Annotated in this window: 55 protein-coding genes and 3 pseudogenes (2 of these 58 only partly in view); 34 read left to right on the top strand and 24 right to left on the bottom strand. The window is 57.2% G+C overall.

Features of this window, described 5'->3' with window-relative positions:
* The 5 genes and pseudogenes from SOP85_RS02105 to SOP85_RS02085 all read left to right on the top strand — a co-directional run.
* Positions 1-68: pseudogene (locus SOP85_RS02105) on the top strand (MFS transporter); its annotated part reaches 82 nt to the left of the window's first position; the annotation flags it as partial.
* Between the two features lie 55 nt (positions 69-123).
* Entirely contained in the window at positions 124-972 is an 849-nt protein-coding gene (locus SOP85_RS02100) for an ureidoglycolate lyase (protein ID WP_274075303.1), read from the top strand.
* A 184-nt stretch (positions 973-1156) separates the two neighbouring features.
* The gene (locus SOP85_RS02095) at positions 1157-1444 is read left to right on the top strand and encodes a nitroreductase family protein (protein ID WP_323625927.1); all 288 of its coding nucleotides are present in this window, start codon (positions 1157-1159) and stop codon (positions 1442-1444) included.
* Positions 1410-1835 carry a nitroreductase family protein gene (locus SOP85_RS02090; RefSeq protein WP_323625926.1) on the top strand — a complete coding sequence of 142 codons (426 nt, stop codon included), beginning with the start codon at positions 1410-1412 and terminating at the stop codon, positions 1833-1835. The genes SOP85_RS02095 and SOP85_RS02090 overlap by 35 nt, the downstream gene beginning before the upstream one ends.
* Positions 1836-1967: 132 nt before the next feature.
* A complete protein-coding gene (locus SOP85_RS02085) occupies positions 1968-2864 on the top strand; it encodes a LysR family transcriptional regulator (protein WP_323625924.1) in 897 nt (298 codons plus the stop codon).
* 5 nt (positions 2865-2869) lie between these two features.
* Here the strand turns inward: SOP85_RS02085 and SOP85_RS02080 are convergent, their stop codons facing one another.
* Genes SOP85_RS02080 through SOP85_RS02070 form a run of 3 tightly spaced genes read right to left on the bottom strand, consistent with a single transcriptional unit; the run spans position 2870 to position 7026 of the window.
* Positions 2870-4303: an aldehyde dehydrogenase family protein gene (locus tag SOP85_RS02080; protein ID WP_323625923.1), complete on the bottom strand. Its 1434-nt coding sequence runs from the start codon at positions 4301-4303 to the stop codon at positions 2870-2872.
* The gene (locus SOP85_RS02075; RefSeq protein ID WP_323625922.1) at positions 4300-5490 is read right to left on the bottom strand and encodes an iron-containing alcohol dehydrogenase; all 1191 of its coding nucleotides are present in this window, start codon (positions 5488-5490) and stop codon (positions 4300-4302) included. The genes SOP85_RS02080 and SOP85_RS02075 overlap by 4 nt, the downstream gene beginning before the upstream one ends.
* A 60-nt stretch (positions 5491-5550) precedes the next feature.
* A complete protein-coding gene (locus tag SOP85_RS02070; protein ID WP_323625921.1) occupies positions 5551-7026 on the bottom strand; it encodes an APC family permease in 1476 nt (491 codons plus the stop codon).
* Between the two features lie 346 nt (positions 7027-7372).
* On the opposite strand from SOP85_RS02070, the gene SOP85_RS02065 reads away from it, so the two are divergent.
* From SOP85_RS02065 to SOP85_RS02030, 8 genes are all read left to right on the top strand, one after another.
* Entirely contained in the window at positions 7373-8446 is a 1074-nt protein-coding gene (locus tag SOP85_RS02065) for an NAD(P)-dependent alcohol dehydrogenase (protein ID WP_323625920.1), read from the top strand.
* Positions 8447-8584: 138 nt separating this feature from the next.
* Positions 8585-9112, top strand: a complete 528-nt coding sequence (locus SOP85_RS02060; protein WP_323625919.1) for a Csu type fimbrial protein — start codon at positions 8585-8587, stop codon at positions 9110-9112.
* Between the two features lie 104 nt (positions 9113-9216).
* Positions 9217-9747: a Csu type fimbrial protein gene (locus SOP85_RS02055; protein ID WP_323625918.1), complete on the top strand. Its 531-nt coding sequence runs from the start codon at positions 9217-9219 to the stop codon at positions 9745-9747.
* Positions 9748-9767: 20 nt separating this feature from the next.
* Positions 9768-10304, top strand: coding sequence for a Csu type fimbrial protein (locus SOP85_RS02050; RefSeq protein ID WP_323625917.1), 537 nt, complete (start codon positions 9768-9770; stop codon positions 10302-10304).
* A 2-nt stretch (positions 10305-10306) separates the two neighbouring features.
* The gene (locus SOP85_RS02045; RefSeq protein ID WP_323625916.1) at positions 10307-10807 is read left to right on the top strand and encodes a Csu type fimbrial protein; all 501 of its coding nucleotides are present in this window, start codon (positions 10307-10309) and stop codon (positions 10805-10807) included.
* Positions 10808-10851: 44 nt separating this feature from the next.
* Positions 10852-11640, top strand: a complete 789-nt coding sequence (locus tag SOP85_RS02040; protein ID WP_323625914.1) for a fimbrial biogenesis chaperone — start codon at positions 10852-10854, stop codon at positions 11638-11640.
* A 92-nt stretch (positions 11641-11732) separates the two neighbouring features.
* Complete coding sequence (locus tag SOP85_RS02035) at positions 11733-14090, top strand: fimbria/pilus outer membrane usher protein (protein WP_323625913.1); 2358 nt, start codon at positions 11733-11735, stop codon at positions 14088-14090.
* Complete coding sequence (locus SOP85_RS02030) at positions 14087-15049, top strand: Csu type fimbrial protein (RefSeq protein ID WP_323625912.1); 963 nt, start codon at positions 14087-14089, stop codon at positions 15047-15049. Before SOP85_RS02035 ends, SOP85_RS02030 begins: the two co-directional genes overlap by 4 nt.
* A gap of 9 nt (positions 15050-15058) precedes the next feature.
* On the opposite strand, the gene SOP85_RS02025 is transcribed toward SOP85_RS02030, so the two are convergent.
* The 4 genes from SOP85_RS02025 to SOP85_RS02010 form a co-directional block, all read right to left on the bottom strand.
* Positions 15059-16411 carry an OprD family porin gene (locus SOP85_RS02025; protein WP_323625911.1) on the bottom strand — a complete coding sequence of 451 codons (1353 nt, stop codon included), beginning with the start codon at positions 16409-16411 and terminating at the stop codon, positions 15059-15061.
* Between the two features lie 246 nt (positions 16412-16657).
* A complete protein-coding gene (locus SOP85_RS02020) occupies positions 16658-17299 on the bottom strand; it encodes a 3-oxoacid CoA-transferase subunit B (protein WP_274075281.1) in 642 nt (213 codons plus the stop codon).
* An 8-nt stretch (positions 17300-17307) separates the two neighbouring features.
* Complete coding sequence (locus tag SOP85_RS02015; protein ID WP_274075280.1) at positions 17308-18000, bottom strand: 3-oxoacid CoA-transferase subunit A; 693 nt, start codon at positions 17998-18000, stop codon at positions 17308-17310.
* Between the two features lie 246 nt (positions 18001-18246).
* Entirely contained in the window at positions 18247-20070 is a 1824-nt protein-coding gene (locus tag SOP85_RS02010) for an NAD(P)/FAD-dependent oxidoreductase (RefSeq protein ID WP_323625909.1), read from the bottom strand.
* A 244-nt stretch (positions 20071-20314) separates the two neighbouring features.
* On the opposite strand from SOP85_RS02010, the gene SOP85_RS02005 reads away from it, so the two are divergent.
* Positions 20315-22210, top strand: a complete 1896-nt coding sequence (locus SOP85_RS02005; RefSeq protein ID WP_323625908.1) for a sigma-54-dependent Fis family transcriptional regulator — start codon at positions 20315-20317, stop codon at positions 22208-22210.
* 16 nt (positions 22211-22226) lie between these two features.
* Here SOP85_RS02005 and SOP85_RS02000 read toward each other — a convergent pair whose 3' ends face one another.
* From SOP85_RS02000 to SOP85_RS01980, 5 genes are all read right to left on the bottom strand, one after another.
* Complete coding sequence (locus tag SOP85_RS02000) at positions 22227-22454, bottom strand: AbrB/MazE/SpoVT family DNA-binding domain-containing protein (RefSeq protein WP_323609221.1); 228 nt, start codon at positions 22452-22454, stop codon at positions 22227-22229.
* A gap of 74 nt (positions 22455-22528) precedes the next feature.
* Positions 22529-23314 (bottom strand): aminoglycoside phosphotransferase family protein, encoded by a 786-nt coding sequence (locus SOP85_RS01995; RefSeq protein WP_323625907.1) that lies wholly within the window; start codon positions 23312-23314, stop codon positions 22529-22531.
* 141 nt (positions 23315-23455) lie between these two features.
* Positions 23456-23788, bottom strand: a complete 333-nt coding sequence (locus SOP85_RS01990; RefSeq protein WP_323625906.1) for an antibiotic biosynthesis monooxygenase family protein — start codon at positions 23786-23788, stop codon at positions 23456-23458.
* A gap of 41 nt (positions 23789-23829) precedes the next feature.
* Complete coding sequence (locus tag SOP85_RS01985) at positions 23830-24804, bottom strand: zinc-dependent alcohol dehydrogenase family protein (protein WP_323625905.1); 975 nt, start codon at positions 24802-24804, stop codon at positions 23830-23832.
* A gap of 61 nt (positions 24805-24865) precedes the next feature.
* Positions 24866-25168, bottom strand: a complete 303-nt coding sequence (locus tag SOP85_RS01980) for an ArsR/SmtB family transcription factor (RefSeq protein ID WP_323609217.1) — start codon at positions 25166-25168, stop codon at positions 24866-24868.
* A 143-nt stretch (positions 25169-25311) separates the two neighbouring features.
* Between SOP85_RS01980 and SOP85_RS01975 the strand changes: the two are divergent.
* A pseudogene (locus SOP85_RS01975) lies at positions 25312-25425 on the top strand (hypothetical protein); the annotation flags it as partial.
* A 111-nt stretch (positions 25426-25536) separates the two neighbouring features.
* On the opposite strand, the gene SOP85_RS01970 reads toward SOP85_RS01975, so the two are convergent.
* Both SOP85_RS01970 and SOP85_RS01965 read right to left on the bottom strand, forming a co-directional pair.
* Positions 25537-26670: an aminotransferase class V-fold PLP-dependent enzyme gene (locus SOP85_RS01970; protein WP_323609216.1), complete on the bottom strand. Its 1134-nt coding sequence runs from the start codon at positions 26668-26670 to the stop codon at positions 25537-25539.
* A 127-nt stretch (positions 26671-26797) separates the two neighbouring features.
* Positions 26798-27076, bottom strand: a complete 279-nt coding sequence (locus tag SOP85_RS01965) for a hypothetical protein (protein WP_274075274.1) — start codon at positions 27074-27076, stop codon at positions 26798-26800.
* Positions 27077-27344: 268 nt separating this feature from the next.
* On the opposite strand from SOP85_RS01965, the gene SOP85_RS01960 reads away from it, so the two are divergent.
* The 7 genes from SOP85_RS01960 to SOP85_RS01930 all read left to right on the top strand — a co-directional run bounded on the left by SOP85_RS01960 (position 27345) and on the right by SOP85_RS01930 (position 33410).
* Entirely contained in the window at positions 27345-27845 is a 501-nt protein-coding gene (locus tag SOP85_RS01960) for a CinA family protein (RefSeq protein WP_323625903.1), read from the top strand.
* Positions 27846-27854: 9 nt separating this feature from the next.
* Positions 27855-28373, top strand: coding sequence for a hypothetical protein (locus SOP85_RS01955; protein WP_323625902.1), 519 nt, complete (start codon positions 27855-27857; stop codon positions 28371-28373).
* An 8-nt stretch (positions 28374-28381) separates the two neighbouring features.
* A complete protein-coding gene (locus SOP85_RS01950) occupies positions 28382-28846 on the top strand; it encodes a DUF421 domain-containing protein (RefSeq protein WP_323625901.1) in 465 nt (154 codons plus the stop codon).
* Positions 28833-30209: a cytochrome ubiquinol oxidase subunit I gene (locus tag SOP85_RS01945; protein WP_323625900.1), complete on the top strand. Its 1377-nt coding sequence runs from the start codon at positions 28833-28835 to the stop codon at positions 30207-30209. Before SOP85_RS01950 ends, SOP85_RS01945 begins: the two co-directional genes overlap by 14 nt.
* Before the next feature lie 12 nt (positions 30210-30221).
* Positions 30222-31223: a cytochrome d ubiquinol oxidase subunit II gene (gene cydB / locus SOP85_RS01940; protein ID WP_323625899.1), complete on the top strand. Its 1002-nt coding sequence runs from the start codon at positions 30222-30224 to the stop codon at positions 31221-31223.
* 110 nt (positions 31224-31333) lie between these two features.
* The gene (locus tag SOP85_RS01935; protein WP_323625898.1) at positions 31334-33121 is read left to right on the top strand and encodes a thiamine pyrophosphate-requiring protein; all 1788 of its coding nucleotides are present in this window, start codon (positions 31334-31336) and stop codon (positions 33119-33121) included.
* A 67-nt stretch (positions 33122-33188) separates the two neighbouring features.
* Positions 33189-33410 carry a hypothetical protein gene (locus tag SOP85_RS01930; RefSeq protein ID WP_408601111.1) on the top strand — a complete coding sequence of 74 codons (222 nt, stop codon included), beginning with the start codon at positions 33189-33191 and terminating at the stop codon, positions 33408-33410.
* Between the two features lie 2 nt (positions 33411-33412).
* Here SOP85_RS01930 and SOP85_RS01925 read toward each other — a convergent pair whose 3' ends face one another.
* Positions 33413-33649, bottom strand: coding sequence for a hypothetical protein (locus tag SOP85_RS01925; RefSeq protein WP_274075266.1), 237 nt, complete (start codon positions 33647-33649; stop codon positions 33413-33415).
* 37 nt (positions 33650-33686) lie between these two features.
* Entirely contained in the window at positions 33687-34502 is an 816-nt protein-coding gene (locus SOP85_RS01920) for a DUF1206 domain-containing protein (protein WP_323625895.1), read from the bottom strand.
* 631 nt (positions 34503-35133) lie between these two features.
* Between SOP85_RS01920 and SOP85_RS01910 the strand changes: the two are divergent.
* A pseudogene (locus tag SOP85_RS01910) lies at positions 35134-36194 on the top strand (CoA transferase).
* A gap of 43 nt (positions 36195-36237) precedes the next feature.
* Complete coding sequence (locus SOP85_RS01905) at positions 36238-36912, top strand: dTMP kinase (protein WP_323625893.1); 675 nt, start codon at positions 36238-36240, stop codon at positions 36910-36912.
* On the opposite strand, the gene SOP85_RS01900 is transcribed toward SOP85_RS01905, so the two are convergent.
* From SOP85_RS01900 to SOP85_RS01890, 3 genes are all read right to left on the bottom strand, one after another.
* Positions 36902-38200 (bottom strand): carbohydrate porin, encoded by a 1299-nt coding sequence (locus tag SOP85_RS01900; RefSeq protein ID WP_323625892.1) that lies wholly within the window; start codon positions 38198-38200, stop codon positions 36902-36904. The genes SOP85_RS01905 and SOP85_RS01900 overlap by 11 nt on opposite strands.
* 103 nt (positions 38201-38303) lie before the next feature.
* Entirely contained in the window at positions 38304-40709 is a 2406-nt protein-coding gene (locus SOP85_RS01895; protein ID WP_323625891.1) for a glucose/quinate/shikimate family membrane-bound PQQ-dependent dehydrogenase, read from the bottom strand.
* 124 nt (positions 40710-40833) lie between these two features.
* The gene (locus tag SOP85_RS01890) at positions 40834-42186 is read right to left on the bottom strand and encodes an SDR family oxidoreductase (RefSeq protein WP_323625890.1); all 1353 of its coding nucleotides are present in this window, start codon (positions 42184-42186) and stop codon (positions 40834-40836) included.
* A gap of 185 nt (positions 42187-42371) precedes the next feature.
* Here SOP85_RS01890 and SOP85_RS01885 point away from each other — a divergent pair, with 185 nt between their 5' ends.
* Both SOP85_RS01885 and SOP85_RS01880 read left to right on the top strand, forming a co-directional pair.
* A complete protein-coding gene (locus SOP85_RS01885) occupies positions 42372-42611 on the top strand; it encodes a hypothetical protein (protein WP_274075216.1) in 240 nt (79 codons plus the stop codon).
* Positions 42612-42716: 105 nt separating this feature from the next.
* Positions 42717-43646, top strand: a complete 930-nt coding sequence (locus SOP85_RS01880) for a ZIP family metal transporter (RefSeq protein WP_323625889.1) — start codon at positions 42717-42719, stop codon at positions 43644-43646.
* Positions 43647-43738: 92 nt separating this feature from the next.
* Here the strand turns inward: SOP85_RS01880 and proP are convergent, their stop codons facing one another.
* A complete protein-coding gene (gene proP / locus SOP85_RS01875) occupies positions 43739-45241 on the bottom strand; it encodes a glycine betaine/L-proline transporter ProP (RefSeq protein WP_274075354.1) in 1503 nt (500 codons plus the stop codon).
* A gap of 366 nt (positions 45242-45607) precedes the next feature.
* Here proP and SOP85_RS01870 point away from each other — a divergent pair, with 366 nt between their 5' ends.
* Positions 45608-46531: a LysR family transcriptional regulator gene (locus tag SOP85_RS01870; RefSeq protein WP_323609198.1), complete on the top strand. Its 924-nt coding sequence runs from the start codon at positions 45608-45610 to the stop codon at positions 46529-46531.
* Between the two features lie 76 nt (positions 46532-46607).
* Here SOP85_RS01870 and SOP85_RS01865 read toward each other — a convergent pair whose 3' ends face one another.
* Entirely contained in the window at positions 46608-47099 is a 492-nt protein-coding gene (locus tag SOP85_RS01865; RefSeq protein WP_323625888.1) for a (R)-mandelonitrile lyase, read from the bottom strand.
* Positions 47100-47572: 473 nt separating this feature from the next.
* On the opposite strand from SOP85_RS01865, the gene SOP85_RS01860 reads away from it, so the two are divergent.
* Positions 47573-47959 carry a putative quinol monooxygenase gene (locus SOP85_RS01860; RefSeq protein WP_274075213.1) on the top strand — a complete coding sequence of 129 codons (387 nt, stop codon included), beginning with the start codon at positions 47573-47575 and terminating at the stop codon, positions 47957-47959.
* A gap of 60 nt (positions 47960-48019) precedes the next feature.
* Entirely contained in the window at positions 48020-48415 is a 396-nt protein-coding gene (locus SOP85_RS01855; RefSeq protein ID WP_323625887.1) for a DUF1330 domain-containing protein, read from the top strand.
* On the opposite strand, the gene SOP85_RS31315 is transcribed toward SOP85_RS01855, so the two are convergent.
* Together SOP85_RS31315 and ycaC are read right to left on the bottom strand one after the other, a co-directional pair.
* On the bottom strand, positions 48416-48580 hold the full coding sequence (locus SOP85_RS31315) for an OprD family outer membrane porin (RefSeq protein WP_442967893.1): 165 nt from the start codon (positions 48578-48580) through the stop codon (positions 48416-48418).
* A gap of 176 nt (positions 48581-48756) precedes the next feature.
* A complete protein-coding gene (gene ycaC / locus SOP85_RS01850; protein WP_323625886.1) occupies positions 48757-49389 on the bottom strand; it encodes an isochorismate family cysteine hydrolase YcaC in 633 nt (210 codons plus the stop codon).
* Positions 49390-50152: 763 nt separating this feature from the next.
* Here ycaC and SOP85_RS01845 point away from each other — a divergent pair.
* From SOP85_RS01845 to SOP85_RS01825, 5 genes are all read left to right on the top strand, one after another.
* On the top strand, positions 50153-50812 hold the full coding sequence (locus SOP85_RS01845; RefSeq protein ID WP_323625885.1) for a hypothetical protein: 660 nt from the start codon (positions 50153-50155) through the stop codon (positions 50810-50812).
* A complete protein-coding gene (locus tag SOP85_RS01840) occupies positions 50805-52736 on the top strand; it encodes a hypothetical protein (RefSeq protein ID WP_323625884.1) in 1932 nt (643 codons plus the stop codon). Before SOP85_RS01845 ends, SOP85_RS01840 begins: the two co-directional genes overlap by 8 nt.
* Complete coding sequence (locus tag SOP85_RS01835) at positions 52720-53697, top strand: ATP-binding protein (protein WP_323625883.1); 978 nt, start codon at positions 52720-52722, stop codon at positions 53695-53697. Before SOP85_RS01840 ends, SOP85_RS01835 begins: the two co-directional genes overlap by 17 nt.
* Entirely contained in the window at positions 53694-55013 is a 1320-nt protein-coding gene (locus tag SOP85_RS01830) for a hypothetical protein (RefSeq protein WP_323625881.1), read from the top strand. The genes SOP85_RS01835 and SOP85_RS01830 overlap by 4 nt, the downstream gene beginning before the upstream one ends.
* Before the next feature lie 267 nt (positions 55014-55280).
* Positions 55281-55739: a cupin domain-containing protein gene (locus tag SOP85_RS01825; RefSeq protein ID WP_323625880.1), complete on the top strand. Its 459-nt coding sequence runs from the start codon at positions 55281-55283 to the stop codon at positions 55737-55739.
* An 85-nt stretch (positions 55740-55824) separates the two neighbouring features.
* Here the strand turns inward: SOP85_RS01825 and SOP85_RS01820 are convergent, their stop codons facing one another.
* On the bottom strand, positions 55825-57010 hold the 3' portion of the coding sequence (locus tag SOP85_RS01820) for an OprD family outer membrane porin (RefSeq protein ID WP_323625879.1). The gene runs 155 nt beyond the window's last position; only the last 1186 of its 1341 coding nucleotides appear in the window; the start codon falls outside the window, past its right edge; its stop codon occupies positions 55825-55827.

Below are 57010 nucleotides of genomic sequence, written 5' to 3'. Positions count from 1 at the left end.
CCGTCGTGGCCATGCTGCTCAACGCCCGCCACGCCAACTGCAAAAAAAGCGAGCACCTCCGCGAAGCTGGAGACGGCATGAAAGGGCAGGGTTTACACTTTTCAGTTTAAGCAGGAGAAGCAAATGAAACTGTTGCGTTATGGCGAAAAAGGTTCGGAGAAGCCCGGCCTGCTGGATGCCGACAATCAGGTACGCGATCTCTCGGGCCACGTGGCGGATATCGCCGGGACGGCCCTGAGTCCTGAAAGCCTGGCGACGCTAGCCGCGATCGATCCGGCCAGCCTGCCGATCGTTTCTGGGCAGCCGCGGATTGGCGCTTGCGTAGGGCAGGTCGGGAAATTCATCTGCATCGGCCTGAACTACGCCGACCATGCGGCCGAGTCGAACATGGAAGTGCCCAAGGAGCCGATCATCTTCAACAAATGGACCAGCGCCATCTGCGGTCCGAACGACAACCTCGAGATCCCGCGGGGCTCGCTCAAGACGGATTGGGAAGTGGAGCTCGGCGTGGTCATCGGCAAAGGCGGGCGTTATATCGATGAAGCGAACGCCATGGAGCACGTCGCCGGCTACTGCGTGATCAATGATGTCTCGGAGCGTGAATGGCAACTGGAGCGTGGCGGCACTTGGGACAAGGGCAAAGGCTTCGATACGTTCGGCCCGCTCGGCCCGTGGCTGGTCACCCGCGATGAAGTTGCCGACCCCCATGCGCTGGACCTGTGGCTGGAAGTTGACGGACACCGCTACCAACAAGGCAACACGCGCACGCTGATCTTCAATGTGCCGCAATTGATTGCCTACCTGAGCCGCTGCATGAGCCTGCAACCGGGCGATGTGATTTCCACCGGCACGCCACCGGGTGTCGGCTTGGGCATCAAGCCACAGCCGGTGTTCCTGCGTGCCGGGCAGACGGTTCGGCTGGGCATCACGGGGTTGGGCGAGCAGCGACAAGTGACCGTGCAAGCGGATTGAAGTGTCGACAAACAGACCCTCCTGGAACGCAAATGGTTTGATAGCAGCCTTGGATGCAAGGGTGGGGCAACCCGGACGTTCCCCCCACCCATTCAAGGGTGGGACATGCACTACCTTCTCTGGATAAGCTTGGATCTGGTAGCAGACCAGCCTGGTATCGGCTTCCATCAAAGGAGACAGGATCATGAACCCGACCGAGTTCGATGCGCTTGAGGGTTTGCTGCAGCGCCGCCGCAGCTGCCGCGCCTTTCTTCCACAACCCGTCGATCCCGTGCTGATCTCTCGCCTGTTCGCCTTGGCGCAACGCACTGCGTCATGGTGCAACACGCAGCCATGGCAGGTCATCGTGACCCGCGGCGATGCCACCGAGCGCTTCCGCGCCGCGTATATCAACGAGCTGCAGACGGGCTCTGCGGCGCCGGACTTGCCTTTCCCCGGTGAGTACCAGGGCGTCTATCCAGCGTCGCCGTGAATGCGCACGACAACTGTACGAAAGCATCGGCATCGCGCCGGGCGACCGGGTCGCCAGCCAGCAACAGACCCTGCGCAATTTTTCACTGTTCGACGCGCCGCATGTCGCGATCATTACCAGTGATCGCGTGCTAGGCACTTATGGTGCAGTCGATTGCGGCGGCTACGTAGCCAACCTGCTGCTGGCAGCCGAAGCACTGGGCCTGGGGATCATTGCCCAAGCCGCGCTGGCCAGCCACGCCGGGTTTGTGCGTCGACATTTCGGCATCGACGAGGACCGGCTCGTGGTCTGTGGTGTTTCCTTTGGTTATGCCGACCACGATTCACCTGCCAATGGCTTCTACACGACGCGAGCACCCGCGCAGGAGACGCTACTGTGGCATGACAGCTGAGATCGATTCGAGGCACGTTTTCGAGCTTTTGCACAAACTTTGATTGACGCGCAACAGGCCCCGATCGTTGAATGGCCTTCTTCCATTGGCGCCGGACAACGCGCGCCCCTTCAACTGAAAGCGAGATCATCGGTGCTCAGAAATGTGACGGACATGGATCTGCGCCTGTTGCGCATTTTCGCCATCGTCGTGAAGTGCGGTGGGTTTACGGCTGCGCAGGCCGAGTTGAACATGAGCCAGTCCAACATCAGCACGCACATTTCAAGCCTGGAAAAACGCCTCGGTTATCGCATCTGCGAGCGCGGCAAGGGCGGGTTTCGCTTGACCGAAAAAGGCCAGCGGATACTCAAGGCTTCGTCAGCGTTGTTCGGCGCGGTAGATGCATTTCGCGACGAGGCACAGGACCTGGCCGGGCGCCTGGTGGGTGATCTGTATCTCGGCCTGGCCGATAACATCGCGACCTTGCCCACCGCCCGGATCGATGCGGCCATCGGCCGTTTTTATCAGCGCGACCACGACATGCACGTGCACATCTTCGTCAATTCGCCCACCGAACTGGAATTGGCGGTCATCGATGGGCAACTGGACCTGGCGATTTCCTATTTCAGCCGGCCGTTGCCGACGCTGGCCTACCAGCCGTTGTACAAAGAAGAAATCGGCATTTTCTGCGGGGATAGGCACCCGCTGTTCTCGGTCGATGCGCCCACTGTCGAACAACTGCAGGCCAGTGACTGGATCAGGCATGGTTTCCTGCCGGCCGACCAGGTCCTGCCGGTGACGCCCGGGCGCGCTTCAGCCACCGCCCATCATATGGAAGCGGTGGCCCATGGCGTACTGGCCGGGACACACCTGGGGTATCTCCCGGCCCATTACGCCCGGCCCTGGCTGGCGAGCGGACAAATGCGCGCGTTGCAGCCGGCGACGCTGCGCTACGAGGTACAACACAGCATGATCACCCACGTCGGTCACCCGCAAAGCGAAGCCGTGCGTGCCTTCATCGATGACTTGCTGGCCGAGCACAACCTCTAAGCCTGTCAGCCAAGACAGCGGGTGATGTGTTTGACCGACTGATAGGCGGCCAGGCCCCACGGGCCCAGCTCACGACCGATGCCGCTGCCCTTGGTGCCGCCCCAGGACGTCTCGACGAACACCGCCTGGATCGAGTTGATCCAGACGTGGCCGACCTCCAGGGCCTGGGCGACCCGTTCGGCGCGAACCAGATCGGCGCTGATGACGGTAGCCACCAGGCCAAAGCGGCTGTCGTTGGCAACTGCCAGTGCTTCTTGCTCCGTGGAGAAGCGACGGGTACACAACACCGGGCCGAAAATCTCTTCGGTCCACAAGCGGCTGGTCACCGGCACGTCCGCATAGAGGGTCGGGTTGACGAACCAGCCCGGGTCACGCTGCACGTCGCCGCCGGTCACGCAATGCAAGCCTTCGCTGCGAGCGATGGCAAAGTATTCCGACACTTTGGACCATTGCGCCTGACTGGTGAGTGGGCCCATATCGACTTCGCCGTTCAGCGGATTGCCGACCCGCAGTGTTTCGAATGCGCTCTTCAGGCGCAGTATCAGTGCATCGGCGATGCTGTCCTGGACGAGCAGACGGGATGTCGCCGAGCACATTTGCCCGGCATTCCAGCAGATACCGGCGACGATCCATTCAACGGCCTGATCGAGGTCGCAATCGTCGAAAACGACAATCGCGGACTTGCCACCCAGCTCAAGCGTCAGAGGGCGGCAATGGGCGGCCGAGCTGCGCATGACCTGGCTGCCGACGGCGTTGCTGCCGGTGAACGACAGCTTGTCGAGACCGGCATGGTTGCTCAGCGCTGCGCCGACTTCGGCTTTACCGCCGACGATGTTCAGCACGCCCGCGGGCAGGCCCAGCGCGTCGGCTATGTGGCCGTAGGCCTGCTCGATCAACGGCGTGATCTCCGACGGCTTGAGCACCACCGTGCAACCGGCGGCCAGTGCCGGTGCGAGCTTCCAGGCACTGGTGACCAACGGGAAATTCCATGGCACGATCAAACCCACCACGCCCACCGGTTCAAGGCGCGTGTGGGCATTGAAACCCGGTACGGCCAGCGGCACGTCACGGTCCTGCCGGGCATCGAGTCCTTCAGCCAAGCCTGCGTAATAGTGAAACGTAGCAACGGCATCGTCGATGTCCACCACCGCTTCATGGCGGGGTTTACCGTTGTTCTGCATCTGCAGCGCGATCAGTGCTTCGCGGCGCGTTTCGATTTGTTCGGCAAAACCATTCAAATAAGCTGCGCGCTGCGACCCACTGAGGTTGCGCCAGCCGGGGAGTGCCTGGCGCGCGGCGGCAATGGCTTGATCGACTTGCAGGGCACTCGCTGCAGTCAACTCGGCAAAGGGTTGGCCCAGTGCCGGGTCGAAGACGGTGATGCAGTCGACACCTTCACCGGCTACCCAACGGCCGTCGATGTAATGGGCGGCGGTCATGGTCGTACTCCCTGAAGCACGCCCTGTACAGCGTTGCGGAAAATCTGGCTGTAATCGTCAGCACTGAGGACGCAGGCATTGGTGTCCGATGAAGAAATGTCGGCCAGCGCCTGTTCTCCCACCCAGGACGCGGCGTCGGCATCAAGACCGATTTCAGCCAATGAGTGAGGAATGCCGAGGCGTTTGCGCAGGTCCAGCACCCAATCGAGAAAGCCGTCGAAATCCGCTTGTGGCAACTCCAGGTAGCGCGCCAGGCGCGCGATGTCCGGGGCAATCGTTTCCCGGTTGGCCATCAGCACATAGGGCAGGAGGATCGCGTTCAACAAGCCGTGGTGCTTGTGATAGCGGGCGCCCAGTGGATGGGCGAGGGCGTGCACACCGCCCAGGCCTTTCTGAAAGGCCACGGCAGCCATGGCGGAAGCCACGAGCATGCCTTCGCGCGCGACCATGTCCTGGCCATCGGCATGGGCATTGACCAAGTGCTGCTGGATCAGGCGAATGCCCTCCACCGCAACGCCAGAAGACATCGGGTGATACAGGGGCGAGCAAAAGGCTTCAATGTGATGGGTCAAAGCGTCCATGCCCGTGGCCGCCGTCAGGGTGGGCGGCAGGCCTCGGGTCAGAATCGGATCGAGGATCACGGTGGCCGGGAGCAGTTCCGGGTGGCTGATCACCCGTTTGACGTTCTCTTCGCTCTGGGTCAACACGGCTTCGCGGCCCAGTTCCGAACCCGTGCCAGCCGTGGTCGGCAACGCAATCAAAGGTGGCAGCCCCAGGCGGGGAAAGTCCGCCAGGGTGGGGTAGTGGGCGATGACCTTGGACCATTCGAACCGTTGCAGTCCTTGCGCATCGACGGTCGCCAGGCTGATGCCCTTGGCGGCATCCATCGCGCTACCGCCGCCCAGGGCGATCAGTGAGTCATGCTTGCCGGCCTTGAACGCAGCAACGCCTTGGGCCACGTCCGCCATGCTCGGGTTGCTGGCGACTTCGCTGAACACGCTGAACGGTATATCGGCCTGGGTCAGGTGAGCCTTGAGCAGCACCAAGGGTTCCAGGGACAACATGCCAGGGTCGGTGACCAGCAAGGGATTGCGCATGCCCAGCAAGGTGCAGCGCTCTGCCAATGCATCGAGCGCACTCGGTCCGCAGAAAATATCCGTGGGGTAATTCCAATAGTGAAGGGACATCTGAAACTCCAGATCGGCAAGGCGCAGGGTGGGTGCGCCTTGCTTGGCAAGACAAGGGCGTTATTGAACGTGCAGGTGGGGGCTGACGGTGCGTTGATAGGGTTTGGCGTAGACCATGTAGATCAGGCCCAGTACCGCCAGGATCGAGAACACCAGGATCACCGCCCAGACCTGAAACCAGGGCGCACCGGGTGGGGCGAGGGATTCCCGTGGCCAGGCCACGTTAATGCTTTCGAACACCAGCCAGAAAAACGCGGCGAGGTTGATTGGCACACCCCAGCGGCCGAGGCTGAACACGCCAGGCTCGGCTTTCCATTTACCGCTCAGGCGAGCGAGCAGGGCGCAGGTGACCACGATCAGGAACACCACGAAGAAACCGCCGCTGCCAAACGCGATCAGGGTGCCGACGGCCGTTGCGTTCAAGCCCAGGGCCAGGCCGAAGCTGGCAAACAGCGTGCTGAACAGCATGGCGGCAAAGGGCACTTTGCGCTTGTCCACGCGGCGCAACAGCTTTGATGCGGGCAGGATCGAGTCCCGTGCCATGCCAAATACGGCGCGGCCGATGTAGGTCTGCACAGAGACGACGCAGGCGATGAACGCGACCAGCACGATGCCCACGAACGGCCGTTCCGACCAGGCGCCAAAGGCATCGACGACAGCAGGCGTGACCGGGTCGACGACCTGGCCGGACACCATCGCCGCCGTGTCGGTGTAGGACAGGGTGACGGCGAACGCAGTCAGCATCACGGTCAGCCCGACCAGAATCATCGAGCGCAAGATGGCCCGTGGGGTCGATGTGCGGGCGTCGGCGGTTTCCTCGGACACTTGCGAGCAGGCATCAAAACCGAGGAACGCCCATCCACCCACGGCCATGGCTGTCAGGAAGCCCGACAGGTAGGAACCGTCGGAACCCTGCGTAGACGTCAGGCCTTCAAACACCAGCGACAACGAATGGTTGCGGAAGAACAGCAGCAACAATACGCCGATGCCAATGGAGGCAATCGCCTCGGCGATGATGCCGGCATTGACGAAATACTTGAGCGGGTTGATCCCGAACAGATTCACCCCAAGACCCAGCAGCAACAACACTGCACCACTGAAAACCTGGGCGTTGGCGGAAGGCGGTACGCCTGTGAAAAACAGCCACAGCCAGAACCCGCCCAAATAGGCCACGGTGGTTAACGAGGCCAGTGCGGATGCCAGGTACATGAACCCGGTAAACCACGCCCAGCGATCGCCCGCCAGGCGCTTGACCCATTGGTAGCAACCACCGGCAAGCGGGTACTGCGAGGCCAGCTCGGCATAGACCAGGGCCACCAGCAATTGCAACGCCAGGCACAACGGCACGATCCAGACCCACGAAGGACCCACACTCATGGCACCCAGCGACATGACCGAATAGATACCGACCACGGGCGAAACCGTGGCGAAGCCGACCGAAAATGATGACCACAGAGACAGCCCCCGATGCAGCTCCTGGGCATAGCCCTGGCTGTGCAGCAGGTGTTCATCGGCGCTTTGCCGTGTAGATGACATAGGAATTCCTTGAGTCGGCAGACACATTTATTTTTAGGATCGCCTTGTTTGTCCAGGCGTACCGACGAAACGAGCTCCTTTGGGAAAGGAGTGACAAGGAGCTTAAAGCGGGGAAACATCAAAGAAAATTCATATGTATTGAGGCTGACATCTGGATTTATTGATGTATTGGAAAGCCATTCCGATACCTTTGCGCCTCCCCTGTAGGAGCGTGGCTTGCCCGCGATGAACGATAACGCGGTGTAGCTGAGGGCATACAGCACGTGATCAACCTTTGATCCGGCAATCCGTCAGCGTCCCGATTTCGTGCTGAACTCAATCGCAGCACTGATCAGGAGGGATCACCATGGCCACCATGAAAGCCGCAGTATTCGTCGAGAGAAACCGGATTGTGCTCGAGGACAAACCCATACCCGAAGTCGGCCCGCTCGATGCCCTGGTTCGCATAACCACCACCACGATCTGCGGCACCGACGTGCATATCCTGCGTGGCGAATACCCTGTCGCCAAAGGCCTGACAGTGGGCCACGAGCCAGTCGGCGTCATCGAACGACTGGGCTCGCAGGTGCGCGGTTTTGCCGAAGGCCAGCGAGTGATCGCGGGCGCAATCACCCCCAGCGGGCAAAGTTACGCCTGCCTGTGCGGCTGCGGTTCACAGGATGGCCCGGACACCCGGCACGGTTTTCGGGCCACCGGTGGCTGGAAATTCGGCAATATCATCGATGGTTGCCAGGCTGAATACGTATTGGTGCCGGATGCGTTGGCCAATCTGTGCCCGATACCGGACGGCCTCAGCGACGAACAGGTGCTGATGTGCCCGGACATCATGTCCACCGGCTTTTCCGGGGCCGAGCGAGGCGGGGTGGAAATTGGCGATACCGTCGCGGTGTTCGCGCTGGGGCCTATCGGGCTCTGCGCGGTGGCCGGCGCACGCCTTAAAGGCGCGACCACGATTATCGGCGTCGATGCGGTCGCCGAACGCATGACCGTCGCCAAACAACTGGGTGCAACCCATGTGGTCAATTTCAAGGACGGCGATGTGGTTGAACAGATCATGGCCCTGACCGATGGGCGTGGTGTCGATGTCTCCATCGAGGCATTGGGCACCCAGGGTACGTTTGAGTCGGCACTGCGGGTTTTGCGTCCGGGTGGTCGGCTTTCCAGCCTCGGGGTTTACTCCAGCGACCTGCGCATTCCGCTGGACGCTTTCGCTGCCGGTCTGGGCGACTACAGCATCATCACGACCTTGTGCCCCGGCGGCAAAGAACGCATGCGGCGCTTGATGGCGGTGGTGGAAAGTGGCGGGGTGGATCTATCGCCACTGGTGACTCACCGGTACAAGCTGGATGACATTGAAGCGGCGTATGAGTTGTTTGCTCATCAGAGGGATGGGGTGATGAAGGTGGCGATTACTCCGTAGAGCCGATTGCGACCTGTCGATGCCAGCAATGCTATCCATATCAGCGATCCATGGATCCAATTTTGCCCAATAACTGGCGATTTCCCCGTGCATTGCTAGCCTCAGTCCTACAAGACATCTCTCACAAGGAGTGGGGCCGTGAATGGTCGTGTGGTATTGGCAGTCTTGGGCGTAGGTCTCAGTGCAACCGTATCGGCCGCCGAACTCCAGGTGGAGGTGCGGCTCGATGTGCAACGTGGCTGCCAACTGGTCGGGCAACAACGCAGTGCGGGTGTCGAGCAATTGGGCGTGCTGGACTTCGGCAGCAGCGCGCGTCTGGACGATCCCGCGGGGCCGCTCGGAGCCGCCCTGATGAACGAACGTCTGCCCCGGCTCGAATGCAATCCCGATACCACTTATCAATTACGCGTCGATGGCGGCCTGCACGGTGGCGTCGGCGACGTTCGTTACATGGCCGGTAGCGCCGAACACAGCAAACCCATTCCTTATCGACTCTATCAGGACCCGGCGCGGCGAGTTCCGCTGGCTGTGGATGTGCCGGTGAGCGGTCGGGTGCCGGATACCGGCTCGGTGGATCTGCCGTTGTACGCCCGCATCGAACCCTTGGCACAGATACCCAGGGTCAGTCGCTATGCAGATCTGGTGAAGGTGACGCTCACCTGGTAATTGCATGAGCAGTCAACAACCCAGGCTCAGTCGGGTTGTAAAGGGAATGAGGCGTTCGGGAACGAACGACCGTATTGTCAACCTGAGGGATCGGGATGGATTTCATGACCAGGTTCTGGAAGATTTTCGCCGTGGGCGCGCTGGTGCTGTTGGCCGGTGTCGTACAAGCGGCCGTCAGCGGGCAGATCCAGGCGCGGCTGACCCTTATCGCCGGTTGCGAAGTGACAAACAGCGGCAATCCCGACAGCCCGGTCAGCGACCTCGGCGACCTGGATTTCGGCCAGCAAGGTCCGACCTGGAGCAACCCGATCAAGGCCAATATCGCTGACGAAGTCAGCGGCAAATTGAACGTGGCCTGCAACCCTTCGGTCACCGGCTTCACCGTCACCATCGATGGCGGCACCCATGGCGACGGCACCACCCGGCGCCTGAGCAACGGCCGCCAGACCGTCGCTTATCAATTGTTCCTCGATGCTGGCGGCAACCGCAGCTACCGCATCGGGCAACAACACAATTTCGCTGTCACCAGCGGGGCGCAGATACCGATTCCGGTATTCGGCTCGGTGGTGGCGAATACCCGCGCGTTACCCGCTGGTGTCTATTCCGACACCCTGACGGTAACGCTCGACTGGTAACCCCGTAGAGGACGGACACCATGCGTACATTTACATCAAGGATAGGTTTGTCATTGCTTGGTCTGACGCTGGCGTCCAGCGCCCAGGCTGCCACCACGGTCACCGGCCAGATCACCTCCAGCCTGATCCTGATCAGCAGTTGCCAGGTCAACGGGGGGGGCGGAGACACCAATCTGAACTTCGGTGCCCTCAACTTCGGCACCGCCAACAGCCTGTTCACCACGGCCACGGGGCAAGTGCTGGGCGGAGGCGGCGGAGCGCTGTCGATTCTTTGTTCGGCTGGCACCACGCCAACGGTCAAGGTGCGCGCCGGGGCCCACGATGGGCAATCGCCGGGCGGGACCCGGGCGTTGTACGACGGTGTCGCCAACTATGTTCCGTACGACCTGTACACCGATGCCGGGCACTCGCAGATTCTGGCGATTGACGGGGTGATCAACCTCGCCGCCAGTACCGGCGTGGCGCAGACCGTGAACCTTTACGGTCAGGCGGTGGGCAAGGCCGGTTTGCCGGCGGGCACTTACACCGACACGATTTCCGTCGAACTGACGTTCTAGCCATGCCCAGGCATGGTTGTGCGGCGCTGCTCGTGCTGGGTGCGGGTGTTCTGCCCCTGCCGCTCACTGCGGCGACCAGCCAGAGCTTCCAGGTCAGCGCCACGGTGACGGCCGGTTGCCTGGTGGTCGGCGGTGTCTCCAATTACGGCAGCCTGAATTTCGGCAACCGCTCGGCGCTGGCCACAGGTTTGGTGCAAGTCGCACTGACCGGGGGCGTACAGTTGCAATGCACGCCGGGCGTGACCCTGAACATGAGCATCGATGGCGGACTTTACAACAGCGGTGGGCGACACATGCAACTGACCACCGGCAGCAACCGGGTGGCGTATCAACTGTTTCGCGACGCGGCCTACAGCCAGGCCCTGGGGATCGGGCAAAGCGTGGCGGTGGCGTATGGCGATGCGAACAACATCAGCCTGCCGATCTACGGCCAGGTGCAGTTGCCAGGCAATCAACCCGGGGGGACGTACAGCGACGTACTGCAAGTGCAACTGTCGTGGTGACGAGGCGTGCGGATCAAGCCCAATGGGCAAAAAGGAGCAGGCACATGGTTTCATCTTCGCGACGGCGGTGGGTCGTCGGTCATATGCTGTTGGCACTGTTGTGGTTGGGGACAACCCGGGTGCAGGCGGCCAGTTCGGTGCTGATCTGGCCGATCGATCCGGTGCTGGAGGCCGATCAGCAAGCCAGTGCCCTGTGGCTGGAAAATCGCGGCAGCGAGACCGCCAATCTGCAGATTCGCGTGTTTGCCTGGAGCCAGAGCGGCTTCAGCGATCAATACCAGAATCAGCGTGACGTGATCGGCAGCCCTCCGGTGGCGAAGATCGAACCCGGCCAGAAACAACTGGTGCGCCTGACCCGAACCCGGGAAATCCCGCCAGGTCAGGAACTGGCCTACCGCATCATCATCGATGAAATTCCCTCGGCGAAACCACCCGAGGCGGGCGACGGCAAGACCGCGGCGGCGATTCGTTTTCAGATGCGTTATTCGGTGCCGTTGTTCGCCTATGGCGCGGGCCTGTGGAGCAAGGAAGACACCACCCGCCAGCGCAATCCGAAAGGCGTCGGCCTGCCGGATTTGAGCTGGCGCACGGTGGCCGTTGACGGTCGTTCTTATGTCGAGGTGCGCAACCAAGGCGCGGTTCATGCGCGCCTGACCGATGTGGCGCTCAAGCAGGGTAGCCAGACCCGGCCGGTGGTAGACGGATTGCTGGGGTATGTGTTGCCCGGCGCGATCATGCGCTGGCCCGCGCCCGGCCCGATGGATGGCGACCCGGCGTTGCAGGTGCGTGTCAATGGTGCGCCGCAGGTGCAGAGCATAACGCCGGCACGCTGACCTGCCGTTGATTCTTTTGCAGGCGCCTTTTGCCTGCGATCGAGTTATGTGGAGTAAAGGAGCCTAAGTCCAATGACGGACACAAAGCGGTAATGAGCCAGGGTTGGGCTCGCAGTTTGTGGCGTCCGTTCTGGGCCATAGGCTGTACGTGTTGCCTGCTGGTTATTTATCACGCAGAGGCCGGTGACCTGCCGCCTCCGCCCAGCGGCATGGAGGCTGTTGCCGATGCGCAGTTGTTTCTGGAACTGGTGGTCAACCAGATGAACACCGGACGAATCGTGGCGGTCGAGCAGCGCCATGGGCAATTCTTTGTTCCCGCCAGTGCGCTGCATGAAACCGGCATGAAACTGCCGCAAGACATCAAAGCCGAAGTCGGCCTCGACAGCTTGCCGGGCTTGCACAGCGAGTACGACAGCAACGCGCAGCGCCTGTTGCTGGACGTACCGCCCGACTGGCTGCCGGAGCAGTTTGTCGGCCGTCGCCAAGCCTATCCGCGTACCCCGGCGCTGAGCAGCTTCGGCGCCTTGCTCAACTATGACCTGTACCTCAACGACACCGATGATGCCGGCACTTACCTGGCCGCCTGGAACGAAGTGCGGCTGTTCGACAGTTGGGGGACGCTGTCCAATACCGGGCAATACCGCCGCACCTTGTCCGGGGACGCGGTTGACACGCTGAACAATGGTTACCTGCGCTATGACACCACCTGGCGCTACTCCGATGATGATCGGATGCTGACTTACGAGGCGGGCGACCTGGTCAGCGGTGCCTTGCCCTGGAGCAGTTCGGTGCGTCTGGGTGGCGTTCAACTGTCGCGGGACTTCGGCGTACGCCCGGACCTGGTGACCTACCCCTTGCCGCAGTTCGCCGGGGAGGCCGCGGTGCCGTCGTCGGTGGACCTGTTCATCAATGGCTACAAGTCCAGCAGCGCCGATCTGCAACCCGGCCCTTACACACTGACCAACATTCCGTTCATCAACGGTGCCGGCGAAGCCGTGGTGGTCACCACCGACGCCCTGGGACGCCAGGTCTCGACCACGGTGCCGTTCTACGTCACCAGCAGCTTGTTGCAAAAAGGCCTGTCGGACTTTTCCGTGGCGGCCGGCACCTTGCGCCAGGACTACGGCCTGCGGGATTCCAGTTATGGCCCCGGCGTCACGTCCGGCAGTTTGCGTTACGGCCTGAGTGACAACTTCACCCTGGAAAGCCACGCGGAAGCCTCCGATGCGCTGGCGCTCGGTGGTGTTGGCGGTAATGTGCGGCTGGGCAATTTCGGCGTGCTCAACAGCGCCGTCAGCCAAAGCCGTTTCGACGGGGAAACCGGCCAGCAACTGAGCCTCGGTTATCAATACAGCAGCCAGCGCTACAGCTTTGCCTGGCAGCGCCTGCAACGGCGTGATCAATATGCCGACCTGACCGTGGTCGACAGTCCGTACACCACCCTCAGCAAACGCAGTGAGCAGGCTACCCTGAGCGTCAATCTCGATAGCTGGGGTAGCCTTGGCGCCGGGTATTTCGACGTGCGCGCGGCGGACGACTCGCGCACCCGCCTGCTTAACCTGACCTGGAGCAAACCGTTGTGGCGCAGCACCAGTTTTTACCTGTCGGCCAACCGCGAGATCGGCGACAGCAACTGGGCAGTGCAGGCGCAACTGGTGATTCCGTTCGACCTGCGTGGCAGCCTGGCCATCGGCAGTGAACGCAGCAAGGACGGCCAGGCGCAGCAGCGGGTCAACTACAGCCGTGCAGTGCCGACCGAGGGCGGGGTGGGCTTCAATCTCGGCTACGCCAAGGGTGATGGACCCGACTACCGGCAGGCCGACTTGACCTGGCGTCTACAGTCGGTGCAATTGCAGGCCGGGGTCTATGGCACCAGCGATGCCCAAACCCGTTGGGCCGATGCCAGCGGTTCGCTGGTGTGGATGGACCGCCAGGTGTTCGCCGCGAACCGAATCGACGACGCGTTTGTGGTGGTCAGCACCGATGGCTACGCCGATATTCCGGTGCGCTACGAAAACCAGCAGGTGGGCCAGACCGATCGCAACGGCCACTTGCTGGTACCGTGGAGCAGCGCCTATTACCGAGGCAAATACGAGATCGATCCGCTAAACCTGCCGGCCAACGTGCGCAGCCCGAACGTCGAGCAACGCATCGCGGTACGCCGTGGCAGCGGTTATCTGTTGGAGTTTCCGTTAAGCCGGGTGATCGCGGCGAGCATCGTGCTGGTAAACGCGCAGCAGCAGGAGTTGCCCTTGGGCAGCGGGGTGGTGCATGAGCAGAGCGGCACGCAAACCGTGGTCGGCTGGGACGGTCTGGTGTACCTGGAAAACCTGCAGGCGCAGAACGATCTGCGGGTGACGATGGGCGATGGCAAGACCTGCCATGTGCAGTTTGCCGCCGACCTGACCCAGGATCAGGTCCCGCTGCTCGGGCCGTTGGTGTGCCGATGAAGTGGCTGATGCTGCTGGTGCTCTGGCTGCCCGCACCCGCGTGGGCCTTGTGTTCGGTGGGCGGCACTACACCCGTGGCATTCGGCTCATTGAGTTCGATTGCCGTGCGCACCACATCGCAACCCGGTTCCACGCTCAACGGCGGCTTGCGTTGCACCGGCTCGCTGTTGACTTTGCTGAGCAGCAACGATCACTTCTGGGCCACCGTTACGTCGACCCAGAGCGGTTTGCTCGGTCCCACCGGCGACGTCATCGGCTACACGATCTACGCCAACAACAGCACCAGCTACCCGCTGACCCGCGGCACCGCCTACGACTTCGCGCGCAATGGAATCATCGACGCGCTTGGCCTGCTCGGTGGTACGACCCCAAAAACCGTGCCCTTGTATTTCGCCACCACCATCGGCAGCAACGTCGCGGCCGGGATCTATAGCGAAACCCTGAGCATTTTCTGGAACTGGAACTATTGCTCGGGCATCGGCGTTGGCGGGATTTGCCTGGGACGCGACATTGGTAGCGGCACCGCCACGTTGACAATCACCCTGACGGTTGCCAACGACTGCACCATCACCGCCCCGAACATCGCCTTCGGCAGCGCGCCGGTGGTCAGTGCTTTCGCCCCGGTCACCGGACAGACCATCAACCTGGCTTGTACCAAAGGCAGCGCTTATACCGTGGGACTGAGTGATGGGCAAAACCCGCTGAGTGTCGGCGGGCGTCGACGGATGATCTCGAATGGTAATTACCTGGCCTATGACATTTTCAAGAGTGCCGGCACGACCCGCTGGGGAAGCGTGGGCAGTGCGCGTCGGGCCAGTTCGGATGCCGAGGTCAATCCGGGGAATGGACTGGGGACGGGGAGCCAGATCTTCAATTACAACGCGAAGATCTATACCGATCAGGCGACTCCACCCGCGGGGACTTATCTGGACAGTGTGGTGTTGGATGTGGGGTTCTGATGTTGCAGCTTAAAACCGCCCAAACTTGAGCGGGTATTCGATCACAATGTAGATCCTGTCGATGTCACCGCCGCCTTGGGCGCTGTTTGCCCGATGGACCACGTGGGACAGCTGCACAGACAAGTCCTTGGCCGGCCCTGACTGCAGCACATACCGAAGATCGATATCGCGCTCCCAGTGTCGTCCACCATCGCCTTGTTGAGGAACGTACTCTCCAGTCGATTCGTCGAAAGGGTTATAGCCTCCGCCTTGGGGCGCGTGGGTTCCGTCGATACCGCGTCCGTTGACGTAACGCGTCATGAATTTCAATCCAGGTATGCCGTAGCTGCCCAGGTCGAGGTCATAACGGGCCTGCCAGGAACGTTCATGGGGGCCATTGAAGTCGGCATACTTGATCGAATTGGCAAGGTAGATGGAGTCGCCGCCGACAAAATCGAACGGGGTGTCGCCGTTGATCTTTTGGTAGGCGAGGGTGAAACCATGGCCTGCGGCGGTGTATTTGCCAGCCAGGCTGTAGGCAGTGTTATCAATGGCTCCGGCCACCGACTCGCCATAATCCCTGGTGTGGTAAACGTTGCCGTCGACGAATACGCCGGACTGCTTCAGGTGCAAGTTGCCATAGTATTGGTGCCAGGTGTCACTCAGCTGTGAGACATAAAGCGCACCCCCTATCGGGCGTTCTTCAAACAGGTTGGCGCCAATGAAATCGATGCCGCCCGTTCGGGTACTCACACCGTAACCTGCGAAATCGCCTTTACTGGTCGATGCGTCCTGGTTCTTGAAAGCCGTGAAGTGACCTGCCAGCAAGTGCATGTCATCGATTTCCCGGCTATCCAATAGCAGGCCGGTGGCGTACTCGGGTTGCAGGCGTTTGTCCGCCGTGTCGAACACCGGCGTTTCCACGGTCATTTCACCGAACGCCAAGGTGGTGCGAGAGGTGCGCAGCTTGAGGGCGCCACCACCACTGGAATAATCGTCTTCGCTACGTCCCTCTTGGTCGAGTGGCAGTAATCCCGTCCCGGAATGCCCCTTGCCACCGTCGAGCTTCAATCCGAGAAACCCATGGGCATCGATGCCAAAACCAATCGCACCAGAGGTAAATCCGGACTCGAACGACGTAATGAACCCTTGGGCCCATTCCTGGGTGTAGTTTTTGCCTGAAGGCGAAGGTGAGCGATAGTCATTGCTCAAGTAAAAGTTTCGACTGAGCACTTCAAGTGAAGAGCCTTCTCGAAACCCTTGTGACGGTTGCGCCGCTTGCGACGCCAAGGCTGTTCCACTGGGGGCGCAGGTGACCAGAACAAGCGCGCAAGCGACTCGCAGCTCTTGAGCGGCAAACAGGGCTTTCGATGCAACCAGCATGGGTCAGCTCACCGGCTGGGGTTGGCGGCGCGACCCACTCATTTTAGCCTGTGTTGTATTCATCACTTGCATGTCCATCGCCTCACGGAAGTCGAAGAGATGGTCGCGCATTTTGGAAAGGGAGAATTGGATAGACGTGCGGTTTTATTGGATGGCTGTGCGCACATTGGCATTGATTCGCCGGCCAGCGCTTTCTAACCACAACCGCTGGAAAGTTGCGCCGCTGCAAACGGCGCAATCGATCTGTTATCGAATCAACGGCACGCCACTGAGCGTTTGCAAGTCTTCAAAGCTGATATCGGCAACAATCTCCCGGACCTTCAAGCCGTCGGAAGTGACGTCCAGAATAGCCAGGTCGGTATAAATCCGCGTCACGCAGCCAATGCCGGTCAGGGGGTAGGTGCATTGCGGCACCAATTTGCTTTCGCCGGTCTTGGTCAGGTGATCCATCATGACGAACACCTGGCGTGCGCCTGTCGCCAGGTCCATCGCGCCACCCACGGCCGGGATGGAACCTTCGGCGCCGGTGTGCCAGTTGGCGAGGTCACCGTTGACCGCGACCTGGAAGGCGCCCAGCACGGCAATATCGATGTGCCCACCGCGCATCATCGAGAACGAATCGGCGTGGTGAAAATAGGCGCCACCGGCCAGCAGCGTCACGTGCTGTTTGCCCGCGTTGATCAGGTCATCGTCTTCCTCACCCGGTGCAGGGCTTGGGCCCATGCCCAGTACACCGTTTTCACTGTGCAGGAACACTTCCTTGTCACCCAGGTAGTTGGCCACCAGCGTGGGTACGCCAATGCCCAGGTTCACGTAGGAACCTTCAAGGATATCGTCGGCCACACGTTGGGCCATTTCGCTACGCGATAGTTTTTTCATGACAGTCATGGCGGGCCTCAGTTGACGTTGGCGTTCGAGTAAGTGGCGCGCGGCACGGCGACCACGCGCTGGACGAAGATCCCCGGGGTGATGATGTGTTCCGGGTCCAGCTCTCCCAACTCGACGATCTGATTGACCTGGGCGATAGTGTTTTTCGCTGCCATGGCCATGATCGGTCCAAAATTACGCGCAGCCTTGCGATAGGTGAGATTGCCCCAGCGATCGCCTTTTTCGGCCTTGATCAGTGCAACGTCGGCGTGCAACGGCATTTCCAGCACATAGTTGCGACCGTCGATCACCCGGGTTTCCTTGCCTTCGGCCAGCAGCGTGCCATAACCGGTCGGCGAATAAAACGCACCGATGCCAGAGCCTGCCGCACGAATACGTTCGGCCAGGTTGCCTTGCGGCACGACCTCAAGCTGCACCTTTCCGGCCAGGTAGAGTTCATCGAAAACATAGGAATCGGACTGGCGTGGAAACGAGCAGATCACCTTGGCAACGCGCCCGGCCTTGAGCAAGGCGGCCAGGCCGATTTCACCGTTGCCGGCATTGTTGCTGATGATGGTCAGGTCGCGAGCGCCCGAAGCGATCACGCCATCTACCAATTGCGACGGCATCCCGGCAGTGCCGAAGCCACCGACCATGATGACCGAACCATCGGCAATGCCGTCCAGTGCGGCAGCGACGGATTCAAATGTTTTATTGATCAAGGCGTACTCCTGTTTTTATTCGGCTGAACAGAATGATCCAAGGGAAAACCGCGTGAATCACGGTTAATGCAATGGAGCATAGGGTGCCAAACAATGGGTCGAGGAGGGTGCCCCGAGACGCGATGTCGTGCGATTAACGAACACAAATCGATTATCGAACACAGCGTTGAATGGTCATTCGAAAGTTGGATCTGCGTGCAGGGTACTGTGGAGAGGGCGCCCAACCAAGGCTGGGCGCCCCTTGACTCAGCCCGTATGGTGACTCTCGGAAAGTCCATAGACGGACGTGTCGATGCCTTCGAAACGCGCTTTCAACTGCAGCGCCAGATACAGCGAATAATGCCGTGACTGGTGCAGGTTGCCACCGTGGAACCAGAGGTTGTCCTGCTGTGTTGGCTTCCACATGTTGCGCAGCTCGCCCTCGTACGGTCCAGGATCATTTGTGGTGCCAGAACCCAGGCCCCAGCAGCGGCCGACCTTGTCAGCGACTTCCTGGGAAATCAGCTTCGCCGCCCAACCATTCATTGAGCCATAGCCCGTGGCGTAGACGATCAGGTCTGCCGGGAGTCGGCTGCCGTCGTTGAGTACGACGGCATCGGCTTCGATGCGTTCGACACCCAGGCCAGGCGCGCTCTTGAGCTTGATCGTGCCATTGGCAATCAGTTCGCTGGCGCCGACGTCAATGTAGTAACCGGAACCACGGCGAACATACTTCATGAAAAGGCCAGACTCGTCGTCACCGAAATCGAGCATGAAACCTGCCTTGGCCAGGCGCTCATAGAAGTCCTTGTCACGCTCCTTGATCGCCTCAAAGATGGGTTGATGAAAGCTTGGCATCACCTTGTAGGGGATAGAGGCGAACAGCATGTCGGCCTTGTCCGTGGTCAGCCCCGTTTCCACGGCGTCTTCGGAGTAGAGCCCGCCGAAGACAAGATCCATCAGGCTGTCGGAACACACGATGTGGGTACTGGAGCGTTGCACCATGGTCACCTCGGCGCCGTTCTCCACCAGGTCGGCGCAGATATCGTGGGCCGAATTGTTCGCACCGATGACCACCGCGCGCTTGCCGCGCCAGGCATCTCCGCCGGGATGGCGGCTGGAATGATGCTGCTGGCCATTGAAAACCTCGGCACCCGGGTAATCCGGAACATTGGGTACGCCAGACATGCCGGTGGCGAGGATCAACTGGGTCGGTTGTAAAGTCACAGGCTCGCCATCGCGCTGCACTTCAACCTTCCAGGTGCCACTTTGCTCGTCAAAGCTGGCGCTCACGCATTCTGTACGCGGCCAATAATTGAGCTCCATGACTTTGCTGTACATTTCCAGCCAGTCGCCAATCTGGTCCTTTGGGGTGAAGACCGGCCAGTGATCGGGGAAGGGCAGGTAAGGCATATGGTCGTACCAGACCGGGTCGTGCAGGCACAGCGACTTGTAGCGACCGCGCCACTGATCGCCAGGACGCTCGGCTTTGTCGACGATCAGCGTTGGCACGCCCATTCGCTTGAGCCGCGCAGCGAGCCCCAGCCCACCCTGGCCGCCGCCCACGATCAGGCAGTAAGGCTGGGTGGTGATGCCCAGCGAAGCTTCTTCATCGCGTCGGCGTTCCAGCCAGTTGCGTTTGTCAGCGTGGGCGTGACCATGATTGGCACCCATTGGACGCCGGCGGCCCCTGGGTTCTTCAAAGCCCTTGAGCTCACGCATGGTCGTCAGCAGCGTCCAGCACAGGCCCTCCTTCAGACGCACGTAGCCTTTACCTCGCGCCGCCTCGGTTTCCAGGCTGATCCAGCCTTCGAGCACACCGTTATTGAGCGTCGCCTCACCTTCGAGTTTCCATTGCTCGGGACGCGTCGGGTCGAGGCGTGTTTCGAGCATGTCGCGGATGGCAGGCTGGCCTTCCAGGGTCACCAGGTTCCAGCTGAAAAGCAGCAGGTCACGCCAGTGACACTCTTGCGCAAACAGTTCCAGCGCGCCGTCCAGATCACGTTGGGCGAGACGCTCGCCGAGGTTTTCGACCCAGGCCGCGAGCTGGGCAGTTGGCGTTTGCAGAGGGGTTTCGACAGCGATGTTCATGGAGCCTCTCCCGATCTTGTTGTTGTGGTAACAATTGCCCTTGAGCAAGGCTCGGGCCATCTTCATGAAAGCCCCGTTGCAGAGCGGCTGGCGCAGTACTGTCCAGGCTGTGGCGCGGATTCATGTCACGATTTTGGGAATGGCGGATGACAGAGTGTCACCCGGTGCAAAAAGCGCTCGTTGCGATCTTTTCATATAAGCTTCGAACAGCCCCGTGTCCTGACCGTAACGGAGAACAAGAACGATGAAGCCGGCCTTGATCAACGCCCATGCACAACAAGTGCTCCAAGCCGTGCAGGGCACGCCCGCCAGCCACGACACTCCCGTCAACCTGGCAATCACACGGTCCTGGCGCCGTTGCCTGGATCAGCATCAGCTCGATCCCGCCAGCCGCCGCGCGCCTAATGTAGTGGAGCACCCACGCCTGCAGGATCACCGCGCGCCGCTGGAAAGCATCATGTCCGTGGCGCACTGGCAGATGAGCAGTTTGCACCAGCAGCTCGGGCGTGACGGCCACGTGGTGCTGCTTACCGATGCTCGCGGTGTGGCGATCGACAGTGTGTTCAACGACTCCGAACGCGCCGAGTTCCAGCGTGCCGGACTGTGGCTCGGTTCGGTATGGAGCGAAGATTGCGAGGGTACCAACGGTGTCGGCACCTGCCTGGTCGAGCGGCAGCACGTCACCATCCGTCGTGATGAACATTTCCGCGGCAAGCACGTCGGCCTGACGTGTTCGGCCAGCCCGATATTCGATGCGAGCGGAGAATTGCTTGCCGTGCTCAACCTCTCCTCGGTGCGGGAGGAACACAGTCTGGCGCAACACTTCAAGGCCATGGCGTTGACCAACCTGTCCGCCAGGTTGATCGAGAGCAGTTTTTTCCTGGGGCATGATCCGCAGCGCTACTTGCTGCGCTTTCATCCTGAGGCCGGTTTCGTTGGGCTGCTGGGCGAAGGCCTGCTCGGTTTCGACGAGAGTGCCCGTATCTGCTCAGTCAATCAGGCTGCGCTGGAGCTGCTGGGTCTCAGCCGTGACCAGGTGCTTGGACAATCGCTGACGATGCTGCTGGAAACACCCATCGATCAGGTGATGAGTCAGGCCAGCGCTCAGCCGAGTGTCTGCTGGCCAATGCGCCTGATGGATGGGCGCCTGCTCTACGGACAGTTGCGCGAACCCTTGCGCCACGAGCCTTCAGTCACGCCTGCAATTCCCAGGATCAACGACGTGCACGTGTGCCTGGAAGACCCGCGCCTGCAACGCGGCTTTGCGCGCGCATTGCGTGTTCTGGAGCGTGATGTACCGGTGTTTCTACAGGGCGAAACCGGTACCGGCAAAGAAGCTTTTGCGGCGGCGCTGCATCGCGCCAGCGCCAGGGCGAGCCAGCCGTTTGTGGCGATCAATTGCGCGGCCATTCCAGAGTCGTTGATCGAGAGCGAGCTGTTCGGCTATCGCGGTGGCAGCTTCACCGGCGCACGCAAGGACGGGATGATCGGCAAGCTGGAACAGGCCCATGGCGGCATTCTGTTTCTCGATGAGATCGCCGATATGCCACTGGCGTTACAGACTCGCCTGCTGCGAGTGCTGGAGGAACGCCAGGTGGTGCCGCTGGGCGGCGCGACGGCCCGTGCGCTCGACATACGCCTCGTCAGTGCCAGCCACCAGGATCTGCAAGCCTGTGTGGCCGAAGGGCGTTTTCGCGAAGATCTGTTCTATCGCATCGCCGGCTTCGCCGTGCAGCTCCCGCCGTTGCGTGAGCGTTCAGACAAGGGCCGATTGCTCGACCTGTTGCTGCGCGAGGAGGCAGCAGGGGTGAAGGTTCGGCTGGAAGCGGGTGTCAGGGAGCGCTTGCTGGCGCAGCCATGGCCAGGCAATGTCCGACAGCTGCGTACGTGCCTGCGCACTCTGTTGGCATTGGCGTTGGAGGGGCGTGTCACCCTGGACGACCTGGCGGAGTTGCTGCCGGCAGCGCCAGCGTCAGCCGCGCTGGCCGAAAATCCCCTTGGACTTTCCGAACGGCAGACGCTACTGAAGTTGATCGAGGCGGAACACTGGCATATCGCCCATGTTGCCGCCCGCCTGGGGATCAGTCGCAATACGCTCTATCGCAAACTGCGCCATCACGGTATTTCACGACCTGGTTGAATGTAGAGTGACTTCCTCATTTACCCTCGGCGCTACCGTGCTGTTCGCTATCCCAGGATTCAGTGAACTCGTCTATTCGATCCGCGATTTGAGGTTTCGTTGACAGGACCAGGCAGCGCGTGTTGCCGACGAATTCCTCTATCAAGTACAGCGAGTCGCCAACATCCAACTCCAATTCCTGCAACGCCTCATCAGGAATTCGAATCGCACCGTCGCCATCCCATTCCTCGATGATGATTTTCATAGGCGGCTTTCTCACGTGTGGTCTCCATTGTTTTGAGTCGGCAATGTAACAATCGACCCAAGGCTGACAGAAAATTATCCTGGCTGTGCCTTACTGTAAAACTCACAACCCAAGCGCCGACGCTGCAAGCTTCGCCACCCCAAAGGGGATGGCCGGCTCAATGCTGACAACCCGGTCCAGGCGAGCACCCATTGCAATAACCGGAGGCGATCGATGTCGGCGGCCTGTGTCACGATATCGATCCGGCGCGAGAAACAATCTGGCGCCAGAGCGCTTTTGCTATCGGGATTGCAGAAAATATTCGCGTAATCGAAGCCGCGCTCACCGTACAGTCCCTTGGGATCGATAGCGAGCCATCCCTTGGGTCCGAAGTCCAACACATTGCCGTGGTGGATGTCGCCATGCAGTACCCTGACGTCGCGTGGCGCATCCAGGAGTTCGCGAGCGGTTTTTGCGCATTGTTCAAAGATCCCTCGGCGTGTTGCCGCTGCGCTCCACAGGGCTTCGAACCGTTGCTCCAGTGGGACCAAAGCAGGAACCGGTTTTGCGTGTGGTGCATGAAGGCGGTCGGCCACGGCACAGAGAATGCGAGTAGCCTCGTCGTCCTGTCCGCAGCTCACCAGGTGCCCAAGCGAGACCGAGCCGCTCGCGCGCTCCATAAGTAAGGCCGCGCCATCATGTTCCAGCACAGGAGCCGCGCCATCACCGTCCCACCAAGCCATGAGCAGGTTGCCTGCTTGCTCCTCCAGCTCTTGCGAGACTTTGAGCATGGCTGGTACACCGTGGTGGCGAACGGGCAGTAGATTGCCATTCAGCGAGATAAAAGCATCACCGTCGATGGTCAGTTCCCATCGTTTCAAGTATTGATCAAACATAAGCGCATGAATTGTCGTTCTTGGTGGAACAATTATTATGAATGATTGGGACACGAGGCTAAACGTCTGCTTCCGGCCGAAAGTTGCAGGTCACAGAACGTCTGTTTCCGACAACGGCTATTTTCTTTAAGGCCACAAGCCGCTTGAAGCGCTGGCAGCATCCATGCCGACGGTATTCCCTTCAATATGGTAGACCTTCGGTTCCTCCGAAAAATATTCCTCCAGGCCCATCATGAACAGCCGATGGTCTTCACTCGCTTCGAAGCCCGGCGTGTGATCTTCGAGTGATTGCCATCTCACTATCAGGTTGAACTGTTCGGGGCTTTCGATCCCTTGCGCGAGCAGGTGGCCGCCGTAACCTTTCGCGCGGGTGAGCAAAGGAGCGACCTCGGCAAATGCTTGTCGGAACATCTCGATGCGTTCTTTGTGAACGGGGAGCAGAGCGATTTCATAGATCATGGCTTACCTCAAAATTGACTTGAACGATTAAAAGTTCGCATTTACGAGAGGAGCGATGGCTCGACGGCAATCGCGATTTTTCCTTGAATACCGTTGTTGGGACTTTCCAGCCGGGCATGAGCGAGGGGAATGTCGGCAAGCGAATAGACAGCGCCAACGTGTGGTCGAAGCTGACCGCGCTCTACCAGTGCGCTCAACTCATCAAGCTTGCCGCGGTTTTGCCTGGTGAAGACGAAGTGATAACTCGCGTTCTTGCCCCAGGCCTGAACGACGTTTTGCGGCTGCGCAATGTCCACGATCGTGACGACGCGGCCAAGTTGTGCGAGCACATCGGGGCTGCGTGACAATGTGTTGCCGCCGATGGTGTCGAACACCACATCAACGCCGCGGCCACCGGTTTCGCGAAAGACGGCGTCAACATAATCTTCTTTTTCGTAGTCGATGATCACATCGGCACCCACGCGGCGTGCGAACTCAATGTTGGCTTCGCGCACGGTGGTGAACACCCTTGCGCCCATGGCTTTCGCCAGCTGGATGGCGACATGACCGACGCCTCCCGCGCCGCCGTGTACAAGAATGCTTTCCCCGACCCTGAGCGCCGCACGCACCACCAGTGCTTCCCACGCCGTCCCGCCCACCAGGGTCAGGCTTGCCGCCTCAAGATGGCTCAGCGAGGCAGGCTTCTTGCCGACAATGCTTTGGTCAGCGACGTGGTACTCGGCATAACTTCCCGGCCCTTCGAATATTTGCGGGGTGTACCAGACTTCGTCTCCTGGAATGAAGGCCGTCACACCTGGCCCCACTTCTTCGACAACGCCGGATACGTCATGTCCGGTGATGGCTGGCAGTTGCACCAGGTCGGGATAATCGCCACGTCGAACCTGGTAATCCAATGGATTGATTGAGGTTGCGTGTACCCGGACCAGGATCTGTCCCGCGTGCGGCACGGGCTTGGGTACATCGCAGAGTTCGAACGATTCAGGACCGCCGAATGATTCAAGTATCATCGCTTTCATGGTAAATCCTCGCATCGATAAAATTAGATATCGAGAAATCTCGATGTGTTGCGGTAAAAAATTACAGATCCTTGCCAATGATCTCGGCAAGCGCACTGATGGTTGCTTCATTGCGTTTGTAGTAGGTCCACTGCCCGATGCGCCTGACTTCCACCAGGCCCACTCGTTGCAAAGTGGCCAGATAACCGGACACCGTTGATTGCGACAGTCCGATACCTTCCTGAATACTGCTGACGCAAACGCCGACCGTGTGAACGTCACCTTCATCCTGCGCAGGGAAGTGCTTTACGGGGTCCTTCAAGCCTTTCAGGATTTGAAGACGCGTAGGGTTTGAGAGGGCTTTGAATATTTCGATCAATTCCATAACCCTAGGATATCGAGATTTACCGATATGTCAATACGAGAGATTGGAACCATCTTGAGCTTCGAATGGCCAACGCAATGTCCTTGAAGCTTCCATGGCCCGGGATCCCGTCCGGGCGGCGACGTTCATGAGAGAATGCCGCCAACTGGCTACCAGCACCCACAGGCGGCTTCTACGTGATGTTACGCCTGTATCAACCTTCAGAGGATGTGCTCTCGGGCAAATGGCAGCTGCCGCAATTGAACAAGGTCAATTGAAGATTCGGAATAGGGACGCCTGATGATTGGCCAATAGCGGGACTGAATGTCCGCTATTGGCTGTGGATTCAACCGGTCAACGCAACAGATTGGCTAAATCGTTATGAGGGCTTAGTCAACCATCACCTCGTCCAGTGCCTGCTCGAGGGTGCTGACCGTGCGCTCGATATTGTGCAGCTTTTCGAGCCCGAACAGACCGATGCGGAAGGTCTGGAAGTCGGCCGGCTCGTCGCATTGCAACGGCACTCCGGCGGCGATCTGCAGGCCATGGTTGGCAAATTTCCTGCCGTTCTTGATGTCGGCATCATCGGTGTAGCTCACCACGACGCCAGGGGCCTGGAAGCCGGCGGCGGCCACGCTTTTGAAACCTTTGCCGGTCAACATGGCGCGCACCCGATCGCCCAGCGCCTGCTGTTCGTCGCGGACCTTGTCGAAACCGTAGGCTTGCGTCTCTTTCATCACTTCGTTGAATCGCGCGAGGGAATCGCTGGGCATGGTCGCATGGTAGGCATGTCCGCCCTGTTCGTAGGCCTGCATGATCTGCAGCCACTTTTTCAGGTCGCAGGCGAAGCTGCTGCTTTGCGTCTTCTCGATGCGCGCGAGGGCCAGGGAGCTGAACATCACCAGGGCGCAGCAAGGGGAGGCGCTCCAGCCTTTCTGCGGTGCGCTGATCAGCAGGTCGACTGCGCATTTGTGCATATCGACCCAAAGCGTGCCTGAGGCGATGCAGTCCAGCACGAACAGGCCACCCACCGCATGCACGGCGTCGCCGACGGCCCGCAGGTATTCGTCGGGCAGGATAATCCCTGATGAGGTTTCAACGTGGGGGGCGAAGACAATCTGTGGCCTCGACGCCTCAATGGCTGCCAGCACTTCGTCCAGAGGGGGTGGGGCGTAGGCCGCCTGGCGACCGGTGTCGACCGGTCGGGCTTTGAGCACCGTGGTGGCCGCCGGGATGTTGCCCATCTCAAGGATCTGACTCCAGCGATAACTGAACCAGCCGTTGCGTATCACCAGGCATCGCTGCTCGGTAGCAAACTGACGCGCCACCGCTTCCATGCCGAATGTGCCGCTGCCCGGGACCACCGCAACACCCTGGGCGTTGTAGACCTGCTTCAGGGTCTTGGAAATGTTTTTCATCACGCCTTGAAATGACTGCGACATGTGGTTGAGCGAGCGGTCGGTGTAGACCACTGAGTACTCGACCAGTCCTTCGGGATCGATACTGGGATATAGCTTTGACATGGGTGACTCCTTTGACAGAAATCTCGGTGGTATCGACCCTGCCCTAAGCCTTGGCAAATGACAAGCGGCTCGGGATTGAATTGAGATTTCTGTCGAGCGGCTAGCATCACGGCGTTGACCAGGTTATTCAAAATACCTGGTTGCGGTGTGTCAGCATCAGTTTCACCCTGCTTTTGTAAGCAAGCTTGCCTTCGCTATTCGAAAAAACATGGTCGATGTCGACTACTCGATATTCCTCTTCCTCGGAGGCCGTTCTGCCCCAGGCAACCTCAAGGCCCAGATGATTGAAACGATCACCTATCGACACAGCCGGGAAGGGCGTTGTTGCTTCAACGCTCCAGACAGGGGCATTAGCGAAAGACTCCTCATAGACCTCGAAAGAGTACTCAATTGGCTGCGCGCTCATGAAACCTCCTACACTGGTTTGCTCACAAAATAGGCAGTCCGTCAATGGATTCCCCTCCATTTGCTCATAGAGTGGCAGTGCACGAAAAAATTCAAAGCTATTTTATGGAAAGGTAAGTAATTGATTTTATTGATGTTAACAAATCGCCTTGTTTTTTTGGCACTCAGTGAATTGGCTCGGAACAGGGAAGTACATGTCCCGTGAGCAGAACTTGGAATGAACGAGCCTTGCAAGGGTCAACTGCGAAGACCTCATCGGAAAAAATGTGATGTCCATTGCAGCCAGGATTGTTGATTACCTTCGTGAGCACAATCTTGTACTCACAACCGCAGAGTCGTGTACGGCAGGAAAAATTGTGACGCTTTTGTCGGAGATCGAGGGAAGTGGTGAGCTGATCGAAAGTGGCTATGTGGTTTATTCCCCTGAAGCCAAGCAGCGTCTATTGCGAGTCAATCCCCAGACCATCGAGACCTTCAATCTCACCAGCTGCGAGGTCGCCAGAGAGATGGCCCTGGGTGCGTTGTACGACAGCACGGCCAATGTTGCCGTGGCGACCACTGGAATACTGGGCCCGGAAGATATCGATGGTATTCCGGCAGGTACAGTCTGCTTCGCCTGGGCTTTTCAATCGGAACAGGGCCGAAGTGTGTTCAGTCATAAACATCGTTTTTTCGACTCTCGTTGCCAGGTGCAGCGCCAAGCCGCCGAATACGCGTTGAAGCATTTACCGGACTTTCACCGCCGTGCACTGGCGGGTGAACGAGGGTAGGAACATGCCATGAGCGATAAAGGCAGCCACGACGACTACAAGAACCGAGACTACCCCGTTCGTGAAGACATGGCCTGTCAGATCAAGGTTTGGCGGTTCGAGCGATGCGGTTGGTACGTGTTGGTGCTGTTGGTTGTGCTGGGATTATGCGGAATGTTCTCACGCGGGCCGATGAGCTCCCGAGACGTCAAGGGTAGCGATGGCAGACTCAGAGTGCAGTACGAGGTTTTTCACCGTAACGGTTCGACCAATCCAATGGTGATCAGTGTAATCGGCGCGCCGGATGCGATGGTTGAGCTCGAGCTCTCCGGGGCGTTACTGGATGGTTTCAGCATCGAATCAATGCTGCCGGAGCCAGGCCGCGCCAGCAGTGGCGGGGAGGGTATGAAGCTATGGCTGCAAGCGGATGCCCAAGGACGCGCGAATCTGTATATGACGTTGCGTGGTGACGGATTGGGACTGTTCAGTACCCGCGTGTCATCACCAGGCGCGGCACCTGTGGCCATGGATCAATTCATTTTCCCTTGAGGTGATATATGGATTCGGTATTGCGTGCCTTCGCGATGTATCTGGTGTTGATGGTGCTGTTCAAGATCGCCGGCAGGCGTTCACTGGCGGAACTGACGACATTCGATTTTGTGTTGTTGATGATCATTGGCGAAGCCACGCAGCAGGCATTGCTGGGGGATGACTTTTCCCTGACGAATTCTGTCCTGGTGATCGTCACGTTGATCGCCATCGATGTCGGCCTTTCACTGCTCAAGCAACGCTCGGGCTGGGTGTCAAAACTCATTGATGGCGGCCCTACCATCATCGTTGAAAACGGAAAGCTTTTAAGTAAGCGCCTACGGCATGCCCGGCTGGTCGAAGCAGATGTGATGGAAGCGGCCCGCTCAAGCCAAGGCATAGAAACCATTGACCAGATCAAGTTTGCGATCCTGGAGCGTAACGGCAAGATTTCTGTCATCCCGTTAGAGCGTTGGGGGCATGGACACCTTTGATTCGGCGCTGATGGCTGCGCGTGCTCAGTTTGCGATCACCATAAGCTTTCATATCGTGTTGGCTGCACTCACCATCGGGCTGGCCAATTTTTTGATGGTGCTGGAAGGTCTCTGGCTGTGGCGCGGGCAAAAAATCTATCTGGATGTTTACCTCTACTGGCTCAAGATATTCGCGCTCAATGTGGCGGTGGGCACGGCGTCGGGTCTGATTCTGGAGTATCAGTTCGGACTTAACTGGTCGCGCCTGTCCACCCAGGCAGGCGATATCCTGGGCCCGTTGATGTTCTACGAAGTGCTTGCCGCTTTTTTCCTGGAGGCGGGCTTCCTGGGCATCATGCTGTTTGGCCTGAAGAAGGTCGGCCCTCGTCTGCATTTCTTCGCCACCTGTGCGGTTGCCGTGGGCTCATTGATTAGCGCGTTCTGGATCCTGTCGGCCAACTCCTGGATGCAGACGCCCGCCGGTTACACCCTGGGCCCTGATGGCCGCTTCATGGCCGAGGACTGGTGGGCGATCATTTTCAATCCATCGTTTCCCTATCGGCTGGCCCACATGACGCTGGCGGTGTTTCTCGGCACCGCCACCCTGGTGGCCGGCATCAGCGCCTGGCAACTATTGCGGCAGCCGGAAAACCCTAGAGCACGCCTTCAGTTTTCCATGGCGTTATGGATGATCGTCGTACTCTCACCTCTGCAAATCCTGGTGGGCGATTTGCATGGGCAACACAGTCTCAAGGTCCAACCTCTGAAGGTTGCTGCTATTGAAGGCTCGTGGACGCGTCCGCCTGACGGCGCGGGTGAACCGTTGCGACTGTTTGCCATTCCCGACATGACCGAACGTCGTAATCATTGGGAAGTGGCGATTCCTCGTGTTGGCTCTTTGTACCTGCGGCACGATCTGACGGGCACCATCGCCGCGCTGGACGAATTCCCTCCCGAAAACATTCCGCCGGTGCCGATTGTGTTTTTCGCGTTTCGGTTCATGGTGGGTCTGGGGCTGTTGATGGTTGGGCAGGGGCTGACCAGTTTGGTGTTGCGCTGGCGCCATAGGGTGTACACCGCGCGTTGGATGCTGCGCGGGTGTGTGCTGATGGCCCCGGCTGGATTCCTCGCGATGCTTTGTGGCTGGGTAGTGACAGAGGTAGGTCGCCAGCCTTTCACCGTCTATGGCTTGCTGCGCACAGCTGACAGCCTGTCGTCGGTGTCGCACCAGCAGGTGATAGGCGCGACGTGGACGATCCTGGTGTTTTACCTGCTGATCTTCGGTATCGGTCTCTGGGTGTTGTTGCGAATTTTGCGCGAGCCACCGCGAAAGGGTGAAGCCGGGCCGCAACCGACGCTGGCAGACGAGACAGGGCAATCCTGAGGAGCGCAATCCATGCCGGACACTGATTGGATCGTCCTGCTTTCTGCCGCTGCCCTGGCCTTCTCGGTGATGAACTATGTGCTGCTCGACGGCACTGATCTGGGCGTCGGGGTGCTGATGGGCCTTACGCCTTGCGGTAAGGATCGACGGGCGATGGCCGTGACAATCTTGCCGATCTGGGATGCCAACGAAACGTGGCTGGTGCTGGGAGGAGGCGGTCTGCTGGCGTTGTTCCCGTTGGCTTACGCCATCCTGCTTCCGGCGCTTTATTGGCCATTTATCTTGATGTTTCTGGCGCTGATTCTGCGCGCCGTTGCGTTGGAATTTCGTGATTACGCTCCCAGCGATGGCTTCAAGCGCGTAGTCGATGGATTGCTGTCGTGCGGTTCACTGCTGGCCGGCGGGACACAGGGAATCATCTTGGGAACCCTCGTACAAGGTGTACCGAATCATGGCGGCCAATACAGTGGTGATGGCGCGGAGTGGCTCAACGTGTTCCCGCTGTTCTGTGGTGCAGTGCTCGTGGTGGGGTATACGTGGTTGGGGGCTTGCTGGCTCTATTGGCGCGCCGAAGGGGAACTCCAGAGGCGATCCAGCTTGCAGGCGAAGAGGCTGGCGGCCGTCACCATCGTGTTGTTGAGCCTGTTGGTGGCCTGGACGGCGACTTTGGATACTCGCTATGCACAACGGCTGGCAGATCCCCTGGTGTGGATGCCGGCCATGACGCTGCTGGTTGCACTGCCGCTTGGTTTTGTCCTGGGGTTTCGAAGCCGTCGTCATTTTCTGCCACTGTTCTGTGCATTGGGCGTTTTCATAGTGGCGTTTGCATTGATGATCGCGGCGCTCTTTCCAATGATCGTGCCGCCGCAGCTGACCTTGCAGGCGGCTGCCTCAAGCCCCAACAGCCAGATTTTCATGCTGGTCGGTTTCGCGGTGCTGATCCCGGTAACGCTCATCTACAACACCTATGGCTTCAGCGTCTTTAGCGGGAAGGTTCGAGTTCAACGCGACTGACTGACATCCGGCAGAACTTCGATCTGCACCCGAGTGTCCAGACCCTTACACGTTCCGACGGGATGTTCTGTCGGAAATGCTCGATGCACAGGTTGAGGGCGAGGAACGACATGACGACGACAGTGGGCGACTTTCTGATTGAACGGCTCAGCGAATGGGGTGTGACCCGGATCTTTGGTTATCCAGGGGATGGCATCAACGGCGTGTTCGGAGCGCTGAGCCGGGCCAAGGGGAAGATTGAATTCGTTCAGGCCAGGCATGAGGAAATGGCTGCCTTCATGGCGTCGGCGCATGCCAAGTTCACCGGTGAGTTGGGCGTGTGCATTGCCACTTCGGGCCCTGGCGCATCGCACTTGATCACTGGGCTTTACGACGCCCGGATGGATCACATGCCAGTGCTGGCCATCGTCGGCCAGCAGGCGCGCACGGCGTTGGGCAGCCATTACCAGCAAGAGCTCGATTTGTTGTCGATGTTCAAGGATGTCGCCGGAGCCTTTGTCCAGCAGGCTTCGGCGCCGGCGCAAATACGGCACTTGATCGATCGGGCCGTGCGCACTGCCATCGGTTTACGGCGCGTGACGGCAATCATTCTGCCCAATGATGTGCAAGATCTTGAGTATGAGGCGCCGGCCCGTGCCCATGGCACGGCGCATTCGGGCGTTGGTTACAGCAAGCCGAGAGTGGTGCCCTACGAGGCGGATCTGCAGCGAGCGGCAGACGTTTTGAACGCGGGACAGAAGGTCGCGATCCTGGTTGGGGCCGGCGCGCTGCAGGCCACCGATCAAGTGATTGCGGTGGCGGAGAAGCTTGGCGCCGGTGTGGCGAAGGCGTTGCTCGGTAAAGCCGCACTGCCCGACGATTTACCCTGGGTCACCGGCAGTATCGGTTTGCTCGGCACCGAGCCCAGTTACAAGCTGATGAGCGAATGCGACACCTTGCTGATGATCGGCTCGGGCTTCCCGTATTCCGAGTTCTTGCCCAAAGAAGGGCAGGCGCACGGCGTGCAGATCGACTTGCAACCGGACATGCTCAGCTTGCGTTATCCCATGGAGGTCAACCTGGTGGGCGATGCTGCAGAAACACTTGCTGCATTGCTGCCGTTGCTCGAACAGAAAACCGAACGCAAATGGCGCAAAAAAGTAGAAGGCTGGCGCGGTAGTTGGGAGAAGACCCTGGAAAAACGCGCCATGGTCAAAGCCAAACCGATCAATCCACAACGGGTGGTCTACGAGCTGTCACCTCGTTTGCCGGAGCGGGCGATCATCACCAGCGACTCCGGTTCGTGCGCCAACTGGTATGCCCGCGATCTGAAAATTCGTCGCGGCATGAAGTGCTCGCTTTCCGGCGGATTGGCCTCAATGGGCGCAGCGGTGCCCTATGCGATTGCGGCGAAGTTTGCGTTTCCCGAACGCACGGTGATTGCGCTGGTGGGTGATGGTGCCATGCAGATGAACAACATGGCCGAGCTGATCACCGTCGCCAAATACTGGCAACAGTGGGAAAGCCCAAAATGGATCTGTGCGGTGTTCAACAACGAGGACCTCAATCAGGTCACCTGGGAGCAACGGGTGATGGAGGGGGATCCGAAGTTCGAGGCATCGCAAAGCATTCCAGACGTGCCGTACCACCTGTTCGCCATTTCGATTGGGCTGAAAGGAATTTTCGTAGACCGCGAGGAAGACGTCGCCGCCGCCTGGGAACAGGCGCTGGCCTCGGATGTTCCGGTGCTGATCGAGTTCAAGACCGATCCCGACGTGCCGCCGTTGCCGCCACACATCAAGCTCGAACAGGCGAAAAAGTTTGCCACGACGTTGCTCAAGGGTGACCCGAACGAGGCCGGGGTGATCTTGCAAACCGCCAAGCAGGTATTGGGAGCGGTGCTACCGCACAAGAAATAAGAGGCGCCTGCTGGAGCGAGCGGAGGGAAATACCTTGGAATACGCCGATTTTCTGCAATGGCCCGCGATGATTGTGACAGTGATCTCGGCCTGGTTCATTGGTTCGCAACGACCACGTCGGCGGATGATCGCCTTTTGGGGCTTCATCGTGAGCAATGTTTTGTGGGTTGTTTGGGGGCTACACTCCAACGCTCAGGCGTTGATCGTCCTTGAGTGTGTACTCCTGGGCATGAATGCCCGAGGGTTCAGAAAAAATCTTTACGGCTCCCGAACGTCCCGGGAACACTAGCTCTACTGGCCTTTACAGTTCTTTTTAAACCCGCGAAGGTTCATGAGGAAGAGGCAAATCTGCAGGACGATCAGCGCGTAGGCGTGTGCATACAGGCCCCAAATCACCCACAACACATTGCTTAAGCTGAAACAAACGAACCCGATCATTCGCCTTTTTGGCTGCTGAGATCCGATCAGCCATGCGGCCAGCACAGTGACAACCATCGCCGGCCATTGAACCCAATCAAGATAGGCCAAACGCCTTACCTCCTTCTGAATTGCCATCCCGTAGCGATTAGGATCCCGATACTCCCGGCACATCCATGTTTATCTTGCGCCAGGCAGCCTCGGAAAAGCTGTAAGCCGAAAAGGCAATCAAACCAAATGCCATCACCATCAGGATCAAAACCCCGGCTGGCAGGTTCTGGAGCGCATCAAGGGCCTCCTTCATGCCTGGAGGATCAGCGGTTTTATAACGGGAGCCGCTGATTGCCAGCAGCAGGGCTATCTCGATAAACACCACGCCTCGGGCTATGAGTCCGAAACGAGCCACCGGTCGTACGTAGCGCATCACGTCCTCATCAGCCTCAAAATACTTCTCGAACGAGGCCTTCCATCCCTTGATGATGTGAGCAATGCCTACGCCGAGTGGGACCAGCGCCACGAGGTAGACCAGCACGTTTGAGTGATCCCAGGACAAAAGATGGGCCAGTAGATCCTTTGTCTCGCCACCTGCGGAATTGCCTGAGCTTCTGACGCCGCTGATGAGCAGGCCCAATGCAAAAAACGCAAGAGCGCCGTTGATCAAACCTCCCGCCAACAAACCTGCACGAATCACCAACCCCTTGAGCTTCGTACCGTGATGATCGACGTCGCGAATGGCTTGCAATATTCGCCACCCGGCGAAGGCGATCAGGCCCGCCACAACCAGTCCAACCAGCACATAACCGAAAGGCTGGCTTAACAACGCTTCCAGGCTTTTGTGACTGTCCTTGGGTTTTGTCGAGTCTTGAGCCGCCAGCAGAGCGAAGATACCTATGATCAGATACAGGACGCCCCGAGCGGCATATCCGCCCCGAGCGAGTACGACAAGGGTGTGTTGAGCGGACATTGGATTATTCCGAGGAGGTATACAGGATCAGACCTGTCGCTTCGGGAGGGGTTCGATAAACCGATTCGTTTCGACGATGTTGACCCGACGCCTCGCCAGCAGGCTGGCTCCCACAGTGTGATCTTCAGCGTACGCAAGTCCTGCAGCCACCACAGATCCCTGTGGGAGCTAGCCTGCTGGCGATGAGGCCATCAGCTTCAACATCCAGGTTGACTGACCCGACGCGATCGCCAGCAGGCTGGCTCCCACAGTGTGATCTTCAGCGTACGCAAGTCCTGCAGCCACCACAGATCCCTGTGGGAGCTAGCCTGCTGGCGATGAGGCCATCAGCTTCAACATCCTGGTTGACTGATCCGACGCGATCGCCAGCAGGCTGGCTCCCACAGTGTGATCTTCAGCGTACGCAAGTCCTGCAGCCACTACAGATCCCCTGTGGGAGCTAGCTTGCTGGCGATGAGGCCATCAGCTTCAACATCCAGGTTGACTGACCCGACGCCTCGCCAGCAGGCTGGCTCCCACAGTGTGATCTTCAGCGTACGCAAGTCCTGCAGCCACTACAGATCCCTGTGGGAGCTAGCCTGCTGGCGATGAGGGCATCAGCTTCAACATCCAGGTTGACTGACCCGACGCGATCGCCAGCAGGCTGGCTCCCACAGTCAACGAAGCGCCGTCGTCTCCCATCACCCTGATCGGTGATATCGGCGGTGGTGCGCTGTACCTGACGATCGGCATCCTGGCCGGTGTGCTCAATGCGCGGCAGACCGGCCAGGGCACGGTGGTCGACGCGGCCACGTCGACGGCTCAGCGCACATGATGCAGTTGATGCTGTCGCTGCAGGGCCGCGGGTTGCTCAAGGAACAGCGCGGCAAGAGCGTGCATGACGGCTCGCATTTCTATGCCACCTATCGCTGCGCGGACGACAAGTACGTGGCCTTGGGCTCGATGGAGTCGCAATTCCATGCACTGCTGCTGAACAAGCTGGGCCTGGAGGATGACCCGCGTTTCGCCAAGCAGTGGGACATGAGCCGCTGGGAGGAACTGCGCGGGTTGCTGGCCGAAGTGTTTGCCAGCCAGCCGCAGGAACACTGGTGCGACCTGCTCGAAGGCACCGACGTGTGTTTCGCCCCGGTCCTGAGCCCCCGCGAGGCCTCGCAGCACCCGCATATGGTGGAGCGGGGCGTGTACTTCGAACGCGACGGCTTGTTGCAAACCAGTCCCGCGCCACGGTTCGATGGTCGGGTCCAGGTGCCAGGTTCGATCCCGGCGCGTGGCGAGCACACGGCAGGGATCATGAGCGCACTCGACGTCGGCGATCTTGCGGCCGTCTGGAAGCCGCAACCTCTGGACGTCGCCATCACCCTGCGGGCGGCCTCGCGCCTGATGGCCCTCGGGCGGTTCGACGAGGCAAGGTGCAGGCTGTCCCTGGCGATCAGGCAGGGTGTGAATGACCTGGCCTGCGCGGCGACGGCGCTGGAAAGCCTCATCGACCTGAGCCAGGGATGCCTGGCGACGGCGCGCCTGCGCCTGGAGTGTTTTGCCCCGGCTGGCACGCAAGCCGATAGTGTGCGTGCCCTGGTGCTCTATGAGAGTGGCGCGCTCGCGCAAGCGCAACGCGTGATCACGCAAAACCTGTCAGGCAGGCCTGACGAATCGCCAGCGGATGCGTGGATCCTCAGCCATAGTTTGATTTAATCAGGTTAGAGTGTTCATCAATCTATCAATCGTTAAGTGATGAATGAATCGTCCGCTGTTTGTTTCTCTGGATGGGCCCAAGGGAACCGGTAAAACCACACTGTTGGAAGCCGTTACGAAAGCACTGAGGGCAGACAACAGAAAGGTGATCCGGCTTTGCGAGAAAAAAAGCGATCCCCATAGGGGTGAAACAATGGCCCTCGTCAACAAGCTCGTCAGAAATCCCAGCCGGGAGCTGGAGTTGAGGATTTGTGAGCGCCTGGCTGATAGTCGTAGCTGGATTTCCCGGCACGTGCTGGCTAAACAGCCACCTGGCAGCATCATCCTGATCGATCGCTGGTACCCGTCTGATGCCGCGTTTCGCCGGATAGTCCCGTTTGCAGAGATTCTGCAGTTGAACATTGATCGACACGTGCAAGTGCCAGACCTGCATGTCGGCGTTGTCACCGACCCTGATATTTCATGGGCAAGGGCAGCGGCACGAGGGCGTGGGCTGAGCAGTACGGTGATCCATAAGCTGGAAGAACAGGTCGCTTGTACCCAGTCGTTCGAGCGGGCGATTGCAGATCACGGCTGGGTTTTATGCCGAAATGAAGGAACGATCGAAGACGCCACGATGCAGGTGGTTTCCGAGATTTATAAAGTCCTTGGCGGTCGGGACTTCACCGCCAATGGTGTGACCACCACTGGCGATGGAAATCGACCGTTCAGAGCGTAGCTTTCACCTGCAAACCGAGCACCAGTGCATTGTCGATGTCCTGCCCGGAAAATGCGCCCGGTTCGATGATGTATTGCATATTCGGGCGCAGCGTCAGCCAGGGAGTGGCCTGGTAGCCGTAGCCAAGCTCGACCAGTTGTTCGGCACTGTCCAGATTTGGCAACGTTGTGCCGTTGGCCAGCGCGGCGTCCTGCTGCACATCGCGGCTGCGCGGGTTAGGTACGGCTCGGCCATAACCCAGGGCGACGGTGTCACGCGGGCGACCTTCGAACGGTTTGTACAGCACCACGCCGGTGCCGTACCACTTGCTGAACGGTGAAGCCGCTTCGCTGGCCGCCGAGTATTGGCCGAAGGCGTGCAGGCTGCGGCCCTCGGACGTTTGCGAACGCCACACGGCCTGATCGATCAGCAGGTAATGACCGCTGCGGCCGGACACTTCCTTATCGCTGCCGATGCGTTGCACATCGGAACTGTCGTAGTAGTAGCCAACCTTGTACTCGCCGGGCAACTCGCCCGCTTGCTTGTACACCAGTTCGATCGGCACCACGGTGCCGGTGGTATGTTTCGGGCCCAGGTGCCAGGCACGGCTGGAATTGCCGTTGCTCTCGGGATCGACATTGAAGGCCGCCACGCGCAGCTGCCAGGACGACGACAGGTCGTACTTCACGCGCACGCCCAGGTGGGCGTTGGGGTAGTTGGTCCAGCCACTGCCGCCGGACATGTTCAGTGGATGGCCGCAGAAACCGGCGTTCATGAAGTTGCAGAGAATGCCGCTGTCCAGGCCACCGAGGTCGTTGCCCATGGCCATATAGCCCAGCTTCACGTTGAGCGACGGAGTAAACAGGCTGCGCTCGTAACTCAGTTCAGTCAGGCGAGTGTAGAGACCGCCGTAGTTTTCCTGGATGGGCAGACGGTTGCCGACCAGATCCTCGGAGGCGCTATTGCCGCGTCGGTCGTTGATGGTCAGCTGGATCTTGCCGGCGTTATCCGCGCCATACAGTTTGCTCAGGTCGAACTGCGCGCCGAGCTTGATGTTCTGCGAGTAACGGGCCGAACGGTGCAGGCCGCCATCGGCGTTGTAGGCGGTTTCGCCGCTGTAATCGCCGGTGAATTTGATGCCGTCCTGATCCATCTGGTGGCGCAGACCACCCCAATCACCGGTCAGGGTATTGCGGGTCAAGAGGTTCGAATCGGTATCGGCGAAGGCGGGCAGGGTGGCGCTGCAGGTCAGGCCCAACAGCAAGCCGTTGAGCCAGCCTGCATGAGAAAAGCGAACAGCCAAAAACATGTGAGTCTTCCAGGTGAAATCTTGAATGATTGCGCAAAGCGGCGCGGCACCCGCAGGTGCCGCGCACAGAGGAGTTGCCCGCCAGTGAGGCGGGCACGGCGGCTTACGGCAAGGCGTAAGCCATCACGTAGTCGCCGCGATCGGTCGACTGGCGCGCACCACCGGCGGTGATGACGATGTACTGCTTGCCGGACTTCGGTGAGACGTAGGTCATCGGGCCGCCCTGGCTGCCGACTGGCAGGCGGGCTTTCCACACCTCTTCACCGTTGCCGCTGTTGAAGGCGCGCAGGTAGAAATCCTGGGTGCCGGCGATGAAGATCAAGCCACCTTGGGTCGACAGGGTGCCGCCGAGGGTCGGCAGACCCACCTTGATCGGCAGGTGCATGCGGATACCCAGGGGACCGGTGTCTTCAACGGTGCCGACCGGAACCTGCCAGGCGACTTTCTGTGTCTTCATGTCGATGGCGGTCAGCGTGCCGAACGGCGGTGCCTGACAAGGAATGCCGGCCACCGACAGGAAGCGGTTCTTGTTCACCGCATACGGCGTGCCCTTGAGCGGCACAGCGCCCATGCCGGTGTTCAACGCTTCGCCACCGGAAGTGGCCTGGCCTTTGTTCTGCGACGGGATCATCTGAATCCACAGACCCAGGCGCATGTCGTTGACGAAGATGAAACCGTGCACCGGGTCAGTGGAGATACTGCCCCAGTTCATGCCGCCCAGCGAGCCTGGGAAACTCAGCGATTTGTCGGTACCGGGCGCGGTGTACAGGCCGTCATAACGCATCGATTTGAAATCGATACGGCACAACAGCTGGTCGTACGGGGTCGCGCCCCACATGTCGGATTCGGTCAGGTGCTGCGCACCGATCTGCGGCATGCCCACCGACTTCGGCTGGGTTGGCGAGTAGGGTTCGTTGGGGATGTTGGCCGCCTTGACCGGCACTTCTTCAACGTCGGTCAGCGGTTTGCCGGTGGCACGATCGAGCACATAGATCTGCCCGGCCTTGGTGCCGATGACCAGCGCCGGTACGGTTTTGCCGTCCTTGGTGAAGTCGATCAGGCTCGGCTGCATCGGCAGGTCGAAGTCCCAGAGGTCGTTGTGAACGGTCTGGAAGACCCAGCGTTCTTCACCGCTGGTGGCATCCAGCGCCAGGATCGAGGCGCCGTAGGTGTGATCGAGCTTGCTGCGTTCGACACCATAGATGTCGGTGGAAGAACTGCCCATCGGCAGGAACACCGTATTGGTCGCCGGGTCATAGGACATCGGCGCCCAACTGTTCGGCGTGCTGCGCACGTAAGTGCCGCCTTCTGCCGGCGCATTGCGATCCTGCGGATTGCCCGGGTCGAACGCCCAACGCATGGCGCCGGTGATCACGTCAAAACCACGGATCACGCCACCCGGCATGTCGGTTTGCACGTTGTCAGCCACGCGACCACCCACCACGACAGTCGTGCCGGCCATCAATGGAGCGGAGGACAGCTGATAGTAACTGTCCGGGACATTACCCAGTCCAGCCTTCAGATCCACCTGACCGTTGTTGCCGAACCCTTGGCAGAACTCGCCGGTGTCAGCATCGACCGCGATCAGGCGGGCATCGATGGTGTTGGTCAGCAGACGACGCTGGCAATTGGCAGCCGGCGCGGGCTTGGCTTCGATGATCGTCGAATTGCTCGGCTGAGCGATGACGGTGGAGGCGTCGAAATACGCCATGCCACGGCAACGCTGCCAGACTTTCGACTGCGCGTTGATCGAGTTCTTCCACAGTTCCTTACCGCTGTCGGCATCCAGTGCGATCAGGTTGTTGTGCGGGGTGCAGATGAACACCTTGTTGCCGACCTGCAGCGGGGTGAGCTGGTCTTCGGCGCCATTGCCATCGCTCTCGGCGACGTCACCGGTGTGGTACGTCCACGCGACCTTCAACTTGTCGACGTTGTCGCGGTTGATCTGATCCAGCGCAGCAAAGCGGCTACCGCCCTCGGTATTACCGTAGTGCGCCCAGTCCTTTTGCGCGTTGGCTGGCTCGACGGGCGTCAGGCCCGGGCCAGTGCCCGTGGCGGCGACAGTCGGGTGCGCAACGAACATGTTGCCAGCCGCCACCGCCAGCGCAATCGCCAACACCGCAGCGATGCCATAGGCACCGCGACCTGGCACGCCACCATTGGCACGCTTGAGCAGCGGGTAGACCAGCGTGACCGCCAGGCCAACGGCGCTGAACATGAACAGGCGCGAGAAGACCGGCCAGAACACCAGCCCGGCATCACTCACCGCCCAGATCGCCGTGCCCAGCAGAAACGCGGCGAACAACCAGGCACCGGCCGTCTTGAAGCGAGCGATCAGCAGACCGGAAACGGCCATCACCAGGCCACCCACCAGGAAGTACCAGGATCCTCCCAGGCTGACCAACTTCACGCCGCCCGCAGCCAGCGCCAGGCCGAGGAGGGTGATGATCACGCCCAGCCCGACCAGAATGAATTTTGATACGCCCGAGAGGCGTTGACTCTGCTTCACGTTGAATGTCCCGTTGAAATGAGGGGGGCATTATATAGTTAGGTAACTATCTAGTTAAACCATAAATTCTGAATGAAGCGTAGTTCGTTGCTCAATGGCACGCCTGAACGACGGCCTGCGCGCCTCAGCTGACTTTGCGACCTTTACCTCGCGGCCCATCTGACTGCCGACCGTGGCGCTTCAAAGCGAACATCAAGCCACCCAGCAAAAGCGTCGCGCCCACTACGACAGCGAGCGAGGGCCGTTGCGTCGTTACTCGCCATCCACCTTCAACCTGGCGTTGAGCATTCGATGGGGTAAACAGATTGCCCGACGTGGCCTGAGTCTGCGGCCTGTGTTGCAAGCCTAAGCGAGTCAACCAGCCCGACAGATACGCAAAGCCCGGCAGCAAAAAATGCGCTATCCGTGCCATCGTTGCAGCTGCGCCGACGGTAGTACTCGGCCTCGGACGTAATGCGCAAGCCACCATGGCTTCGGCGACGAGATGTGGGTCATAAACGGGCGGCGGGGGTTTCAGCGCATGGCCAGTGAAATTGCCACCGTCACGAAATCCTGGGGTGTCCATGACAGCCGGATAAATGTCACAGACATGAATATCTGGATAGTCATACAGTTCACCGCGCAACGCTTCGCTCAGACCACGCAAGCCATATTTGCTGGCGGAATAGGCAGCGGCATATGGCTGTGCAACCCAGCTGCCCAGTGACAACGTATTGATCAGGATTCCACGTTTCTGCGCTTTGAAAAACGGCCATGCCACATAGGCGCCGCGCAGGTAACCCAACAGGTCCGTCTGCAGTACTTGCTCATGCGCTTCCAGCGGCGTTTCCTCAAAACTGCCTACCGCCCCGACACCGGCATTGTTGATCCAGATGTCGATGCGTCCGTCGCCGAAGGCAGCGGCCTGGTCTGCCAAAGCGCGCATCTGCTCGCTGTTCGTGACATCGGTGCGCACGGCCAGGGCTGAAGCGCCACGTGCTGTGCATTCTTCGACAACGTCATCAAGTGCGGCCTCGTCACGCGCACTCAACACCAAGCGTGCGCCCTTGTCAGCAAATGCATAGGCTGCTGCACGACCTATCCCACTTGAAGCTCCCGTGATCACCACCAGTTTTTCATTGAGCGCCGAGGACACAGGGTGAACGAGCACATCGGGACTTTTATCGACTTCGGGTGGGGTGGGTTCTTCTCGAGCGTTGTACCTCACCTCGTTCAGGTTCAGACGTGCACCATCTGCCAGGATGAGCGTCAGATTTTCAATAGTGCCAGCGACCCGATTCGCAAACACCGGTTCTCCGGTAGGGTCGAGTTGATCGTAAAAAAACGTCTGTCCTTCCAGCCATCCGACCGTCGTCATCAACTCGGGCCCCAGGTAATACTTTCCATCGAGGAAGAATCCTGGAAAGTGTTGCGTACGCTCCAGGCTTTCGACGACATACCGCTCGCCTGGCTTCATACCGGTTTTTGGATCGATCATGGCGGCGTCCTCAGAGTGTCTTGGTGTTGCGATAGAGGACGACGCTTCGCGCATTGTTCCATCGAGATGACTCAATGGCTGCACCGGAGGACGTCGACGATCGGTACGCGGATAAATCGAACGCTCGAAATTCGAAGCATCTCCAAGCTATACATCCTCAACGGTGAGGGTGCTGAGAGGTGCGTATGAATAATGATCCAAAGTTGCAGGGCGGTGCGGGACAAGACGACCCGATGCCAACTTCACCCGACCCACTGAGTCCTGGTCGCACTGAAGTCGACCCGATGAAGGAGGAGGGCATAGACGAGTTACCTGATAACGAAGGTGAGCGTCCGCTTGATGATGACAGCACCGGACTGGATCCCGACCGGGTGCGTGAAGAAACGGACAATGCGGTAATGGACAGACAGCAAGATCCCCGGTAAAAAAACGTGATCCAGCCCTGTATCCAGCGGGGCTTGTCACCGCTCATAAAATTCGAACCTTCGGATGCGCCCTTGAACGCGCAACACGAAAATAAGGGGCCCTGCATGTCGGAACCGCCTTCTTCATTTGTAGCCCCCTTACGCGCCTTGTTTGTACAGGTGACCCGTTCGGGATGGGGCGGCATGGTGTTTTGGCTGGCTCTACTGTCCGTGATGATAGTGCTGATGGTCAGCGGTTACGGAGCTTTCGCCAGCGCCAACAAGGACAATCTGCGTTTCGCTTTTCTTGGTGGGCTGTCGGGCTTTGCTGCGACAGCCGTGGGGGCTGTCGTCGCGCTTGCACTGCGCGATATTGCGGCGCGCACTCAGGACATCATGCTTGGCTTCGCTGCAGGGATGATGCTGGCTGCCAGTTCTTTCTCGCTCATCTTGCCGGGCATCGAAGCGGCCAAGGAACTCACCGGTAACAGTTTGCTGGCGGCCAGTATCGTGGTGCTGGGATTGGCGCTCGGTGTTGCATTGATGATCGGCCTTGATCGATTTGTTCCTCACGAACATGAGAAAACCGGCCGGCGCGGGCCTGAAGCCAAGCGTATCAATCGAGTCTGGCTTTTCGTCCTGGCGATCACCCTGCATAACCTGCCGGAAGGCATGGCGATTGGTGTCAGCTTTGCCACCGGCGACATGCAGGTCGGTATACCGCTGACGACCGCGATCGCCATCCAGGACATACCTGAGGGTTTGGCCGTCGCCATGGCTTTACGGGTGACCGGCATCTCGGCGCTGCGCGCGGCACTGATTGCAGTGGGGTCTGGCTTGATGGAGCCCTTTGGCGCCCTCGTAGGCCTTGGCATTTCCAGTGGCTTTGCCCTGGGCTACCCCATCGCACTTGGCCTTGCTGCGGGGGCAATGATCTTCGTGGTCTCCCATGAAGTCATACCAGAGACGCATCGCAACGGTCATGAAACGCCCGCCACTTTGGGACTGATGTTGGGTTTTGGCGTGATGATGTTTCTCGATACCGCGTTAGGCTAGGGCACGCTCCGTTTCGTCGGGACAGGTTCATAATTTTGGAACACCGACACCCCCCGGGGTGCTGGCAGTGGATCTCACGTCCAGTCGCCGCGTTATTCGATTCGCGGATGCTGCTGCACGAGATGCTCGCGTTTAGCTTCCAGCTCGGCAATTTCTTTGTCGATGTCCTCGATCTTCTGCTCGATGTTGTCGTGATGTTCCTGAAGCAGTTCATGCGCTTCCTCAATGTCGGAAGCCGCCGGAGCTGCACCACGCAATGGTTTGTTGGCTGTTTCTTTCATCGTTACGCCGGTTATCAGCCCCACCACGGCAATCACCATCAGGTAGTAGGCCGGCATATACAGATTTTCCGTGCTTTCCACCAGCCAGGCTACGGCGGCAGGGGTAAGACCCGCGATCAACACCGAGACGTTGAAGGCACTGGCCAAGGCGCTGTAGCGGATGTGAGTGGGAAACATCGCCGGAAGGGTGGAAGCCATTACGCCGATGAAAAAGTTGAGCAGCACAGCCAGCACCAGCAAACCGGAAAAGATCAGGCCGATCTTGCCGCTGTTGATGAGCATGAAGGCCGGGATGGCGAGAAAGAAAAGGCCGACGCTACCGAAGATAATGAAGGGCCGGCGGCCAATCTTGTCGCTGATGAGCCCAATTACCGGCTGGACGAATAACATGCCGACCATGATCGCGATGATGATCAACACGCCGTGATTTTCGCTGTAGTGCAAGTTGTGTGTCAGGTAGCTCGGCATGTAGGTGAGCAGCATGTAGTAGGTGACGTTAGTCGCCACCACTACGCCAATGCAGGTCATCAGGCTGCGCCAGTGCTGGGTGGCCACCTCCTTGAAAGACACTTTCGGGCCAGTGGCAAGGCCCTCGCGATCACCCTGTTCCAGTTGCTCGACATGCTGCTGGAACGCCGGTGTCTCCTCCAGCGCGTGACGCAGGTAGAGCCCGATCATGCCCAGGGGCAGGGCGAGGAAGAAGGGCAGGCGCCAGCCCCATGCCTCAAACTGCTCTTCACCGAGAATGGTGGAAATCAGCACGACCAGACCTGCGCCGAAGACGAAGCCGGCGATAGAGCCGAAATCCAGCCAGCTGCCTAGGAAACCGCGCTTGCGATCCGGAGCATATTCGGCGACGAAGATCGAGGCACCCGTGTATTCACCTCCCACTGAAAAACCTTGGGCCATTTTAGCGAGCAACAGGAGGATCGGCGCCCAGATGCCAATCGAGGCATACGACGGAATCAGCCCGATGGCGAAGGTGCTGAGCGACATGATCACGATAGTGGCCGCCAGGACTTTCTGCCGACCATACTTATCGCCCAACGTACCGAAAAACAAACCGCCCAGAGGCCTGATCAGGAACGGAACCGAGAAGGTGGCCAACGCGGCAATCATCTGCACACCGGGATCAGCACCGGGGAAAAATACCTTGCCGAGAACATAGGCAACAAAACCATAGACGCCGAAATCGAACCACTCCATCGCGTTGCCGAGTGCAGCGGCAGTGATCGCCTTGCGCATTTTCGCGTCGTCGACAATGGTGATGTCTTCCAATCCGATCGGATTAACGGCTTTCTCAGGTGATTTCATGCGAGCCACCCTGTATCTGATTTGACCTGATGCACACCACTGAGCTGCGGTGTGGCGCAGGCCAGACGAGCTTGCCTTTACCGATGCCATCTTTTTGATAGCACTGCTTCTTTCTGATCAGATACAGGAAGGCACGAAAAAATTCACATCTTGCCGTTATTTTTGCTGGCAGCCATGGCTGTCAATGCGGTGGCCTTGATCAGAGTCTTCGTTGTCCCATGCATTGACCAGCGATCGCCCAACTGATGAGTAAAGTGAGACTATTTGATGAGAAACACTCATCAAATATACATCTATGTGGACGGTAGAATCCTCTGACGTGGTCGCTGGTCTGGCTTCCATCCCAAATCCAAGTTGTGAGGCCTCATGAATATAAGCCGCGCCAACCTCGCAGACTTTGTCTACTTTCTCGCAATTGCTCGCCATCAGAGCTTTAATCGAGCTGGCATAGAGGTTGGGATCAGTGCCTCCGCCTTGAGCCATGCTATCAAGGGTCTGGAAACCAGAATCGGCGTTCGTCTACTCAATCGCACCACTCGCAGCGTCACCCTCACTGCGGCGGGCGAAGAGCTGCACAACCTGATAAGCGAGCCCATGCTTGAGATGGGGCAGGCCATGGAGGTTCTCAATCGTTTCCGAGATGAGCCAACTGGTCGTATTCGCTTGAACTTGCTCAGCGATGCCGCAGATCTGTTGCTCGGCCCCGTATTGCCCGTCTTCAACGACCGCTACCCGGAAATCCAGATTGACCTGACTGTTACCAACCTGATCGTCGATGTTATCGGCGGAGGCCATGACGCAGGTATACGCTACGGCGGCACTGTTCCGGAGGACATGATCGCTCAACGTTTGTCTCCGGACATTCGCTGGGTCGTGGCTGGCGCTGCGCAATACCTGAAGCGCTTTGGTGTTCCAGAGCATCCGCAGGATTTGCTCAAGCACCGCTGTTTGCGCATTCGCTTGGGCAACGGCTGTATGTACGACTGGGAGTTCGAGAAGGGCGAGGAAGCAGTTTCGATTGCGGTTCCTGGGTTGATTACAATTGACGAAACCCGTGTCGGCCTTTCTTTAGCCCGTCAGGGGGCCGGATTGATGTATGCGCCAGAGCCGGCCATGGCGCCTCTTATCGCGAGCGGGTACGTCACAACTGTTCTTGATGATTGGGCCAGCATCGCACCTGGTTTTCACATGTACTACTCGAGTCACCGGCAGTTACCGATGGGGCTGCGTCTGCTTATCGACCTGATCCGCGAGCTGCAGCCCCTTGATGAGCCAGCGATCATCAGCTAGCGGTGGCCGGCGCGATCCGTTGAGGCACAAGCGGCCAGGAGCAGGCCAAGGCAGGCGACGCCTGCTTGAAAAGGCCTCATCGCGATGCCTCGTATTGCGCTTCGCTGACTGGCTCCATCCATACGACATTCTTTCCATCCACAGCCTCTTGAATCGCGATATGGGTCATTCCCGTGGTCGCGGTCGCCCCGTGCCAGTGTTTAACGCCGGGCGGTGTCCAGATTACATCGCCTGGCTTTATGACAGTTTTCTCACCGCCCACCTGCTGAATCCAGCCAACGCCTGTGGTGACTACCAACGTTTGGCCTTTGGGATGTGTGTGCCAAGCCGATCGAGCCCCCGGCTGGAATGTCACCGCACCCGCAGAAACAGTAGAGGGTTCACGCGCAGCGAAAAGAGGGTCGATCCTTGCGTTGCCGACGAAATTGCCTGGAGCCCCCATCAGTGAGGCTTGGTCGCCATTCCTGACAATGCTCATGGCTTGATCCTTCGAAAGATCCGCTGCATGCGCAGATGCGTCGGACAGGATTGCGGCAGTCAGCATCGAGGCGGTGACGAGTGTTCTCATGAGGCAAGCTCCTGCTGGATATGCGATAGAGCTGACAAACTATTGCAAGACCCTCCTGAGGACTACACGGCAAAACCGACATGAAGCAATGAATATCTCTCATTAGTCCGGCTGTGCGCCTGCTTCTACTGACTCGAGCCCTCTAGCGCAGTCGCTACCTGGATTGCTGAGTAACACTCATCAGAACATCCCACATTTGCCCCATATTCATCTTCTTACTCCTTGATTAGCGTGGGTGGCCTCACCAGAGGAGATCGCCGACGCGGTTCTCTGGTTAAGCAGTAGCGCCTCCAGTTATGTCACAGGCCAATCCATCTCGGAATCGCCACTCACCTACCTATGCCAATCGGCATGCCAACTCGCGGTGGGCCAACAATACTTAATCGTCAGCGCTGGCGGTAATTCAGCCACGACGCAGAAGGGTGATTACGTGGTGGCGTATGCGCTGCCGCAGTGAAGGAGGGGGAAACCTGATGGGTAAACGTTTATTAGGAGTGGTCGCATTGGTTGGATTACTTGCGGGACAAGCGCTGGCCGCCGAAGAAAATGGCTTAGTGGTACGCATCGCGCAACTCGAAATCGATCCTGCACAGGTTGCGGCCTATCAAGCCGCAGTCAAAGAAGAGATCTCGGAATCGACTCGAGTAGAGCCGGGCGTCATATCAATCTACGCCGTCGCCGAAGTCGACCGCCCAAATTGGTTCCATTTCTTCGAAATCTACGCCAGCGATTCGGCATACCAAAGCCATATCGAATCGCCGCACTTCAAAAAGTACGCTGCCACAACCAAGTCGATGATTCTGTCGAAGCGCTTGATTGAAACCACGCCAATCGAGCTTAGCCCGCGGCCTGGCTCGTAACCGGCTAGTTCGAAAGAGATGTGCGCGCTGGGCAAGCTGGTTTTTCAATGGAGGAAAGTGATGAAAAATTTAAAGGTGATGGCAATTGCAATGGCGGGACTGGCGTGTTTTGCGGCGGGCAGTTGTCGCGTAATGGCATCGGACGACCATGCGGCAGCACCACCGGCCTACTATGTCGCGGAGTTTGAGGTTACCGATCCCGAGGGGATGAAGCCCTACAGTGCACAGGTTGAATCAACCTTCAAACCCTATGGAGGGCATTTCATCGTGCGTGGCGGGAAGACCATCTCGCTTGAAGGTGAAGCGCCAAAGCGACGCCGTGTTGTCATCGAGTTTGCGAGCGTCGAAAAAGCCCAGGCTTGGTACAACTCTGCGGAGTACACCGAACTGAGGAAAGTCCGCCAGCGTTCAGCCAAGACGGATGTCTACTTGATCGAGGGAGTACCGCCGCAATAGTCACAAATCGAAATCCTCCCCCAGTGGAAGCTTGGTTTTGGCACCGGCGTAATACTGATTCCAGGTATCCGCGAGCGTTGAACCATACAGAGAGATCTTTAGGTCTTTACTCTGTGAATGGGTGAATCCGACATATCGGACGTTAGCTGCAGGCGGCAGGAGCATGAGGTTGGTGCGGATATGGTGCGGTGGCGGCTGTAAAATTGCGTGCAGTACGAATTGTGAATAATCGAATCAAGCCGCATGGGGGAGGGGAGTTTCATCAAGCGCAATGGGCGAGAGTTCACCATGAAACCTATGCCCAAAGCCCGCAAAAGCGGGCCTTGGGTTGCAAACCAGACTTACGATCGGCGTGCAGTCAACGCCGAGTAGCTGTTCATCAAGTTGCGATAGTTTGGAATGCGCTGGGACAAGAGGTTACCCAGGCCTTCGATATCGTTGCGCCAGTCGCGCTGTAGCTCACAGGCCACCGAGAACCAGTTCATCATTTGCGCACCGGCCTGTGTCATGCGGTTCCAGGATGCCTGTTGCACAGTGGTGTTGAACGTACCGGAAGAGTCAGTCACCACGAACACTTCAAAACCTTCTGCCAGTGCCGACAGGGTAGGGAAGGCTACGCAGACATCCGTGACTACGCCGGCGATGATCAATTGCTTGCGACCGGTGGCCTTGATTGCCTTGACGAAATCTTCGTTGTCCCAGGCATTGATCTGACCAGGTCGAGCAATGTAAGGCGCCTCAGGAAACATCTCCTTCAGCTCTGGCACCAATGGGCCATTCGGACCTTGTTCAAAACTGGTGGTGAGAATGGTCGGCAGTTCGAAAAACCTGGCGACGTCTGCCAGGGCCAGTACGTTGTTCTTGAACTCGTTGGGTGAAAAATCCTGAACCAGAGAAATCAGGCCGGTCTGGTGGTCGACCAGCAGCACTACTGCATCGTCTTTGTTCAAGCGGTTGTAGGTAGCGTTGCTCATGATGAAGTCCTTTTGAAGTGAGTGAATGTTGTCGTTCAACATGGGCTCAGATTAAGGATCTGGAGGGTGCGGAAAAAGCCGGTGAAATGCGTTTGACTGTCAACTGAGATGTGACAGTTCAGAATTCCAAGCGGTCCGCAGTTTTTGCGGACGAAAAAAACCCGCGATGGGGAGCGCGGGCTGGGAATCACAAAAGGAGCTAGATCGACTGTACGTAAGACGATGTGAAAATATTGTGAGAGGTCGTTGCCAGTGCGCCGCGCACACGGATTCGCCGCACCAGGTAACGCCTTGATTTTCAGATCCAGGTTTTATTCGAAATCTCAGGTTTCCAGGACTACTCTGAAGTAAAAATGATAAAAAACAATTTAATGATAATTCACTATTATTTCAATGAGTTAGAGCCAAAACGACGTAAGCCTGGTTAGGTTATTGGACGACTTTACAGCCTTAGCCTAGCGGGTCAGCAGTCGATGATTATTTGTAGACACAGTAATTGTGAAAAACCGGGGAGGTAACAACAGTCTCTAGGAGAGGACAATTTTTCGATCCAGCCACGAACCTCTGAATCGCATGAAAGTCTCCAGATGAGATTGTATGTGTAGGAAGAACGGAAGTGAACGAAACTAACGATATCACACCATCCGCCTTGCTAACCTGCGAAATTGACCTATGATCAACTCAGGATTTTCTGGGATGCTCCAAGCATAAGGAATTGAGATAATGGGCCCGCATTCCCACATGTTAATCATGGGGGAATGCTATGTCTGGGAAAAGTAAAACCTACAATTTCACCTCTCGCAAGAAATCCTTCGGAAACTATTGGCTGGTTTACAGCAATAAAACTGGAGTGATATTAAAGTTAGTTAGCGATAGGGAGGTAGCGCATTGGATTCTCAATTTAGAATTTAATCCTAATGTGCAAACCTTTAAATTTGACGATTTCAGCACTAACATTTTGATCGACGGACTTATGCACGATATAAAGTATCGTGCATTAGTGCAGTATTCTTGCGGGCTTGAATATCAATTTATATCAGTCGAAAAAAATGATTTAGCTAAAAGTCGTGAAAAATCAATAGACGCCGCATTATGGCGCGCCACGCATATTAAGTTTCGGCATATATCTGATGAGGATCTTGTGCCGCGACGCCATCATGTATTTCCTCTTCTCAGGCTCTCGGCATTCCTTACTGCGAATAAAGACCAGTTTATTTCACCGGGACTTATTGATGGCGTAGATGCGTATATAGGAAAAATGCGTCGTGGAATTGTCGCTAAATATTTAACAGATATGGGGGACTTTAGTAAGTCAGCGCTAATGCTGCAACTATATCGTCTTTATAATTCTGGCGTGATTGCTTTGAGCTTTGTTGAAACTCCATTTATGTATGGCTCTTTGTGGGAGTTGCGCCATGAATGATTGGAGTGAGCATCCGGCGGGATTTAAGTATAAAAAAATTGAGATTTCATTGTTGGATGAAAGTGCCAGAGATATCTTCCTGCGTCGGCGCGACGCTGTCGTTATGCGACTGAATGGAGTTTCGTTAAAAGAGGTTAGTGATGCTACCGGAGTAGCAGGGTCCAATATTATTAGGTTGATAAAAAGATTTAAAACAAGAGCGGATGACGGTATTTGCTTGGGTGAAATTGCTTTAATACCAGGACAAAGAATAAAGCAGTATGAAAGAAAAAAACCACTTCCCGAAAAAAGGACAGAGCAGAAAGGTGGTATGGCAGGAGCAATGGGATTGCTTTTGAGGGCTAACCCTGACATTCAAAGTGAATTTGTTGTAAAGGTCTTAAGCCTGGATGCTCCTGTCGGGAAAGGGACTAGATATCAGAAAACAATTCTTTGTAAAGATTTTTATAATATATGTAGGGCCAATGGGGTAAAGGAGCATGAATGGCCATTGTCTCAACAAAGAGCGGCAAACCGAACTGTTTGTACCCTCATAGATGATATTCTCGAAAGTAATTTCAGTAGCGGTGTATTGGTAGTCGGGGGTACAAAAAGCTCAATCCGCTCCTTTATAGGGCGAGGCATTGAGCCTTTATTATGCAATATAGATGTCTTGGATGTCCTGGAAATAGACTCTCATTTCTTAGACGGTATTTTCGTGTTAAACCTCAAAGGAGATCGCCGACTAACGACTGAAGATGTGATCGATAGATTTTGGATAATTTGTGCTCGCTGTCGAAGGTCCAAGGCAGTTTTTGCGGCTAGGTATGTTTTCGCATCAGAAGTGACTGCGCTAGATGTATTTCAGGTGATTTGTGATGCGTTTCTGGGGAATTGGTGTCCTCAAGTCAGTTTTTCGTTTCCAGATCTTAAGTACGTTCCGGGAGCAGGAATGCCCGCCTTCGTCCACCCTGAAATCAAATATCATTGTATCACGGCGATATACTTTGATAACGCAATGCAGCACTACGCAAACGACGTAAAAGAACTATGTCTGGATGTATTAGGCATAGCAATTGACTACGGCCCCCTCAATCTGCCTTCTCGACGAAGTACTGTCGAAGGTTTGTTTGGGACAATAGCAAACAGAGTGCTGCACACCTTGTCGTCAACTACGGGAAGAAATCCGTTTGACGGTAGATCTGAAGACCCTGGTAAAGCTGCTGTTTATTACAATATAAATGTTGATGAGGCTTTGGAGGTGCTTGACTGTTATATTGCAAATTTTAATGCCACCCCTATGAGCGGGACCAATAAGTCGAATAGCCCTTTAGAGGCAATTGCAGCATATTTGAATAGCAGCGATATATTCATCCCTGTCATGTCCAGTGTCCTGGTAGATGTCAAGGGTATTGGGCTAATTACGAGAAAGGTTAGGGTGCAAGGCAGTCTAGCCAATGGAGTTAGACCGAGAGTAAAGCTCGATAAGGCCTTATACTCGAGTCGTGAGTTTTCGGACATGCCTCAGCTTATAGGGCAGTATGTTTATGTGAAAATTAACCCAGCAGACTATAGGAAAGTAACGGTTTACCTTGAAAATGGAATAGAGCTCGGAGAACTGCTCGTAGAGGCAGCTTGGAGGGATTACAAGCATAGCATACAAACAAGAAAATTGATAAACCGAGCTCATGATAAAAAAGTATTTCAGATATTTGCTGGGCAAAGTCCTATTGTTGTCTACCGCAACTATCTAGTAACGACGAAGTCGTCAGCCAATAATAGAGAGCTTAAACGTCTGGACGACGAGTTAAATTGTGAAAATCATCTACCACTGACGACATCGCAAGGAAAGCCGGTGCCCATTGCAACACCAAACACTTTTTCTGATGGCATACAACAGAAACAGACGCCGAAGTGGGAGGTAATGGATGAATTTAAATTTTGAATTCGAAGAAGAAAAATATCAGGCAAATGAGCATCCTGCCTTGAGTACGTATTTTCGACTACATACTCCAGTCCTTAGGGAGGTAGTGAAGCAAGCCTTTTTTAAAATTGCAATGAAACAAACAGGGGTTATTTTTTACGGCCCTCCTAGAGTAGGTAAGACAAGGTGTTTTAAGGCCCTGCGTGTCGAAATACCTAAGCGTTTTCCTAATACATATTTAATCAGCATGATTGCTGTTGCAAGGGAAAACGCAAGGCATGTGTCGACAATTGTAAATCAGTTGATTGTTAAGGAGGGCATAGAGGTAGGTAGGTCGTCTTCTATTAAGGTATTCAATATTTTAATTGATATCATTGTTCGCCGCATGCGTCGGAAACAAAAAAATCATCTGATATTGCTATTCGATGAACTCCAACGATTTGCTGCTGCTGATTTCTTTCAACTTGCCGATATGGTTAATGAGATGGATGATAAAGGCATAAAGGTCACCGTCATATCGTTTGGAATGCCTGAGCTGGAACAAATTGTGAGTGACTTTAAAGATATTTCTCAATTGCAGATTATTTCTCGCTTTTTAAGTAACCTACGGCATGTCGCTGGCATTAACTCTAAAGAATCCTTGAGATTAATTCTTGGTCTATACGATACAGATATGTTATATCCAGAGGGAAGTGGGGTTTCCTACACGCAGCATTTCTTTCCGAAATCTTTTGGTGAAGGATGGCGACTCAGCGAGCTCGCTGATTCAATTTGGGATGAGATGCATAAAGTTGCGACGGGCTGTTACGTTTCCAATTTACCCATGGAGCATGTAGCAACGGTTGTACGTTATTTTCATTTAATTTGCTCTATGTCCGATGGTATAGATATTCCAGTTTCACCTGGCGATATTTTTGATGCTGTTGAGGTAAGTGGATTTCAAGAGTTTTGCGTTGCAGTCGAAAAGGGAGAGATAATGTGACCAACTTTCCATCTTTAATTAATGCAAATAAATATGAATCATATTTGTCTTTGTTTTATAAGCTCATCAGGGAGATGTACACTGGAAGATCAAAAATCCTAAGCAAGTATAAGATATCCGAAAAGGCTCACTTTCTCCCAGTTGAAGCTCCTGAATGGTTGCTCGGAATTACAGATACTCCTAGCGATCATCTTCCAATCACATACTGCCCAACGGAGTATTTATTAGACCCAAGAGAAACAATTAAATTCTGTCCGGAATGCATGCGAGCAGGATATCACTCAGTATTCTTTATGCTTAAAAGTATTAGCATGTGCGCGGTGCATCGCTGCAACCTACTTTCAATGTGCGGACTTTGCTGTAATAGATTTTTAGGAACCATTCCGATTGACTCGTACTTTGATTGCCCTGTAACTGTTGGAAGAACAGATATAATTTGCCGTACCTGTAAATTATCCTGGCCAGACATCAGTGAGGGACATTTAGATCTTTCAGAAAGAGCGGATTTGTTGAGTGCGCTGACTGTGTGGAAGTCTCATTCAGACTGGTATCGCTCTATTGTACAAGGCGCGTCTCAATCATCTCAGCTGTGCAAAGATTATTACAGCGATGTAACTCGAGACTCAGCTATCGCTCCATTAGAGGCAAGGTACAAATTAACGTCTACTGAGCGACTATTAGGGATGATTGAAGGAGGGCAGAAAGCTTACTGGATAAAATTTCACAATAACCTTCCACTATCTGAGATGGCAACTGAACAGTATCACAACTTGCGAGAGTATGTTGCATTTTATTGCTTAGAGATCAAGCAAAAATACCTAGCCGACCATGATGAGTGTTGCCTAAAGATAAATTCTCTTACAGGTTATATGCCAATGCATGAAGCTAGGGCGCCTTTATGTGTGCCAGCCTTGGCCTATGTCGTACTGAGACTTAAACTGGCCTGTGCTATCTGGCCTACACCGAACAGCGTTGCGAGTGAGAAGTCGTGTTTTGATAATTTGTTTAGATACATTGAGCCAGACATAAAGCCTGCAGAACTTCGCAAGTTAATTATGTTCATCTTTTTAAAGATCATGGGGGATATACAGAGCAATGTAACAAGAGGAAGGAGTTTTAATATACTGCTGCGCACTCAGTCCGTCACGAACGATTTTTTTTATTTTCGCAGAACTATGTACCGCTGGAGAACGGTATGTCGTTCAGATTTCGAAATGGACAGTTCCTGTTGGATATCAGCAGATGGCACTTATAATAAACTTTCCGTAATGTGGTATCACGATCAAAGTCCTTATAAAGCCATGATGATAATTTAGTCAAGGCGTTCTGTTTGATTGCGATGCAATGAGATTTCTGGAGCCTTTTTTGGCTCCAATTTTATAGTCACTACCGCGTTGAGCGTAATGGTGATTGACATCTCATCTGAGTCGACTGCCTGAAGCAATGCGACCACGTTAAAATCGAGTAGCGCAGCGCCAAATTTCACAAGTTTTATTCAAAAGGTGTGCAGTATTATTCAATACATCTCTCTGTAAAACCTCTGAAACTGACCTCTCAAGAACAATAACAGTTATGAGGAAGTCATGAAGATACTCAATATTTGCGCCAGCCTGCTCTTCGTTGCGACCACACTCGCCAGTGTCGCACAGGCCGCTGACAAGCCTGAAATCAAGGCGAAAGTTGCATTGAAGGAGAGCGTTTCGTGGGACGGGACGCCTTATCAGCCTTACCCCAAGGGGCAGCCGCAACTCTCGATACTGGAAATTACCATCCCTCCCCACACGGCATTGCCTTGGCATCACCATCCCGTTCCTAACGCGGCCTACGTGGTGTCAGGGGAATTAACGATTGAGGACAGGGCGTCGGGGACGCGTCATAAGGTGACCGCCGGGCAAGCATTCGCTGAGTCGGTGGGGGCTAGCCATCGCGGCGTAACCGGCGATCAGACGGCTGTCGTGATTGTGACCTACTCGGGTGTCGAGGGCACCCCTCTCTCTATTCCCGACAAAGGCGAAAAGGCTGAGTTCGAACACGTCGAATAAACCGCCAGGTGCATGGACCGCAAGGCCGGTTGTGTGCCTTGCGGTCGTTTCACTAATTCATCGGGCCAACATGCCGCGGGTTGGCTTAGAACACCTTGATCGGTACGTTGATGATAAGCCTGAGCTCATCAAGATTACCTTCCAGTTGATATTCACTGGCTCGGTGGGTGGAATAACTGGTGATCAGGCTGATGTTCTTGAAGGTGCCCGATTGCACTGTGTAGCTGGCGCTGCCGCCCACTTCATAGTGGCTTTCACCCCGTTGCTTCAGTACCGAGTTGTAGATGCCGTTTGGGCCACCGTCGTAATGGCTGCCGTCGATGCCCATGCCCTTGATGTACCAGAGCGTAGTCTTGAGACCAGGTAGACCATAAGCGACCCAATCGTTGTTGTAGAACACCCCAATCGAGCGCTCATTGGGGCCGTTGAAGAAGGACATCATGGTATTGGGCAGGTTGATGGCATTGGATTCGAAGGGATAATCGAAATATTCGTCGCCCTTGATTTGCTGCAGGCCGATCTTCAGCGAGTGGTTGCGCCATTGGGGCGTGATACTAAGGCCGTAGGCCTGCTGGTCGATATTGCCGCCAATTTCGCGACCACTCGACCGGGTGTTATAGGCATCCAGTTGCACATCGACGTTAACCGGTCCCCAGTTGGTTTTCATGCCCAGGCCCAAATACTCGCGATCCCAGATATCGTCGAAACGAGAGACATAGGCGCTGCTGCGCCAGCCAGCGCTCGACACGTAGTCGGCCCCGGCGTAAGCGTTAAAGTCACTGGTGACCAGGGGCGAACCGTAAGTGGGGCTCAAATCCTGGCTTCCGGCCCCGGTGCGCGGCGAGCCCTTGTCGAAGTAGCCAGACTTGATCGTCAAACCTTCGACGTCACGACTTTCCAGGGATACGCCATCGAACGTCGAAGGCAATGTACGGGTGTCGGTGTAGGACATCATCGGTGTCCTGACTTGCTGCCTGCCCACCTTGAGTAGTGTGTTGGCAACTTTGAACTTCAGCGCCGCGATACCGAGCTTGCTCCAGTCATCGACCACATCGCCGTCCTTGTCCACCAACATTCGATTACTGCCGCCTGCTGCCGCTGTCCGGCTGCGCTCCAGCGCGACTGCCGAGAAGGTTGAAAGATCCAGCCCAAACTTCACCGGACCTTCAGTAAAACCGGAGACGAAGTCGAGTCTGAAACCTTCCAGCCAGGCGGTCCGGTCACGCAGCTTGCGCACGCCGTCGGGGGTCTGCAATTTGAAATACGTGGCC

This window comes from Pseudomonas sp. YuFO20 (assembly GCF_035064975.1).
GTDB classification, from domain to species: Bacteria; Pseudomonadota; Gammaproteobacteria; order Pseudomonadales; family Pseudomonadaceae; genus Aquipseudomonas; species Aquipseudomonas putida_AE.
The sequence above is the reverse complement of the archived record's forward strand: the minus strand, read 5'-3'. Positions and strand labels throughout refer to the sequence as shown.

Excerpts from the sequence above, each read along its gene's own strand:
- SOP85_RS01985 (WP_323625905.1), bottom strand. The coding sequence starts at position 24,804 with ATGAAAGCGATGATACTTGAATCATTCGGCGGTCCTGAATCGTTCGAA.
- SOP85_RS02080 (WP_323625923.1), bottom strand. The coding sequence starts at position 4,303 with ATGACCGCCGCCCATTACATCGACGGCCGTTGGGTAGCCGGTGAAGGT.
- SOP85_RS01905 (WP_323625893.1), top strand. The coding sequence starts at position 36,238 with ATGAATCGTCCGCTGTTTGTTTCTCTGGATGGGCCCAAGGGAACCGGT.
- SOP85_RS01980 (WP_323609217.1), bottom strand. The coding sequence starts at position 25,168 with ATGGAATTGATCGAAATATTCAAAGCCCTCTCAAACCCTACGCGTCTT.
- SOP85_RS02000 (WP_323609221.1), bottom strand. The coding sequence starts at position 22,454 with ATGAAAATCATCATCGAGGAATGGGATGGCGACGGTGCGATTCGAATT.
- SOP85_RS01825 (WP_323625880.1), top strand. The coding sequence starts at position 55,281 with ATGAAGATACTCAATATTTGCGCCAGCCTGCTCTTCGTTGCGACCACA.
- SOP85_RS01835 (WP_323625883.1), top strand. The coding sequence starts at position 52,720 with ATGAATTTAAATTTTGAATTCGAAGAAGAAAAATATCAGGCAAATGAG.
- SOP85_RS01870 (WP_323609198.1), top strand. The coding sequence starts at position 45,608 with ATGAATATAAGCCGCGCCAACCTCGCAGACTTTGTCTACTTTCTCGCA.
- SOP85_RS01960 (WP_323625903.1), top strand. The coding sequence starts at position 27,345 with ATGTCCATTGCAGCCAGGATTGTTGATTACCTTCGTGAGCACAATCTT.
- SOP85_RS02065 (WP_323625920.1), top strand. The coding sequence starts at position 7,373 with ATGGCCACCATGAAAGCCGCAGTATTCGTCGAGAGAAACCGGATTGTG.
- SOP85_RS02075 (WP_323625922.1), bottom strand. The coding sequence starts at position 5,490 with ATGTCCCTTCACTATTGGAATTACCCCACGGATATTTTCTGCGGACCG.
- SOP85_RS01955 (WP_323625902.1), top strand. The coding sequence starts at position 27,855 with ATGAGCGATAAAGGCAGCCACGACGACTACAAGAACCGAGACTACCCC.
- SOP85_RS01935 (WP_323625898.1), top strand. The coding sequence starts at position 31,334 with ATGACGACGACAGTGGGCGACTTTCTGATTGAACGGCTCAGCGAATGG.
- SOP85_RS01950 (WP_323625901.1), top strand. The coding sequence starts at position 28,382 with ATGGATTCGGTATTGCGTGCCTTCGCGATGTATCTGGTGTTGATGGTG.
- SOP85_RS02055 (WP_323625918.1), top strand. The coding sequence starts at position 9,217 with ATGACCAGGTTCTGGAAGATTTTCGCCGTGGGCGCGCTGGTGCTGTTG.
- SOP85_RS01845 (WP_323625885.1), top strand. The coding sequence starts at position 50,153 with ATGTCTGGGAAAAGTAAAACCTACAATTTCACCTCTCGCAAGAAATCC.
- SOP85_RS02040 (WP_323625914.1), top strand. The coding sequence starts at position 10,852 with ATGGTTTCATCTTCGCGACGGCGGTGGGTCGTCGGTCATATGCTGTTG.
- proP (WP_274075354.1), bottom strand. The coding sequence starts at position 45,241 with ATGAAATCACCTGAGAAAGCCGTTAATCCGATCGGATTGGAAGACATC.
- SOP85_RS01945 (WP_323625900.1), top strand. The coding sequence starts at position 28,833 with ATGGACACCTTTGATTCGGCGCTGATGGCTGCGCGTGCTCAGTTTGCG.
- SOP85_RS01990 (WP_323625906.1), bottom strand. The coding sequence starts at position 23,788 with ATGATCTATGAAATCGCTCTGCTCCCCGTTCACAAAGAACGCATCGAG.
- SOP85_RS01885 (WP_274075216.1), top strand. The coding sequence starts at position 42,372 with ATGAATAATGATCCAAAGTTGCAGGGCGGTGCGGGACAAGACGACCCG.
- SOP85_RS02095 (WP_323625927.1), top strand. The coding sequence starts at position 1,157 with ATGAACCCGACCGAGTTCGATGCGCTTGAGGGTTTGCTGCAGCGCCGC.
- ycaC (WP_323625886.1), bottom strand. The coding sequence starts at position 49,389 with ATGAGCAACGCTACCTACAACCGCTTGAACAAAGACGATGCAGTAGTG.
- SOP85_RS01930 (WP_408601111.1), top strand. The coding sequence starts at position 33,189 with ATGATTGTGACAGTGATCTCGGCCTGGTTCATTGGTTCGCAACGACCA.
- SOP85_RS01890 (WP_323625890.1), bottom strand. The coding sequence starts at position 42,186 with ATGATCGATCCAAAAACCGGTATGAAGCCAGGCGAGCGGTATGTCGTC.
- SOP85_RS02045 (WP_323625916.1), top strand. The coding sequence starts at position 10,307 with ATGCCCAGGCATGGTTGTGCGGCGCTGCTCGTGCTGGGTGCGGGTGTT.
- SOP85_RS01880 (WP_323625889.1), top strand. The coding sequence starts at position 42,717 with ATGTCGGAACCGCCTTCTTCATTTGTAGCCCCCTTACGCGCCTTGTTT.
- SOP85_RS02030 (WP_323625912.1), top strand. The coding sequence starts at position 14,087 with ATGAAGTGGCTGATGCTGCTGGTGCTCTGGCTGCCCGCACCCGCGTGG.
- cydB (WP_323625899.1), top strand. The coding sequence starts at position 30,222 with ATGCCGGACACTGATTGGATCGTCCTGCTTTCTGCCGCTGCCCTGGCC.
- SOP85_RS01865 (WP_323625888.1), bottom strand. The coding sequence starts at position 47,099 with ATGAGAACACTCGTCACCGCCTCGATGCTGACTGCCGCAATCCTGTCC.
- SOP85_RS01855 (WP_323625887.1), top strand. The coding sequence starts at position 48,020 with ATGAAAAATTTAAAGGTGATGGCAATTGCAATGGCGGGACTGGCGTGT.
- SOP85_RS01965 (WP_274075274.1), bottom strand. The coding sequence starts at position 27,076 with ATGAGCGCGCAGCCAATTGAGTACTCTTTCGAGGTCTATGAGGAGTCT.
- SOP85_RS02070 (WP_323625921.1), bottom strand. The coding sequence starts at position 7,026 with ATGTCATCTACACGGCAAAGCGCCGATGAACACCTGCTGCACAGCCAG.
- SOP85_RS31315 (WP_442967893.1), bottom strand. The coding sequence starts at position 48,580 with ATGCTCCTGCCGCCTGCAGCTAACGTCCGATATGTCGGATTCACCCAT.
- SOP85_RS01860 (WP_274075213.1), top strand. The coding sequence starts at position 47,573 with ATGGGTAAACGTTTATTAGGAGTGGTCGCATTGGTTGGATTACTTGCG.
- SOP85_RS02010 (WP_323625909.1), bottom strand. The coding sequence starts at position 20,070 with ATGAACATCGCTGTCGAAACCCCTCTGCAAACGCCAACTGCCCAGCTC.
- SOP85_RS01900 (WP_323625892.1), bottom strand. The coding sequence starts at position 38,200 with ATGTTTTTGGCTGTTCGCTTTTCTCATGCAGGCTGGCTCAACGGCTTG.
- SOP85_RS02025 (WP_323625911.1), bottom strand. The coding sequence starts at position 16,411 with ATGCTGGTTGCATCGAAAGCCCTGTTTGCCGCTCAAGAGCTGCGAGTC.
- SOP85_RS02100 (WP_274075303.1), top strand. The coding sequence starts at position 124 with ATGAAACTGTTGCGTTATGGCGAAAAAGGTTCGGAGAAGCCCGGCCTG.
- SOP85_RS02050 (WP_323625917.1), top strand. The coding sequence starts at position 9,768 with ATGCGTACATTTACATCAAGGATAGGTTTGTCATTGCTTGGTCTGACG.
- SOP85_RS02020 (WP_274075281.1), bottom strand. The coding sequence starts at position 17,299 with ATGACTGTCATGAAAAAACTATCGCGTAGCGAAATGGCCCAACGTGTG.
- SOP85_RS01920 (WP_323625895.1), bottom strand. The coding sequence starts at position 34,502 with ATGTCCGCTCAACACACCCTTGTCGTACTCGCTCGGGGCGGATATGCC.
- SOP85_RS01840 (WP_323625884.1), top strand. The coding sequence starts at position 50,805 with ATGAATGATTGGAGTGAGCATCCGGCGGGATTTAAGTATAAAAAAATT.
- SOP85_RS02005 (WP_323625908.1), top strand. The coding sequence starts at position 20,315 with ATGAAGCCGGCCTTGATCAACGCCCATGCACAACAAGTGCTCCAAGCC.
- SOP85_RS02035 (WP_323625913.1), top strand. The coding sequence starts at position 11,733 with ATGAGCCAGGGTTGGGCTCGCAGTTTGTGGCGTCCGTTCTGGGCCATA.
- SOP85_RS01970 (WP_323609216.1), bottom strand. The coding sequence starts at position 26,670 with ATGTCAAAGCTATATCCCAGTATCGATCCCGAAGGACTGGTCGAGTAC.